Source organism: Paraburkholderia phosphatilytica (assembly GCF_003443895.1).
Lineage (GTDB): Bacteria > Pseudomonadota > Gammaproteobacteria > Burkholderiales > Burkholderiaceae > Paraburkholderia > Paraburkholderia phosphatilytica.
This window is the reverse complement of the sequence record NZ_QQOA01000001.1, coordinates 57,672-115,342: the sequence shown is the minus strand read 5'-3', so window position 1 is coordinate 115,342 and position 57,671 is coordinate 57,672. Positions and strand designations below refer to the sequence as shown.

General features: G+C 64.3%; 46 protein-coding genes and 1 pseudogene (1 of these 47 only partly in view). 32 read left to right on the top strand and 15 right to left on the bottom strand.

Annotated elements, in window-relative coordinates:
• Nucleotides 1–166: 166 nt before the first annotated feature.
• The 6 genes from DVS29_RS00450 to DVS29_RS00425 all read left to right on the top strand — a co-directional run bounded on the left by DVS29_RS00450 (nucleotide 167) and on the right by DVS29_RS00425 (nucleotide 8,578).
• On the top strand, nucleotides 167–385 hold the full coding sequence (locus DVS29_RS00450; RefSeq protein ID WP_118178461.1) for a hypothetical protein: 219 nt from the start codon (nucleotides 167–169) through the stop codon (nucleotides 383–385).
• A 114-nt stretch (nucleotides 386–499) separates the two neighbouring features.
• Nucleotides 500–2,476 carry a methyl-accepting chemotaxis protein gene (locus DVS29_RS00445; protein WP_118178460.1) on the top strand — a complete coding sequence of 659 codons (1,977 nt, stop codon included), beginning with the start codon at nucleotides 500–502 and terminating at the stop codon, nucleotides 2,474–2,476.
• 225 nt (nucleotides 2,477–2,701) lie between these two features.
• Entirely contained in the window at nucleotides 2,702–3,979 is a 1,278-nt protein-coding gene (locus DVS29_RS00440) for a NupC/NupG family nucleoside CNT transporter (RefSeq protein ID WP_118178459.1), read from the top strand.
• Nucleotides 3,980–3,997: 18 nt separating this feature from the next.
• On the top strand, nucleotides 3,998–4,387 hold the full coding sequence (locus DVS29_RS00435) for a cytidine deaminase (protein ID WP_118178458.1): 390 nt from the start codon (nucleotides 3,998–4,000) through the stop codon (nucleotides 4,385–4,387).
• The gene (locus DVS29_RS00430) at nucleotides 4,384–5,349 is read left to right on the top strand and encodes a nucleoside hydrolase (RefSeq protein WP_118178457.1); all 966 of its coding nucleotides are present in this window, start codon (nucleotides 4,384–4,386) and stop codon (nucleotides 5,347–5,349) included. Before DVS29_RS00435 ends, DVS29_RS00430 begins: the two co-directional genes overlap by 4 nt.
• A gap of 379 nt (nucleotides 5,350–5,728) precedes the next feature.
• Nucleotides 5,729–8,578, top strand: a complete 2,850-nt coding sequence (locus DVS29_RS00425; protein ID WP_240655415.1) for a bifunctional diguanylate cyclase/phosphodiesterase — start codon at nucleotides 5,729–5,731, stop codon at nucleotides 8,576–8,578.
• A 14-nt stretch (nucleotides 8,579–8,592) separates the two neighbouring features.
• Here the strand turns inward: DVS29_RS00425 and DVS29_RS00420 are convergent, their stop codons facing one another.
• Nucleotides 8,593–9,498 (bottom strand): LysR family transcriptional regulator, encoded by a 906-nt coding sequence (locus DVS29_RS00420; protein WP_118178456.1) that lies wholly within the window; start codon nucleotides 9,496–9,498, stop codon nucleotides 8,593–8,595.
• Nucleotides 9,499–9,684: 186 nt separating this feature from the next.
• Here DVS29_RS00420 and DVS29_RS00415 point away from each other — a divergent pair, with 186 nt between their 5' ends.
• Both DVS29_RS00415 and DVS29_RS00410 read left to right on the top strand, forming a co-directional pair.
• On the top strand, nucleotides 9,685–11,004 hold the full coding sequence (locus tag DVS29_RS00415) for a DUF3422 family protein (protein ID WP_118178455.1): 1,320 nt from the start codon (nucleotides 9,685–9,687) through the stop codon (nucleotides 11,002–11,004).
• A gap of 44 nt (nucleotides 11,005–11,048) precedes the next feature.
• Nucleotides 11,049–11,240, top strand: a complete 192-nt coding sequence (locus DVS29_RS00410; RefSeq protein WP_118178454.1) for a hypothetical protein — start codon at nucleotides 11,049–11,051, stop codon at nucleotides 11,238–11,240.
• A 61-nt stretch (nucleotides 11,241–11,301) separates the two neighbouring features.
• On the opposite strand, the gene DVS29_RS00405 is transcribed toward DVS29_RS00410, so the two are convergent.
• Nucleotides 11,302–11,931 (bottom strand): LysE family translocator, encoded by a 630-nt coding sequence (locus tag DVS29_RS00405; RefSeq protein ID WP_118178453.1) that lies wholly within the window; start codon nucleotides 11,929–11,931, stop codon nucleotides 11,302–11,304.
• Nucleotides 11,932–12,074: 143 nt separating this feature from the next.
• On the opposite strand from DVS29_RS00405, the gene DVS29_RS00400 reads away from it, so the two are divergent.
• The 3 genes from DVS29_RS00400 to DVS29_RS00390 all read left to right on the top strand — a co-directional run bounded on the left by DVS29_RS00400 (nucleotide 12,075) and on the right by DVS29_RS00390 (nucleotide 15,610).
• Complete coding sequence (locus DVS29_RS00400; protein WP_118178452.1) at nucleotides 12,075–12,539, top strand: Lrp/AsnC family transcriptional regulator; 465 nt, start codon at nucleotides 12,075–12,077, stop codon at nucleotides 12,537–12,539.
• A 67-nt stretch (nucleotides 12,540–12,606) separates the two neighbouring features.
• Nucleotides 12,607–14,325, top strand: a complete 1,719-nt coding sequence (locus DVS29_RS00395; protein ID WP_118178451.1) for a SulP family inorganic anion transporter — start codon at nucleotides 12,607–12,609, stop codon at nucleotides 14,323–14,325.
• A 217-nt stretch (nucleotides 14,326–14,542) separates the two neighbouring features.
• Nucleotides 14,543–15,610: a purine-nucleoside phosphorylase gene (locus DVS29_RS00390; protein WP_118178450.1), complete on the top strand. Its 1,068-nt coding sequence runs from the start codon at nucleotides 14,543–14,545 to the stop codon at nucleotides 15,608–15,610.
• A gap of 77 nt (nucleotides 15,611–15,687) precedes the next feature.
• Here DVS29_RS00390 and DVS29_RS00385 read toward each other — a convergent pair whose 3' ends face one another.
• Nucleotides 15,688–17,217, bottom strand: a complete 1,530-nt coding sequence (locus DVS29_RS00385; RefSeq protein ID WP_118178449.1) for a hypothetical protein — start codon at nucleotides 17,215–17,217, stop codon at nucleotides 15,688–15,690.
• A gap of 81 nt (nucleotides 17,218–17,298) precedes the next feature.
• Entirely contained in the window at nucleotides 17,299–18,369 is a 1,071-nt protein-coding gene (locus DVS29_RS00380; RefSeq protein WP_118178448.1) for a hypothetical protein, read from the bottom strand.
• A gap of 332 nt (nucleotides 18,370–18,701) precedes the next feature.
• Here DVS29_RS00380 and DVS29_RS00375 point away from each other — a divergent pair.
• The 13 genes and pseudogenes from DVS29_RS00375 to DVS29_RS36775 form a co-directional block, all read left to right on the top strand.
• Nucleotides 18,702–19,769: pseudogene (locus DVS29_RS00375) on the top strand (reverse transcriptase family protein); the annotation flags it as partial.
• 144 nt (nucleotides 19,770–19,913) lie between these two features.
• On the top strand, nucleotides 19,914–20,810 hold the full coding sequence (locus tag DVS29_RS00370; protein WP_118178447.1) for a ketopantoate reductase family protein: 897 nt from the start codon (nucleotides 19,914–19,916) through the stop codon (nucleotides 20,808–20,810).
• 81 nt (nucleotides 20,811–20,891) lie between these two features.
• Nucleotides 20,892–22,595 carry a dihydroxyacetone kinase family protein gene (locus DVS29_RS00365; protein ID WP_118178446.1) on the top strand — a complete coding sequence of 568 codons (1,704 nt, stop codon included), beginning with the start codon at nucleotides 20,892–20,894 and terminating at the stop codon, nucleotides 22,593–22,595.
• Between the two features lie 30 nt (nucleotides 22,596–22,625).
• A complete protein-coding gene (locus DVS29_RS00360) occupies nucleotides 22,626–23,546 on the top strand; it encodes a bestrophin family protein (RefSeq protein WP_118178445.1) in 921 nt (306 codons plus the stop codon).
• Between the two features lie 133 nt (nucleotides 23,547–23,679).
• Entirely contained in the window at nucleotides 23,680–23,871 is a 192-nt protein-coding gene (locus DVS29_RS00355; protein WP_118178444.1) for a hypothetical protein, read from the top strand.
• Between the two features lie 344 nt (nucleotides 23,872–24,215).
• Nucleotides 24,216–25,484: a benzoate/H(+) symporter BenE family transporter gene (locus tag DVS29_RS00350; protein WP_240655402.1), complete on the top strand. Its 1,269-nt coding sequence runs from the start codon at nucleotides 24,216–24,218 to the stop codon at nucleotides 25,482–25,484.
• Nucleotides 25,485–25,587: 103 nt separating this feature from the next.
• Nucleotides 25,588–25,863: a hypothetical protein gene (locus DVS29_RS37150; protein WP_164707804.1), complete on the top strand. Its 276-nt coding sequence runs from the start codon at nucleotides 25,588–25,590 to the stop codon at nucleotides 25,861–25,863.
• A complete protein-coding gene (locus DVS29_RS00345) occupies nucleotides 25,749–26,483 on the top strand; it encodes an aspartyl/asparaginyl beta-hydroxylase domain-containing protein (protein WP_118178443.1) in 735 nt (244 codons plus the stop codon). The genes DVS29_RS37150 and DVS29_RS00345 overlap by 115 nt, the downstream gene beginning before the upstream one ends.
• A gap of 31 nt (nucleotides 26,484–26,514) precedes the next feature.
• Nucleotides 26,515–27,495 carry a DMT family transporter gene (locus DVS29_RS00340; protein WP_124800576.1) on the top strand — a complete coding sequence of 327 codons (981 nt, stop codon included), beginning with the start codon at nucleotides 26,515–26,517 and terminating at the stop codon, nucleotides 27,493–27,495.
• A 173-nt stretch (nucleotides 27,496–27,668) separates the two neighbouring features.
• Complete coding sequence (locus DVS29_RS00335) at nucleotides 27,669–29,990, top strand: type VI secretion system Vgr family protein (protein ID WP_338069315.1); 2,322 nt, start codon at nucleotides 27,669–27,671, stop codon at nucleotides 29,988–29,990.
• Between the two features lie 24 nt (nucleotides 29,991–30,014).
• Entirely contained in the window at nucleotides 30,015–32,789 is a 2,775-nt protein-coding gene (locus tag DVS29_RS00330) for a glycoside hydrolase family 19 protein (protein ID WP_124800575.1), read from the top strand.
• Entirely contained in the window at nucleotides 32,786–33,433 is a 648-nt protein-coding gene (locus DVS29_RS36780; RefSeq protein WP_124800574.1) for a hypothetical protein, read from the top strand. The genes DVS29_RS00330 and DVS29_RS36780 overlap by 4 nt, the downstream gene beginning before the upstream one ends.
• Nucleotides 33,434–33,532: 99 nt before the next feature.
• Nucleotides 33,533–34,060 carry a hypothetical protein gene (locus DVS29_RS36775; RefSeq protein WP_124800573.1) on the top strand — a complete coding sequence of 176 codons (528 nt, stop codon included), beginning with the start codon at nucleotides 33,533–33,535 and terminating at the stop codon, nucleotides 34,058–34,060.
• A 126-nt stretch (nucleotides 34,061–34,186) separates the two neighbouring features.
• On the opposite strand, the gene DVS29_RS00325 is transcribed toward DVS29_RS36775, so the two are convergent.
• The 8 genes from DVS29_RS00325 to DVS29_RS00290 all read right to left on the bottom strand — a co-directional run bounded on the left by DVS29_RS00325 (nucleotide 34,187) and on the right by DVS29_RS00290 (nucleotide 42,927).
• A complete protein-coding gene (locus tag DVS29_RS00325; RefSeq protein ID WP_118178440.1) occupies nucleotides 34,187–35,539 on the bottom strand; it encodes an MFS transporter in 1,353 nt (450 codons plus the stop codon).
• A gap of 232 nt (nucleotides 35,540–35,771) precedes the next feature.
• Complete coding sequence (locus DVS29_RS00320; RefSeq protein WP_118178439.1) at nucleotides 35,772–36,554, bottom strand: ABC transporter ATP-binding protein; 783 nt, start codon at nucleotides 36,552–36,554, stop codon at nucleotides 35,772–35,774.
• Nucleotides 36,551–37,438: an ABC transporter ATP-binding protein gene (locus DVS29_RS00315; RefSeq protein WP_118178438.1), complete on the bottom strand. Its 888-nt coding sequence runs from the start codon at nucleotides 37,436–37,438 to the stop codon at nucleotides 36,551–36,553. The genes DVS29_RS00320 and DVS29_RS00315 overlap by 4 nt, the downstream gene beginning before the upstream one ends.
• A 1-nt stretch (nucleotide 37,439) precedes the next feature.
• Nucleotides 37,440–38,417 (bottom strand): nickel transporter permease, encoded by a 978-nt coding sequence (nikC, locus tag DVS29_RS00310; RefSeq protein WP_420816052.1) that lies wholly within the window; start codon nucleotides 38,415–38,417, stop codon nucleotides 37,440–37,442.
• 30 nt (nucleotides 38,418–38,447) lie between these two features.
• Nucleotides 38,448–39,518 carry an ABC transporter permease gene (locus DVS29_RS00305; protein ID WP_118178437.1) on the bottom strand — a complete coding sequence of 357 codons (1,071 nt, stop codon included), beginning with the start codon at nucleotides 39,516–39,518 and terminating at the stop codon, nucleotides 38,448–38,450.
• A gap of 29 nt (nucleotides 39,519–39,547) precedes the next feature.
• Nucleotides 39,548–41,155: an ABC transporter substrate-binding protein gene (locus DVS29_RS00300; protein WP_118178436.1), complete on the bottom strand. Its 1,608-nt coding sequence runs from the start codon at nucleotides 41,153–41,155 to the stop codon at nucleotides 39,548–39,550.
• Nucleotides 41,156–41,257: 102 nt separating this feature from the next.
• Complete coding sequence (gene ddpX, locus DVS29_RS00295; protein WP_118178435.1) at nucleotides 41,258–41,824, bottom strand: D-alanyl-D-alanine dipeptidase; 567 nt, start codon at nucleotides 41,822–41,824, stop codon at nucleotides 41,258–41,260.
• Nucleotides 41,825–42,000: 176 nt separating this feature from the next.
• On the bottom strand, nucleotides 42,001–42,927 hold the full coding sequence (locus DVS29_RS00290; protein WP_118178434.1) for a LysR family transcriptional regulator: 927 nt from the start codon (nucleotides 42,925–42,927) through the stop codon (nucleotides 42,001–42,003).
• A gap of 129 nt (nucleotides 42,928–43,056) precedes the next feature.
• Here DVS29_RS00290 and DVS29_RS00285 point away from each other — a divergent pair, with 129 nt between their 5' ends.
• The 3 genes from DVS29_RS00285 to DVS29_RS00275 all read left to right on the top strand — a co-directional run bounded on the left by DVS29_RS00285 (nucleotide 43,057) and on the right by DVS29_RS00275 (nucleotide 46,724).
• Nucleotides 43,057–44,070 (top strand): aldo/keto reductase, encoded by a 1,014-nt coding sequence (locus tag DVS29_RS00285; RefSeq protein ID WP_118178433.1) that lies wholly within the window; start codon nucleotides 43,057–43,059, stop codon nucleotides 44,068–44,070.
• 54 nt (nucleotides 44,071–44,124) lie between these two features.
• Nucleotides 44,125–45,147 carry an NAD(P)H-dependent flavin oxidoreductase gene (locus DVS29_RS00280; RefSeq protein ID WP_118178432.1) on the top strand — a complete coding sequence of 341 codons (1,023 nt, stop codon included), beginning with the start codon at nucleotides 44,125–44,127 and terminating at the stop codon, nucleotides 45,145–45,147.
• Between the two features lie 209 nt (nucleotides 45,148–45,356).
• Nucleotides 45,357–46,724, top strand: a complete 1,368-nt coding sequence (locus tag DVS29_RS00275; protein WP_118178431.1) for a DUF2252 domain-containing protein — start codon at nucleotides 45,357–45,359, stop codon at nucleotides 46,722–46,724.
• A 56-nt stretch (nucleotides 46,725–46,780) separates the two neighbouring features.
• Here DVS29_RS00275 and DVS29_RS00270 read toward each other — a convergent pair whose 3' ends face one another.
• The gene (locus DVS29_RS00270; RefSeq protein ID WP_118178430.1) at nucleotides 46,781–47,047 is read right to left on the bottom strand and encodes a hypothetical protein; all 267 of its coding nucleotides are present in this window, start codon (nucleotides 47,045–47,047) and stop codon (nucleotides 46,781–46,783) included.
• Complete coding sequence (locus DVS29_RS00265; protein ID WP_124800572.1) at nucleotides 47,026–49,908, bottom strand: putative bifunctional diguanylate cyclase/phosphodiesterase; 2,883 nt, start codon at nucleotides 49,906–49,908, stop codon at nucleotides 47,026–47,028. The genes DVS29_RS00270 and DVS29_RS00265 overlap by 22 nt, the downstream gene beginning before the upstream one ends.
• A gap of 378 nt (nucleotides 49,909–50,286) precedes the next feature.
• Between DVS29_RS00265 and DVS29_RS00260 the strand changes: the two genes are divergently transcribed.
• Nucleotides 50,287–51,399, top strand: coding sequence for a porin (locus DVS29_RS00260; protein ID WP_118178428.1), 1,113 nt, complete (start codon nucleotides 50,287–50,289; stop codon nucleotides 51,397–51,399).
• Between the two features lie 166 nt (nucleotides 51,400–51,565).
• Here DVS29_RS00260 and DVS29_RS00255 read toward each other — a convergent pair whose 3' ends face one another.
• Nucleotides 51,566–52,582 carry an ABC transporter substrate-binding protein gene (locus tag DVS29_RS00255; protein ID WP_118178427.1) on the bottom strand — a complete coding sequence of 339 codons (1,017 nt, stop codon included), beginning with the start codon at nucleotides 52,580–52,582 and terminating at the stop codon, nucleotides 51,566–51,568.
• Between the two features lie 194 nt (nucleotides 52,583–52,776).
• Between DVS29_RS00255 and DVS29_RS00250 the strand changes: the two genes are divergently transcribed.
• The 4 genes from DVS29_RS00250 to DVS29_RS00235 form a co-directional block, all read left to right on the top strand.
• The gene (locus DVS29_RS00250; protein ID WP_118178426.1) at nucleotides 52,777–53,724 is read left to right on the top strand and encodes a LysR substrate-binding domain-containing protein; all 948 of its coding nucleotides are present in this window, start codon (nucleotides 52,777–52,779) and stop codon (nucleotides 53,722–53,724) included.
• Between the two features lie 175 nt (nucleotides 53,725–53,899).
• The gene (locus tag DVS29_RS00245) at nucleotides 53,900–54,940 is read left to right on the top strand and encodes a type 2 periplasmic-binding domain-containing protein (protein ID WP_118178425.1); all 1,041 of its coding nucleotides are present in this window, start codon (nucleotides 53,900–53,902) and stop codon (nucleotides 54,938–54,940) included.
• A gap of 15 nt (nucleotides 54,941–54,955) precedes the next feature.
• Nucleotides 54,956–55,810, top strand: coding sequence for an amidohydrolase family protein (locus DVS29_RS00240; RefSeq protein WP_118178424.1), 855 nt, complete (start codon nucleotides 54,956–54,958; stop codon nucleotides 55,808–55,810).
• 34 nt (nucleotides 55,811–55,844) lie between these two features.
• A protein-coding gene (locus DVS29_RS00235; RefSeq protein ID WP_118178423.1) for a tripartite tricarboxylate transporter permease crosses the window boundary here: on the top strand, nucleotides 55,845–57,671 show its 5' portion. Its footprint extends 216 nt past the window's final position; only the first 1,827 of its 2,043 coding nucleotides appear in the window; the start codon lies at nucleotides 55,845–55,847; the stop codon falls past the right edge of the window.

Genomic DNA, 57,671 nt, shown 5'->3' with positions numbered 1-57,671 from the left:
CAGGGCAGTGTCCGCACGCTCAACGTCACCTCAGGATTGAAGATGCGCGTTCCACAGGCGGAGGTGTCAAGCGCCAGGCCGCAGAGTAAACTGAGCGATGAGGAGCCCACGCTGCCGCAGCGCCTGCGGTTGCGACGGGCTCCATTCCTCCTTCCTGACACGCGCGATGAACACACCCGAGCCCAAAGAGCCGACGCCACGACGTCTTTCCAACACGACGTTGAACGTCCTGACTGCGTTGATCGGCGTGGGCACCCTCGCGCTCGGCATCGGCTGGCTCGTCTACAGCTACTACGTCGACCTCGAGGTGCCGTACTTCGCGATCCCGCTGGTGCTCTCGGTGCCGGTGATCGTGGCCGTCACCTTCCGCAACTTCTTCCGCTAGCTAAAGAATCGTAAGGTGGTGCCGATAAAAGTCCATAACGTCGGCTGCTTTCGCGCACCTCCCAGTGCGCGGCAGCCGCAAGTCCGCTGGCCTTTTTGAGCACATTCACCTGCTATGGAACTCTTCGTCTTGCGTCGCGCCGGTATCGGCGTGCGACTCGCTGTCCTGTCCTGCGTGCTGTTCGCCGTGAGCTTTGCCGCGTTCGCGTGGGCGCTCACGCATTCGGCCGGCACCCAGGTGAACGAGCAGGTGTTGACGCGCATCGCCGAGAAGGACAAGTCGATCGCGGACACGATCGCGCTGTTCGACAAGGCGCTGACGTCTGAAGTGGGTCGCTCGATGACGCAGTTCGAAAGCCTGCTGCCGACGAACTACGCCGACGACGAGACGACGAAGGTCAATATCCAGGGCACCGACGCGCCGACCTTCAAGGCCGGCGACCGCGTGCTCGACCTGGACTTCTCGATTCCCGACGACTTCCTCGCGCATAGCGGCGCGATCGCGTCCATCTTCGCGCGTACCGGCGACGACTTCGTGCGCGTGACGACGTCGCTGAAGAAGCAGGACGGCTCGCGCGCGATCGGCACGCTGCTCGACCGTAAGGGCCCCGCCTATGGCCCGGTGTTCGCCGGCCAAACCTACACGGGTCTCGCGACGCTGTTCGGCAAGCGCTATATCACGCAGTACAAGCCGGTGAAGGATGCGAGCGGCCGCGTGATCGGCGCGCTGTTCGTGGGTGTCGACGTGGGCGCGGAAATCGCGTCGATCGAAGACGGCATCCGGCAACTGAAGATCGGCGACAGCGGCTACTACTTCGCGATGGATGCATCGAACGGGCCGGACCGCGGCAAGTTCATCGTGCATCCTCAGGCGAAGGGCAAGCTCGCGGACGAAGCGAACGCGCCGTACCAGCAGATGCTCGACATGAAGCAGGGGCAGCTCGAATACAGCTCGGCCGATGCAACGCTCGGCGAGAGCAACGCCCGTGACAAATATGTATCGTTCACCTACGTACCGGAGTGGCACTGGATCGTCGGCGGCATCGCGCCGCGCGACGAAGTGATGGCCGACGTGAACGCGACGCGCGACCGCTTCCTGCTGATCGGCCTCGCGCTGGTCGCGGCATTCGGCGCGCTGTTCCTGTTCGCCGTGCGGCGCCTCGTCAGCCGTCCGCTGGAAGAGGCCGCGAAGGCATCGGAACGCCTCGCGGCAGGCGATCTCAGCGTGCGCATTGCCGATGGCGGGCGCGCGAAGGACGACGAGATCGGCCGCCTGATCCGCGCGATCGACGGTATCGGCGATGGCATCGCGCGCATCGTCGCGCAGGTTCGCGACGGCGCCGCCGGCATGTCGGCGCGCACCGGGCAGATCGCGAGCGGCAGCGAAGACATCGCCGCGCGTATCGCGACCCAGGCGAGCAATCTGGAGCGCACGGCCGCGAGCATGGAGCAGATCACGTCGAACGTGCAGCAGAACGCCGACAACGCATCGCAGGCCAACCTGCTGGTGTCGGGCGCATCGGAAGCGGCGCTCGAAGGCGGCCGCGCGGTGGGCCGCGTGGTGTCGACGATGGACGAGATCGACCGCGCCGCGCGCAAGATCGCCGACATCACGAGCGTGATCGAAGGGATCGCGTTCCAGACCAATATTCTCGCGCTGAACGCCGCGGTCGAAGCGGCGCGCGCCGGCGAGCACGGCCGCGGCTTCGCGGTCGTCGCGTCCGAAGTGCGCGCGCTTGCACAGCGCAGCGCCGCGTCGGTCAAGGAGATCGAGGCGCTGGTGGCCGAGTCCACATCGACCGTGGAAAGCGGCGCGCGCATTGCCGGCGAAGCGAGCTCGACGATGCAGGGTATCGTCGACCGCGTGCGCCAGGTGCACGACATCATGGGCGAAATCAGCCAGGCGTCGCGCGAGCAGTCGGCCGGCATCGAACAGGTCAACATCGCGGTCACGCAGATCGGCGAGGCGACGCAGCAGAACGCGCAGATCGTCGACGACGCGCAGCGCCAGGCCGTCGCGCTGCGCGATGAAGCGGCGCAGCTCGCCGATGCCGTCAGCGTGTTCAAGCTGAAGGGCGGCGTGCATAGCTGATCCCAGGCATACCGAAGCGCGCGTTTTTCGCGCTTCTTGCCCCAAAGGCGCCGGTTCCGCAAGGAACGGCGCCTTTCGCTTTTTGCGGCAATGCATCAACGGACGTCGCGCGCGCAACCGTTTGCGCGCTTCAGGCATTCCTTAGCGCGCCCTCTACGCAGAAGGATTTTTTTTCATCCGCGTTTCGTTTAGCATCGGGCCACTTCGACCACCGTTTCGACAGACATGTCCCTGATCGCGCGAAATCTGATTGGCATCGCCGTGCTGCTGCTGATCGCCTTTATCTTTTCCACGAACCGTCGCGAGATACGCCTGCGCACCGTGGTGCCCGCACTCCTCGTGCAGATCGGCATCGGTGCGTTCATGCTGTTCGTGCCGTTCGGCAAGACCGTAATTTCGGGTGCGGCCGCGGGCGTGAACGCAGTGCTCGGCTATGGACAGGCCGGCATCGAGTTTCTGTTCGGCGGCCTCGTCGAGTCGAAGATGTTCGATATCTTCGGCGGCGGCGGCTTCGTGTTCGCGGTGCGGGTGCTGCCGGCGATCATCTTCGTGACCGCGCTGATCTCGGTGCTGTACTACATCGGCGTGATGCGCTGGATCGTGCTGGTGCTCGGCACGATCTTCCAGAAGCTGCTGGGTGTTTCGAAGATCGAATCGTTCTCCGCGGCCACCACGATCTTCCTCGGGCAGAGCGAGATGCCGGCTGTCGTGAAGCCGTTCACGCCGGAAATGACCGGCGCCGAAATCTTCGCGGTGATGGCGAGCGGCATGGCGTCGGTCGCGGGTTCGGTGCTCGCGGGTTACGCAGGTCTCGGCGTGCGGATGGACTACCTGCTGACTGCGTCGTTCATGGCGGTGCCGGGCGGTCTGCTGTTCGCGAAGATCATTCACCCGACCACCGAGCCCACCCGCGTGCAGCTCGACAACCTGAACTTCGACGAAAAGCGTCCGGCGAACGTGATCGAAGCGGCGAGTTCGGGCGCAACGGTCGGCCTCAAGATCGCGGCGCTCGTCGGTTCTATGCTGATTGCATTTGTGGGGCTGATCGCGCTGCTGAACGGCATTGTGGGCGGCATCGGCGGCTGGTTCGGGCATCCGGATGTGTCGATGCAGTCGATTCTCGGCCACGTGTTCGCGCCGCTCGCGTACCTGATCGGTGTGCCGTGGGGCGAAGCCGCGGTGGCGGGCAATTTTCTCGGCCAGAAGATCATCCTCAACGAGTTCGTCGCGTATGCGTCGCTGTCGCCGTATCTGAAGGACGCCGCGAGCGTCACGGCCGCTGGCTTGCAGGCGCTGGACCCGCGTACCATAGCGATTCTGTCGTTCGCGCTGTGCGGCTTCGCGAACTTCTCGTCGATCGCGGTGCTGACGGGCGGCTTCAGCGCGGTCGCGCCGGGGCGGCGTTCCGAAGTGGCGCGCTACGGCCTGCGCGTCGTGCTGGCGGGCACGCTGTCGAACCTGATGAGCGCGACCATCGCGGGCATGTTCATTTCGCTTCACTGAGTTTTCCAAGGGACCGGCATGACGATGGACCAATTGCTCGAACGCGCGGGTGTTGCGCGCGAGCGGGCCTATGCGCCCTATTCGAAGTTCAAGGTCGGCGCGGCGCTGCTGACGAAAGACGGCCGCGTGTTCGACGGCTGCAACGTCGAGAACGCGTCGTATGGCCTTTGCAATTGCGCGGAGCGCACGGCATTTTTCAGCGCGATCGCCGCGGGTTACCAGCGCGATCAGTTCGCCGCGCTCGCGGTGACGGGCGACACCGACGGCCCGATCGCTCCGTGCGGCGCGTGCCGCCAGGTGATCATCGAGCTGGGCGGCCCCGACCTGCCGATCCGCCTCGGCAATCTGCGCGGCGACACGCGCGATACCACCGCGCGCGAGCAACTGCCGGACGCGTTCTACCTATGAGCGCGCACAAGGTCATCTACGACACGGACCCAGGCGTCGACGACGCGATGGCGCTCGTATTCCAGGCGCTGCATCCAGACATCGAACTGCTGGGCGTGACGAGCGTGTTCGGCAACGCAACGATCGAAACGACCACGCGCAACGCGCTTTATCTGACCGCGCGTTTCGCACCGGGCGTGCCGGTTGCGCGCGGCGCGGCGACACCGCTGAAAAAGGCTCCGCCGGAGCCGCTGGGCTGGATTCATGGCGACAACGGTCTCGGCAACATCGAACTGGGCGCGTATGCCGAACCCACGCCGGACCCACGCCCGGCGCATCGCTTCATCATCGACACCGTCCGCGCGCATCCCGGCGAAGTGACGCTGCTCGCCGTCGGCCCGCTGACCAACCTCGCGCTGGCGCTGGCCGAAGACCCGGAAGTCGCGACCCTCGTCAAACAGGTCGTGATCATGGGCGGCGCGTTCGGCACCGATGGCATTCACGGCAATGTGACGCCGGCGGCCGAAGCGAACATCTACGGCGATCCGCATGCGGCCGACATCGTGTTCGGCGCCGCGTGGCCGGTCGCGATCGTCGGGCTCGACGTGACGCAGAACACGATCATGTCGCGCGACTACGTGGCGTCGCTGCGCGATCGCGGCGGCGAAGCGGGGCGTTTCCTGTGGGACGTGTCGCGGCACTACGAGCAGTTTCACCAGCAGACCGCGCAGATCGAGGGCCTGTACACGCACGATCCGTCGGCGGTGGCCTATCTGGTCGCGCCGCATCTGTACACGACGCGCAAGGGCCCGGTGCGGGTGGTGACCGAAGGCCTCGCCGCGGGGCAGACGCTTCAGAAGCCGCTGACGTTGAGCGTGCCCGCGCCCGACTGGGATACGCGGCCGGCGTGCACCGTGTGCGTGGGCGTCGACGAGGCGGCAATGCTGGCGCTTTACGAGCGGACCATCTGCGGCGGGGCGTGAAGTCCCTGGCGCTGCCGCTTTGCCATAGGCTTTGTCATAGATAGACCGGACAATTCCGGTCACTTCCATCCGTACACGTGTTTGAACGACAATCCGTTGAGCAGGCACGAAGTTCGCGGCGCATCTGGCCGGTGCCTAAAGCAGTACGCGCGAGTGCCGTTAAACCGCTTTGAATCGGACGGGTCGCCAGCCTGGTGTCAAACGGGGGGCGCTCGCCACAGGATCAGGGAGCGGATTTGGACGTACGCCAATCCGGCTATGGCATGGAGTGCCGATGGAATTCCTCTCCGCGAACCGGGCACAGGGGCCGGCCGCGAATCAGGACGAGATGCAGCAGGCCGCGCGCGACGCAGGCGCGGCCGCAGGCATGGGCGCGCCGATGACGACCGCCGCGTCGGTCGAGGCCGTGCTCGAAGCGGCACGCGTTCGCATTGGCGCGCGCCGCTGGGCATGGTATCGCTCGGGCGAAGCGCTACAGCTGGCCGCGAAAGGCGACACGCCCGGACCGTGGCCGGCCCGGCTGCACGACGCCGAACTCGACGCATTCTGCGTGTCGCACGATCTGCACCGCTGCCCGGTGGGCAGCGGCAGCGTCGTGAGCGGCTGGCTGCTCGTGCCTGCCGCGGAATCGCGCGACGAGGCGTTCAGCGCGTTCGCGAACGCGCTCGGTCTGCAGCAGCTTGCCGAAGCGCTGGCCCGCGCGCAGAACACCCAGCACGTGCTGTATGAAATCGCGTATCTCGCGAGCTCGATGCGCGAGCGTTCCGAGTTTCTGCTGGGCGTGCACCGTCAGCTCGCCACGCTGATCGACGCCGAAAACTTCTACCTCGCGCTGTACGACCCGGCCGCGCGCCGCATCACCTATCCGTACTACGTCGACGTGATCGACGTGCAGGCGCTCGAATCGGAAGACTTCGACATTCTCGACATGAACCGGCTGTCGTTGACGGGCCAGGTGCTGACGAGCGGCCAGCCGTTGCTGATCGACGCGGCCGGTATCGCGCAGGCGGAAGCGGAAGGGCGCTTCCATTGCGTCGGCGACCGTCCGGAGTTCTGGATGGGCGCGCCGCTGAAGAACGCGTCGGACGAAGTATTCGGCATGGTCGCGATGCAGGTGTACGACGTGTCGCGCATCTACAGCGCGGAGGATCGCGCGCTGTTTCTCGTCGTCGCGCAGCACATCGCGATGGCGCTCGACCGTATCCTGCACCGCGCGAATCTCGAAGACACCGTATCGCGTCGCACGTCCGAGCTGTCCGAACTCAACCACGCGCTGCGTCAGGAGATCGCCGAGCGCAAGCGCGCCGAGCACCTGCAGGGCGCGCTGTTCCGCATCGCCGAGCTGTCGAGTGGATCCGGCGACATGGTGGAGTTTTTCCGCAGCCTGCACGGCATCGTCGGCGAGCTGCTGTCCGCGCACAACTTCTATATCGCGCTGTGCGACGATCGCACGGCAACCGTCTCGTTCCCGTACTACGTCGACGAACTGTTGCGTGAGCATCCGGGGCCGCGACGCGGCAAGCGCGGGCTGACCGAATACGTGATCACGCAGCGCCGCGGGTGCCTGATCGATCGCGACGACGCGCAACGGATGATCGACGCAGGGCTGATCGAGTTCGATACCGGCAACATCAACCTGCGCTCGTGGCTGGGCGTGCCGCTGTTCGAAGGCGAAGTGGTACGCGGCATGCTGGCCGTGCAGAGCTATTCCACCGACGTGCGCTACACGCTGCGCGACCAGGACCTGCTGACCTTCGTATCGCGCCACATCGATACCGCGCTCGCGCGACGCAGCGCGGCGGACGCGCTGCATGCGGCGAACGTCGAACTCGAGGCGCGCGTGCAGGACCGCACGCGCGAGCTGGACCGCGCGAACGCGCAGCTGCTGCACGAGAATTTCCACGACGCGCTGACGGGCCTGCCGAACCGCACGCATCTGCTCACACGCCTGCGCAACGCGTGGCTCGATCATCGCGAGCTGGAGCGGCCGCTCGTCGTGATGTTTCTCGATCTCGACCGCTTCAAGGTGGTCAACGACAGCCTCGGTCATCATTTCGGCGACCAGCTGCTGGTGCTCGCGGCGGGGCGTCTGCGCGGCTGCCTGCGCGATGGCGACATGCTCGCGCGGCTGGGCGGCGACGAGTTCGCGATCCTCTCGCCGGATGCGACGGTGGATGCGGCCGTGGGCGTCGCGGAACGGATTCTCTCCGCGTTCGATCTGCCGTTTCACATCGACGACCACGTGGTGTTCTCGTCGTGCAGCATCGGCATCGTGAGTGCCGAGCAGCAGTTCCACACCGAAGCGGCAGACCTGCTGCGCGATGCCGATACCGCGATGTATCGCGCGAAAAACGGCGGTCGCGACAACTACGTCGTGTTCAACCAGGAATTGCGGCGCGAGGTGTCGGACCAGATGCGCCGCGAAGGCGCGCTGCGCAGCGCGCTGAAGCGCGACGACGAACTGGTGCCGTTCTTCCAGCCCATTGTGTGCGCGGTGAGCGGCAAGCTGACCGCGCTCGAAGCGCTGGTGCGCTGGCGCCAGCCGGACGGCCGTGTGCTCGCGCCGGGCCAGTTTCTGCCGGCGATGGAAGGGTTACGGCTGATCGGCCGGCTCGATCTGTACATGCTCGCGAAGGTCGCGGCGATCCTCGCGCGGCCCGAGCATGCAGGCTGGCCGCCGGTGCACGTGAACTGCTCCAGCTACAGCATGACGCGCCCCGACTTCGCGGACGATGTGTTCGCGCTATTGCAGAGCCACGGCGTGGCGCCGGCGCGCATCTGCCTCGAACTCACGGAAGGCGCGCTGATCGCGGAGCCCGACATCGCGCGGCAGACGATGCAGCGTCTCGCGGACCACGGCCTCTCGGTGGTGCTCGACGACTTCGGCACGGGCTTCTCGTCGCTCAGCTATGTGCACCAGTACCGCTTCAGCGGGCTGAAGGTCGACAAGTCGTTCATCTTCGGGCTCACGTCGAGCGCACGCACGCGCGCGATTGTGCGCGCGATCGTGCGGATGGCTGAATCGCTGGATCTATCGGTGGTGGCGGAAGGCGTCGAGGACGCGGCCGCGCTCGCGTCGCTCAGGCAGATCGGCGCCGCGCAGGCGCAGGGCTACTACATCGCGAAACCGATGCCGCTGCAGGACCTGACCGACGCGCTGAAGGCAGGCAAGGGCGAGCAATGGCTGCCGCCCGCATCGGGACCGGCTGGCGGCAGCGCGGGCGGTTGAGGTTCGTTGTCGATTCAAACTCTTGCGCCGCCGCGCACGGACGATGACGCCTCGGTAGCCGGCAGAGGCTGCCCGCGCAGGTCCGCCATGATCTGTTCCGCGAGAAAGTCACAGGGAGGCCGGCGCGATTTCGCGCTTCGTGCCAGCACGAGTTCGAGCGGCGGCAGTTCGGGCAAGCCGTGCGAGCGCCCGAGCACGGTCAGCTGCGCGGGGATCGCGCAACGCGCGAGCGGCGCGACGGCCAGGCCCGCTTCGACCATGCTGAGCAGGCCAAGCAGGCTCGGACTCTCGTACGACGTGCGGTACGGCACCTTGGCCGTCTGCAGGCTGCGGATCGCGTTCTCGCGCGCCACGCTGCCGGGCAGGAACACTGCGATCGGCAATGGCCGCTCTTCCCACACGCGCGGACCATTCGCCATGGCTGCCCATGCCATTGGTTCGAGCCGCACGAATTCGCCGGACAGGCCCTTCACCTTCGTTCCGCAGACGAGATCCACTTCGCCGTCTTTGATCAGCGGCGCGAGTGCGCTGCTCGGCAACCCGATCACCTGGATTTCCACCTTCGGGTACGTGGCCGAAAACTTCTTCAGCACCGAAGGCAGCAGCGACGACGCGTAGTCGTCCGGCACGCCGATCACGACCTTGCCGGTCACGTCCGGCCGTACCACGGCTGCCCACGCCTCGTCGCGCAACGCGAGCATGCGCCGCGCGAAACCGAGCAGCACTTCGCCTTCGCGGGTGGGCATCACGCTGCGAGCACGGCGCACGAACAGCTGGCGCCCCAACGCCTCCTCGAGACTCTTGATCTGCATGCTGACCGCGGACTGCGAGCGGTTCACGACCTCCGCCGCGCGCGACATGTTGCCGGTCTCCGCAATGGCGACGATGGTGGCCATCACGTCGTGATCGAGCATCTTCATATCTATCAGTAAAATTGAGAGCAACAATCAATATTATGCGATTTTGTTGTCGATGAACATCTGCCATAGTTCGGAGCATTGAATATCGATGCGGTTGCTGCTGGCGTTCACGCTTAGCTTTTCGTGCTGCACTGCACGGTGGCGGCGAACCCGCCAGGGTGAACCCGAATGCACGGTGTACTGACCATGGATCATCCGTTACGCGCAACGCTGGCCGGGGAATTGCACGCGCGTCCGTTCCTGCGCCTGTCGGGGTCTGCGTCGATGACGCACTACGCGATCTACGACGGCAACCACCCCGCTATTCACGAGACGCTCGTTCACGCGCTGTGCCGCGAGACCGGCATCGAGCCCCCGCTGGATGGCGCAACGCACCACTCGGTGCAGTCGCCGTGCGGGTGGCATCTGAAGTGGGAACGTCACACCGAATTCTCCACGTTCACTTTCGTCGCACTGCGAAACGATCTAGACTGGTTTGACGATCTCGCGATTCGCGGCATTCCCTCAAGCTGGTTCGCTCAGCTCGATGGCCTTCGGTTCGTCGCGGCGCGGCTCGAACTGGTGAGCGGCGATGCGGCGCGCACAGCATGTGCGCCGTGTGAAAGGGCGCGGGAATGGATCGGCGGGCCGATTCTCGTCGGCAGCACGGTGCTGGGCGGTGGCAAGGTGTTCTGCGACTGGAGCGTGCCGCCGGATGGCCTGATGCGCTTTCTGGTGGTCGACGAAGACTTCCGCGAAGAGCAGGGCGGCCGCCTGCTGCAGCGTCTGTACGAGATCGAAACGTACCGGATGATGGCACTGCTCGCGCTGCCGGTGGCGCGCAGGATGGCGCGCGATCTCGACGACATTCACGCGGCGCTGCAGACGCTGATGCAGCGCATGGATGCTGCGAGTGCGCAGCACAACGACGCGGAGCTGCTCGTGAGCCTCACGCATCTCGCGGTGCGCGTCGAAGCGCTGTCAGGTTCGGCGGGGCGCTTCAGCGCATCGCGTGCGTATGAAAAACTGGTGCTCGCGCGCATGCAGGAATTACGCGAAGAGCGCATCGAAGGCATGCCGACCATCTCCGAATTCATGGAACGGCGCTTTGCCCCAGCGATGGAAACCTGCCGCAGCGTATGGGCTCGCCACGAGCAAACCGCGGCCCGGATCGCGCGCGCGGTGGATCTGTTGCGAACGCGCGTGAATCTTGCTCAGGAAAAGGATGTGACGCGTCTGCTGGTGGGCATGGAACGCACGGCGCGCAATCAGCTGCATCTGCAGCACGCGGTGGAGGGGCTGTCGGTTGCGGCGATCTCGTACTACGTGTTGTCCCTGGCGGCGGCCGCGTTCAAGGCGCTGCACGTGCTGTGGCTGCCGGTCGAACCGGAACTGGCCGAGGGCATGCTGATCGTGCCGGTCGTGGCCGCGGTGATCGCCATCACGCGACGGGCGCGGATGCGCATGCAGCATGCGGACGAACCCTCCGTCGCGCCGCAACGTCGGCCGGCCGAACTGAATTCATGACCTTGCTTACCGACAACCTTAAGAGAAACCGAAGAGGAACCGAAATGTCTACCTACCCATTCGTCGATCACTACACGAAAGCGGACGACGCAACGAACGAGCGCGCACGCACCGATGACCACGAGCAGTCCGACACGCCGTATCTGTGCGCGCTGAAGGCGCCGACCTCGCTGCTCGTGGGCAGCTCGAGCGACCGCCCCGACGTGGCGACGGTCGCGATTCTCGGCTACAACTGACCACGCCTGACGCGCGTCCGCTTAAGTCCGCTTAAGTCCGCTTAAATCCACTCCAGTCCGCTCAATCCAGCGAGAGCCGCAGCGCAAAGCCGATCAACGCTGCGGAGAAGGTCCAGCGCTGCAGGGTCTGCGCGAGCGGATGCGCGCGTACCCAGCTTGCGATGCGCGCCGCACCGAGCGCGTAGAGCGCGTCGAAGCAGGCGCCGATCGCGAGCAGCACGACACCCAGCTCGACCATCTGCCACGCGACCGGCCCCGCTTCCGGCCGCACGAACTGCGGCAGCAGCACCGAGCAGAACAGCAGCGCCTTCGGGTTCAGCAGATTCGTGAAGAGGCCCTTGACGAACGCGGTGCGCAGCGGCCGGCTGCCACGCGCTTCCGTGTCGTTGCCTGGCAACGCGAACGCGGGCGAACGGAAGATCTGGATCGCCACCCAGCCCAGATAGATCGCGCCCACATAGCGCACGATGTCGTAGAGCCACGGCGCGTTGCGCAACAACGCGGCGACCCCGCACGCGGACAGCGTGACGTGCGTCGCGCGCGACAGACCGAGGCCGAGTGCGGCCGCGAAACCGCTCTTCGCGCCGCGTCCGATGCTGGTCTGCAGCACGAGCGCCATGTCGGGGCCAGGCAGCGCATAGACCACGACGAGCGCCGCGATATACATGATGAGGAGATGAGCGGAAACCATGAGAACCTCGCGTGTTGGAGGGGTCATGATGCATGTAGGGCACTAGCAGAGATTGGCGATTTACGGCTCACATTCGAATGGAAATGGTGCTTTCCGCCAAACTGAAGGAAAATAGCGAGGAATTCCACTACTTCTCCTGAGCCATGTCCGATCTCGACAAAACCGATCGCGCGATCCTCGCGGCCTTGCAGTCGGACGGGCGCATGTCGAACGCGAAGCTTGCCGAAACCGTTGGCCTGAGCGAGACACCTTGCGCGCGCCGGCTCAAGCGGCTGGAAAACGACGGCTACATCGAACGCTATCGCGCGATGCTGTCGCGCTCGGCATTGGGGCTGGGCGTGGTCGCGTTCATCTATGTGCGCTTCGCGGTGCATGACCGCGCTACGGCCAACCGCTTCGAGCGCGAAGTGCAGGCCATTCCGCGCATCCTGTCGTGTCACAACGTGTCGGGCAGCGCGGACTACATCCTGCAGGTGGTGGCGCGCGATCTGGACGACTACGGCAGCTTCATGCGCGACGAACTGCGCAGTCTGCCGGGCGTGACGTCGGTGGAATCGTCACTGTCGTTGCGCGAGGTGAAGCCGTACGCGGCACTGCCGGTGCCGTGACAACGCTTGCCATGCGGTGCCCGCCCGGGGCACGATGCGTGGATACCTAATAAAACGCTATCCGTGCATGCACAAGACAAATGAAAGCTCCCCGGCTCGCCTGAGCCTTCTGAAAGGCCTTCTGCCTGTCAACCGGACCACCGCGTGGCGCGACATCCTGGCCGGCGTGTCGCTCGCGTCGATGGATATTCCGCAGGTGCTGGGCTACGCGCGCATCGCCGGCATGCCCGCCGTGACCGGTCTCTACACCGCGTTTCTGCCGCTCGTCGCGTTCGCGCTGTTCGGCGCGTCGCGGCATCTCGTCGTCGCGGCGGACTCAGCTACTGCGACCATTTTCGCGAGCCGGGTGTCGGCGATGGCGCCGATGGGCAGCGCCGAATACGTCGTGCTCGCGGGGATGGTCGCGCTGTTGACTGCTGTGTTGCTGCTGCTCGCACGCATCTTCAAGCTCGGTTTTCTCGCGGACTTCCTGTCGCGCACCGTGCTGGTCGGTTTTCTGGCGGGCGTGGGCGTGCAGGTGTCGATCGCAATGCTCGGCGACATGCTCGGCATGACGGTGCCGTATCCATCGTCGCGCAGTCTTGCGCAGCTGCTATACGTGGTCACGCATTTCGCGCAGGCGAATCTGCCGACGGTCGGGCTCACGGCGCTCGTGGTGATCGCGATCCTGCTCTTCAGGCAGCTATTGCCCAACGTACCGGTGCCGCTCGTCGCGGTGGTGGGCAGCATTGCCGCGAGCAAGATGCTCGACTTCGGCGCGCACGGCATTTCGATCCTCGGGCCGATCGCGGGCGGCTTGCCGCCGCTGCGCATTCCCACCGTCACGTGGCAGCAGTTTCTCGATCTCGTGCCCGTGGCGGCCTCGTGTTTCGTGATGATCATCGCGCAGAGCGCCGCGGCGGCGCGCGTGTTCGCGCAGAAGTATGGCGAAGAAGTGGACACCAACGCGGACATCCTCGGGCTCGCCGCGGCGAATGCGGCTGCGGCGATCAGCGGCACCTTCGTCGTGAATGGCAGCCCGACTCAAACTGCGATGGCCGAGCGCGCCGGCACGCGTAGTCAGCTCGGACAACTCGCGTTCGTCGCGGTGGTGGTGATCGTGCTGCTGTTTCTCGGGCACTACCTGCAGTATCTGCCGCACTGTGTGCTGGCGGGTGTCGTGTTCACGATCGCGATCGGGCTGATCAACGTGCAGAGCCTGCGCGCGATCCTCAGCGAAAGCCCCGGCGAATTCACGCTCGCGCTCGTGACGGCCGCGGCTGTTGTAACGGTGGGCGTCGAGCACGGCATTCTGCTCGCGGTGGCGCTGTCGTTGATGCGGCATGTGCGGCACAGCTACCACCCGCACACGATGATGCTCGCGCCGGTCGACTCGAGCGCGCACTGGCAGTCCATTCCGCCGCAACCGGGCAAGACGACGGCGCCGGGGCTCATCGTGTACCGGTTCGGCGCGGACCTGTTCTATGCGAACGACCACTTCTTTGCCGCGGACGTCACGCGTCTCGTCGACGAAGCGCCGGGGGAGTTGCGCTGGTTCGTCGTGGACGCGGGCGCGATCACGGATCTCGACTATTCCGCCGCGCGCACGCTGGGCGATCTGATCAAGGGCCTGCAGGCGCGCAAGATCGGCGTGATCTTCGGGCGGGTGAACGTCTATCTGCGCTCGGACATGGACCGGCACGGCATCACGCCGATCGTCGGGGCGTCGTGCGTGTTCGGCACGCTGCACGAGGCGCTCGAATCCGTCGGCGTGAATCCGGTCGCGCACGGGAACGGCACGTTGTAGGTGACAGCATTGCCTTGACGTTTCGATGCGTAATCGCGCCTACGAAAACATCGTTGCCAACCGCTATTTTTCTCTGCTTATACTGACTCCCGCCTGAACGGCTCACGCCTGACGGCCCCACGCTGCACGCCGATAGAACACACGACACCAGTCGACAACACGGCACGCGATTGACTTTTCGCAACCGCAGTTCCCTTAAAAACAGGTGGGGCCTCTTATGCTAAATCGTGCTTTTAGCGCAGTGATTGTGTCACTGCTCGTGACCAGTGCGGTCATCGCGCCGTCTGTCGCGCATGCCGACGACAGCTTCGCGCAGGACGACGGCGGATCGCATGGCCGTCCCGTGAAGGTGATGATCATCTCGATGTTCGGACCGGAAGGGCAGGTGTGGCTCGATCATCTCGGGCCGTGGCAGGACATCACGGTCGCCGGTTTGTCGCCGGATTATCCGACAGTGCATTGCAACCGCCAGGACGTCTGCGTGATGACGACGGGCATGGGTCACGCGAACGCCGCGGCGTCGATCATGGCGCTGACGTTCTCGCCGCGCTTCGATCTGCGCCATACGTATTTCATGGTGGCGGGAATCGCCGGCATCGATCCGATCCAGGGCACCGTCGGTTCCGCCGCGTGGGCGAACTATCTCGTCGATTTCGGCATTCAGTGGGAAATCGATGGCCGCGAAATTCCGCCAGGCTGGAACACCGGCTATCTCGGCATCAACACGACGAGCCCGACGCAGAAGCCGCCGCTCGACTATCGCACCGAAGTGTTCCAGCTCAACCCGGCGCTCGCGAATGCGGCGTTTTCGCTGTCGCGCAACGTGTCGCTGACGGACGACGCGCAGGCGCAGGCCGCGCGCGCGAAGTACAGCTACGCGCCCGCGAACCGGCCGCCGACGGTGATCCAGTGCGATACGCTGGCGGGCGACACCTGGTGGTCGGGCACGGATCTCGGCGAACGCGCGCGCCAGTGGACGAAGATCCTGACTGACGGCAAGGGCACCTACTGCACGACGCAGCAGGAAGACAACGCGACGTTCGAGGCACTGACGCGCGCCGCCACCGTGCATCGTGTCGACCTGAATCGCGTCGCGGTGCTGCGCGCCGGTTCGGACTTCGACCGGCCGTATGCAGGGCAAACCAGCGCGGACAATCTGCTGAACTACGCGTCGCAGGGCGGCTTCACGATCGCGATCGCGAACCTGTTCGTGGCCGGCAATCCGCTCGTGCAGGACATCGTCACGCATTGGGGCGAGTGGCGCGATGGGGTGCCGCAGCGGTAGGGCGGGCGCAGGGCGAGCACACACCGGAGCGGGCCGGGTGTGTGCTCGTAGCGCTAAGCCACGTTACACGGACGATGCTATTGCCTGAGCCATGCCGCTATCTGTGCCTGCTTGTCGAGCGGAACCAGCGCGCGGTGCTTCATGAAGTTGTACAGATCGACAACGGTCCAGTGCCCTCCGCTGACCCTCTGGACCAGTTGTACGAGTTCAGGGGGCGCGGGTATTTCGCCCCGTATCCACGAATCGACGCGTTGCTGGGCCTCGGGGGAAAGGCTTTCGAATCCGCCTTCTCCTGCTGCGCGCGGATCGGGGTGGCCCGCTGCCTGCGACGATCCGGCTTGTCCGCTCATACCCGATGGCCCAGCTGCACCGCTCGGACCCGGGCGACCGAGCGCGCCGGACTCGGCCTGATATTGCTTCGCATAGATCCGGGCAGTATCGCGGTTCATACCCAGATCTTCCGCGATCGCTTTGAAATCTTCTCCTTGTTGGTGGCGGGTGTAAATCTCGTGGCCGAGCGGAATCGTGTAACGCCAACGTGCTGTCCCGAACGGCAGATTGTTCGCTTTGGCATATTGCTCGGCGTAGCGCCGAGCGGTAGTGTGCGAGAGGTCGAGGTCCTGCCCTATCCGTCGAAATGATTCGCCGTTTACGTGGCGGTTGTAGGCTTGCTCGCCGAGTTCAGGTGTGTATTGCAGACGTACTTCTCCGATTGGCAGATTGCCCGCGTTGGCATAGTGGTGGGCGTAGAGCCGAGCGGTGGAGCGCGCGAGGCCGAGGCTCTGTGCTATCTGCTCATACGTTTCGCCGTTTTGGTGGCGGGTGTAGATCTGCCTGCCGAGTTCAGGCGTGTAGTTGCTCGGTGGCGCCCCTCCCTTGCCGAGGTCATTCGCATAGGTTTTCCAGTTGCCATCGGAGCCCATCTCGGCAGGGTACGTGGGCTTCGAACCGTTCACGGAATCGCGAATCTCCCAGCCGTTGCGGTACTGGCTCCAGTTGACCCTGTAGGTCTTGCCGTCCTGCTGGATGTAGTTCGCGAGACCGTCAGGACTCTGCCAGACGCCGGGGTGATTCGGGTCGGGCTTCAGCGCGCCAGCGGGGCTGGTGGCGTAGTTCTCCGGCACGTCCAGCGCCTTGCCCGCGGGAACTGCGCTGCCGCCTGCTCCGTATGTGCTGCCGGGCGTATGCGGCGTCGCCCCTGCGTCGTGAAGCGCGGCCGGCCCATCGTCCTTCACGCGCAGGCCGTCCGCATCCTGGCGCAGTTCAGGGTGGGCGTGGAGTTCGTCCTGTGCCTTGTCCAGCTTGCCCATCCTGCCGGCCAGCCCGCCGACGATCTCCGGACCGGCCTCGCCCATCATGCCGCCGAGCACACCTGACATGAAATCGATACCGTCGCGCCACTCCTGCGGCAGGGACTTCGCGGGCACGATCCACGGCGTGAGCAGGTTCACGCCCGGCACCAGACCCACGACGAAGCGGCCCAGGCCATCCTCGATCTGCTGCTGCCACAGCGGCTTGGGGGGAGTGTGCGCGGTCAGCCACTCCTGCTTGATCGGCCCGCGCTGGCTGGCCGCGTGATACATCTGTTCGTTATCCTGCAGGTTCATCTGTGCGCCCGCGTAGCGCGAGAACAGCTCGTTCTCGAAGTTGCCGGCATGCAGGTCGTCGATGTTGATGCGCGTGGTGTCCTATGGTGCATCGGGCAGGTTCGGGGTGCGTTCGAAGGGGTCGTCGAGCATGCGGCTGTGGGCCCAGCCGCTTTTCTTCGCGGCGTCGTCGTACCAGGTCTTCAGGTCCGGGTATTTTTCCGGGTGCTGCTGCAGCAGGTCGCGGAACGCGAGCACGTCGCGCGGCGAGGTGAAGGCTTCCCTGGCGAACTGGTTCAACCGTTTGAAAGCGCTCGTGTTGTCCAGCTCGCCGAGGTGGGCGACCTGCAACGACTGCGCGTGGCTGTCGGCGCGGTCGATGCGATCGTATGACGCCTGCCATGCCTGATCGAGCGCGTGCGTCTGCTGCGTGACGTTCTGTCCGATCTGCTGCAGCATGCCGCGACGCAGGATCGCGGCCTGTCTGAAGAGGTCCTCGCGCACCTTCTGCGAGGGCGCGCGGGCGAACGACTCGCCCAGCTGCTGAAGCCGCGCGCTCTGCCACTTGCCGAGCGCGCCCAGGCTGTCCGCGCCGAATGGCGCGGTGAACTCCTGCTGGACGCGCTGGCGGGGATCCTGCATCGTCTTCGCATACGCATCGTCGACCTGTTTCTGCAGCACGCTGAAACCCCGTCCAATCTGCTGGCGCTGGGCGGGCGACGTCGCGAGTTCGAACGAATTCACCACCTGTGCCTGGGCGCCGCTGTAGTACGCGCGATGCTTCGGCGGCAGCGCGGCGATCTTCTGCATCAGCGGAAGCTGCGCCGTTTCGAAGTCGACGTTCTGTGCCGGTTCGCCGCGCATGCTGTCGCGCTGCAGACCGGCAAGCTGCTGCGCGACGCCGCTGTCGGTCGGGCGGCCCGCGTCGGCTTCACAGGTCGAGAGCAGATGCTGGTCTTCGGCGGCGCTGCGCGCCTGCGTGCTGGAAGACGAAGCCTGTCCGACCAGTTGAAGCGTCGAGGGGCGCGATCGTGGCTGTGGCTGCGCAGGTGTCTGGCGTGGCGTTCCAGTCTGCGTCGGTGTACTTGCCTTTGGCGCCTGCGGGTGATCGGGATCATGGTCGTCGTCGTGCGCGGGCGGTACTGGAGGCGTAGTGATGCTCATGGCTTGCATGGCGATACTCCGGTTGTCTGTGGGTGCCGTCATCGACGTCAGTGTGGCCATCGCGCGGGCGCAGCAGGTAGTACCCAGGGCAACCTGCGAGCGGGCACTACGACGCGCCGCGATTGACAGCCTCGACCGCTGCCCGTTACTGTCGCGACGCGGGCGGTGGGTCAAGCACACGCCGGAGCAGGCGGTTGATGTTTCCGGACTACGGGGCTACCCCGTGGATGAGGTCGACTACCCGATGCATCGCAAGAGCGAATCTGCGCACTGCGCAGGGCAGCTCTCGCAGCACCATGCACGTTGGCCCATCGTTCCGCCTTCATCACGTTATGGAACCCGTTCAGCTGCCACTGCCGAAGCCGCTCGCCGGCATCCGCATTCCACTGCTGCCTACGCTCCGCGATCTGGCCGCGTGGCTCGGCACGAGCGACGCCGATCTCGAGTGGCTCGCCGACCGGTGGCGCGTCACGCCGCACGCAGGTTCCACTCCGCTGCATCACTACACTTACCGCGCGTTCGACAAACGCGACGGCAGCTGTCGCCTGGTCGAAATTCCCAAAGGCCGCCTGCGCGAAGCGCAGCGCAAGGTGCTGCGCGATCTGCTCGATCGTGTGCCGCCGCACGAAGCGGCGCACGGTTTCAGGCGCGGCCGGAGCATCGTGTCGTTCGCCGCGCCGCATGCGGATCGCGATGTGGTGATCCGCCTCGATCTCGCGGACTTCTTCGTATCGGTGAGCGCGGCTCGCGTGCACGCGCTGTTCCGCACGCTCGGCTATCCGCTGGAAGTGACGCGGGCGCTGACCGCGCTCTGCACGAATCGCGTGCCGTCGGCGCGGCTCTTTGCGCCCGATCTGCGCGAACGGCTCGACTGGCCGGCACGGCAGCGCTATCGCAACCGGCATCTGCCGCAAGGCGCGGCGACTTCGCCGGCGCTCGCGAACCTGTGCGCGTTTCGCCTCGATACGCGGCTGGCCGCGCTCGCGCGTTCGCTCGATGCCCGCTATACGCGCTACGCCGACGACCTCGCGTTCTCCGGCGGCGCGACGCTTGTACGCAGCGCCGAACGCGTACCGGTTCTGGTCGCGGCGATCGCGTTCGAGGAAGGCTTCGCGGTGCAGCCGCGCAAGACCCGGGTGATGCGTCGCGGCGTGCGGCAGCGTCTCGCGGGTGTTGTCGTGAATCGTCATGCGAACCTCGCGCGCGACGAGTTCGACACGCTGAAGGCGATCCTGACCAACTGCGTGCGCTGCGGCCCGATGTCGCAGAACCGCGATGCGCATGCGGATTTCCGCGCGCATCTGGCGGGGCGCGTCGCGCACGCGCGCATGCTCAACGCGGCTCGCGGCATGAAATTGCAGGCCATCTTCGACCGAATTGCGTGGGATCGCGACGCGCAGCCAGCCTGACGGCAACTAACGGCCACGCTGAATGCAGTAGCCGGCTGTGATACCGTTTCGAACGCAGCCGTGACGTTGCCACGCCGCGCTTGCGCGCATGCCGCGTGACGACGGACACCGCCATCTTCGAACCATGCCGGGAGAAACCAGCCGATGAAAATCGCAGTGATGGGCGCGGGCGCCGTCGGGTGCTATTACGGCGGGATGCTGGCCCGCGCGGGACACGAAGTCGTGTTGATCGGCCGCCCGCAGCACGTGGACGCCATCAATCGCGATGGCCTGCGCTTCACGAAGGGCGACTTCGACGGCTATCTGCGCATCGCGGCGAGCACCGAAGCCGCAGCGGCGCAGGGCGCGCGGCTGGTGCTGTTCTGCGTGAAGTCGACGGATACCGAAACCGCCGGCGCCGGGCTGAAACCGTTCCTGCCCGCCGACGCACTGCTGCTGACGTTGCAGAACGGCGTCGACAACGCGGACCGGCTGCGCACGGTGGTGCCGCAGGAAGTCGCGGCGGCGGTCGTGTACGTGGCGAGCGAGATGGCCGGCGTCGGCCACGTCCGGCATCAGGGCCGCGGCGAACTCGTGATCGAGCCGTCGAGCGCGAGCGACGAGATTGCCCGCATGCTGATCGACGCCGACATTCCCACCGAAGTCTCCGACAACGTGCGCGGCTCGCTGTGGGCCAAGCTGATCCTCAACTGCGCGTACAACGCGATGTCCGCGATTTCGCAGCTGCCGTACGGCAGGCTCGTGCAGTGCGAAGGCGTGCCGGACGTGATGCGCGATGTGGTCGCTGAATGCTTCGCGGTTGCGCACGCGGATGGCGTGACAGTGCCAGGCGACGCGACGGCCGCGGTGCACCGCATCGCGGAGACGATGCCGGCGCAGTACTCGTCGACGGCGCAGGACGTTGCGCGCCGGCGGCGCAGCGAGATCGACCATCTGAACGGGTACGTGATGCGCCGCGGCGAAGCGCGCGGCGTGCCGACGCCCGTCAATCGCGTGCTGCATACGCTCGTGAAGGCGATCGAGACGAAGCAGTCCGCCTGAAGCGCGCGGCTCGCGCTGCCTTCACTGCGAAGCGCGGCGCGTCCGCCGTGCCGTTCGTTCAACCCGACGAGGTTCGCTGCCATGAAGAAGCTGCTGAACGATCCATCGCATGTCGTGCGTGAAATGCTCGAAGGTCTCGCGATGCTCGCGCCGGACACGGCGCTGCTGCGCGACGAGAACGTGGTCGTGCAGCGTAACGTGCCGGAGCCCGCCGCGCGCCAGGTGGCGATTCTCTCCGGCGGCGGCAGCGGCCATGAACCTGCGCATGCGGGCTACGTCGGCGCAGGCATGCTGACGGCGGCGGTATGTGGAGAAGTGTTCACGTCGCCTTCCACCGATGCGGTGCTCGCCGCGATCCGCGCGAGCGCGGGGCCGAACGGCGCGCTGCTGGTCGTGAAGAACTACACCGGCGATCGTCTGAACTTCGGCCTCGCGGCGGAACTGGCGCGCGCCGAGGGCCTACCCGTCGAAGTGGTCGTGGTCGCGGACGACGTGTCGCTGCGGGATACGGTGGAACGTGGGCGCCGGCGCGGTATCGCGGGCACGGTGTTCGTGCACAAGATCGCCGGCGCGGCGGCGGCCGCGGGCAAGCCGCTTGCCGAGGTCGCATCGCTTGCGCGCGCCGCCGCCGACGCGATCGGCACGATGGGCGTCGCGCTCGACGGCTGCACGCTGCCGGCCACGCAGCAATCGAGCTTCACGCTCGCGGACGACGAGATCGAACTCGGCCTTGGCATTCACGGCGAGAAGGGCGTGCAGCGCACGCAGCCGATGCCCGCGGACCATCTCGTCGACACGCTACTCACCGCGATCGTCGACGACCAGCAGCTGGCACGTGGTGAACGCGTCGCGCTGCTCGTCAACGGGCTCGGCGCAACGACGGCGATGGAACTCGCGGTGGTGGCGCGTGCCGCCGTCAATGGCCTGCGAAAGCGTGGGCTGCACATCGAACGCGCGTGGGCGGGGACGCTGCTGTCGGCGCTGAACATGCCGGGCTGTTCGATCTCGGTGATGCGGGTGGACGACGCGCGGCTCGCGCTGCTCGAGGCACCGACCGAAGCGGGCGCATGGCCGCGCGGTGGACGCGTGAACGTGGATGGCGCCGCGGGCATCGCGGTATCAGCGCACGCCGCGCAAGATGCTGCAAGTACGCCGGCAGCAGCGGCGCAACGTTCGACGCTGCAGCAGGCGCTCGATGCTGCCGCACGCGCATTGATCGCCGACGAAGCCGAGCTCACGGAACTCGATTCGAAGGCCGGCGACGGCGACCTCGGTTCGAGCATGAAACGCGCGGGCGAAGCGGTGCTCGCGATGCGCAACGGCGCGTGGGTATCGCCTGCCGATGCGCTTGCCGAACTCGCGGTCACGCTGCGTCGCGCGATCGCCGGCAGTTCGGGGCCGTTCTACGCGACCGCGTTGCTGCGCGCCGCGCGACGTCTCGGCAGCGACGCGGCGCCTGCGCCCGCGTCATGGGCCGATGCGTTCGACGCCGCCGTCACCGCGATCGCCGAACTCGGCGGCGCGAAGCCCGGCGAGCGCACGATGCTCGACGCGCTGCGTCCCGCCGCCGATGCGTTCGCGCTGGCCGTGCGCGCGGGCAAGCCGCTCGCGGACGCATGGAGCGCAACCGTCGACGCCGCGCAGCAGGGCGCCGACGCGACCGCCACGATGATGCCGCGCGTGGGACGCGCAAGCTATCTCGGCGAGCGCGCGGTGGGCGCGCCCGACGGCGGCGCGGTCGCGACGGTGTGCTGGCTGCGCGCGCTGACGCCGTTCGTGAAGTAACTCGCTCGACCCCACTGACATCGCGCCGACATGATCATCCGTCCGCATCTCAACTGGATCAGCCTGCTGCTCGCGTGGCGCGGCTCCGTGCTGCCGCGGCTCGTGCCGCGTCTGTTGATCGTGTTCGTGATCTCGCTCGTCGCGGTGCTCACGCACGACAAACTCTTCGGCTTGACGATCAGCTTGAGCCCCGCGCCGTTCTCGCTGGTGGGCATCGCACTCGCGGTGTTTCTCGGCTTTCGCAATAACGCGAGCTACGACCGCTACTGGGAAGCGCGCAAGCTGTGGGGGCAGTTGCTGAACACGTCGCGGTCGATTGCGCGCCAGGCGCTGACGCTCGGCGTGAACGATGTGCCGGCCGACCAGACGCGCGCGCTCGTGCAGGTGCTGCGCGCGTTGCCGCATGCATTGCGGCATCAGCTGCGCGGCACCGATCCGCGCGACGATCTCGCGGCGCGTCTGCCGCCCGCGCTGCTCGAACGTGCGATGGCGTCGCGCTACCGCGCGGCGACGCTGATGCTGTGGCTCGGCGAGTGGACGCAAGCGCGCCGGCGCGAAGGCACGGTGGACGCGATGGGCATGCTCGCGTTCGATCGCAGCCTGGAGACGATGTCGGACGTGATCGGCGGCTGCGAGCGCATCAGCTCGACGCCGCTGCCGTTCGCGTACACGGTGATGATCCATCGCACGGTGTACTTCTTCTGCGCGTCGCTGCCGTTCGGGCTGGTGGACAGCATCGGCGGCTTCACGCCGGTGTTCGCGGTGCTCGTCGCGTACACGTTCATGGCGCACGAGGCGATCGCCGCGCAACTCGAAGAGCCGTTCGGCACCGACGACAACGACCTCGCGCTGACCACGATGTCGTTCGGCACGGAAGACGCGGTGTGCGATCTGTTCGGCGAGCCCGCGCCGGAGCGGCCCGCGCCTGTGAAGCCGTTCGTGCTGGATTGAGCGCCCGGAACGCGTGCGCCGCCGACCTCGCGCCGATTTCGCGCGCTTCGTGCGGATGGCCACTGAACGCGCGTCGGAAGCGCCGCCGCGCTGGTAGAATCGTGAACGAACCTTTCCCCCGGAGTCGCCGATCATGGAGTATCGCGTCAGCTACGAACATAGCCTGGCGACCGCCCCGGACGAGTACATCGTCCACGTTCCGTCGCAACTCGTCGACGACGTGCCGGCCAACATTCCCCGCGCGCTTTTGCCTGAAGTCATTCAGGACCTGATCCTCAAGCGCTCGCCACGCATCGGCCGCATTCGCAACCTGCGCATCATCTGAGCGTGGCGGCGAGCGGATCGGGCGGGCACTACGCCGCCTCCTTCGCACCGCGCCATTGAGCGCTGCGGGCGCTCGCGTTCGGCTGCCGCTTCCGCTTCCGCAATCCCTTTCGCTAGTCATACACCATCGACGTTCGGTGGGCATCGGCGTGCTGCCTGCGCGCTGCTGTGGCGCGGGCGCTTGGCTGCCTCGCGCGCGTTTTACCAGATTGTTATCTCTTAACAACCTCATCTAAACCATAGGTTTATCCCAAAAAACAATTGCGATTCAATCGTTGCTTCTGCAACGTCGCGCGTGTTCTTGCGTGAAAACATGTCGGCGTTGAGCTCGATGCTTGTGTGACGATGAGATATTTCGTCATCCTATCGGAGATATTTGCGATGTTTTCCAGAATGCGTGCAGACTTTTCTCTGTCCGCGGCGATAGCGGGACTCATCGCGCTTGTTGCCACCTACAGCGGCCCGGTATTGATCGTGGTCCAGGCGGCACAGGCCGGGCATCTCTCACCCAGTCTGCTCTCCACGTGGATCTGGGCGGTCTCCATCGGTGCCGGCGCGGTGGGGCTCTGGCTCAGCCTGCGCCACAAGATGCCCGTCATCGGCGCCTGGTCCACTCCCGGCGTCGCGCTGCTCATCACCGGCCTTGCGCACTATCCGTTCAAGGACGTGATCGGTTGCTACCTCGTGGTGTCGATCGTCATCGCGGTCATCGGTCTGTCGGGGCTATTTGGCCGCTTGATCCAGCATCTACCCGCGCACCTGCTTTCCGCGATGATCGCAGGTGTGCTCTTCGACTTTTGCGCGGGCATCTTCCGCTCGCTGCAGTCCACGCCTGCCATCGTCCTGCCGGTCGTGGTCGTGTATGTCGCATGTCGCCGGCTGATTCCGCGCTACGCGGTCGCGCTTGCGCTGCTCGCCGGCGTGGCGGTCGCGCTGCCCGGTACGAATTTCGGCGTACAAGGTCTGGACCTGAGCGTCGCCAGACCGGAGTTCACCGTCCCAGGCTTTTCCTTTACATCGCTGATGGGGCTGGGGCTGCCGTTGCTGCTGCTCGCGCTCACGCAGCTGGCCACTTCGATCCATATTCTCCGCAGCGCGGGGTTCTATATCGCGCCGCGGTCGGTCGTCGGTGCAAGCGCGCTGATGTCCATTCCACTTGCGTTCTTCGGCAACTCGGGCATCAATCCCGCCGCGATTGTCGGTGCGATGTGCGCGAGCCCGGAATGCCACGAAGATCCGCGGCGTCGCTATATCTCCGGCGTCGTCTGCGGCATTGGATACCTGTGCATCGGAACGTTCGGCGCATCGGTCGTCGCGCTCTTCGCCCGCTTGCCCGACGGGTTGACCACCACGCTGGCCGGCCTCGCGCTGCTTGGGACGCTCGTCTCGAGTCTTGCGTCGGCCGTAGCGAACGAAACTCATCGCGAGTCGTCCGTCGTGACCTTTGTGGTCACAGTCTCGGGCATGTCTTTCTTTGGTCTGGGCTCGGCATTGTGGGGGCTGGTTGCCGGTGTCGTCTTTTCACTCGCGATGTCGAGAAAGGCAAAGGCGGCACACGTAGACGCACGCAGTTCGACGGCCACCACCAGCACCGCCCGGTCGGAGCGCGTCTGATCATGTTCAAGGGCGCCGCGCCCGCTCCGACGCATGCATGGCATCGCCATGCCGGCGGGGCGCGGAAGCATCGTTCTTTTTTTGACGACAGGAGGACATCTCCATGACGACTACGACCCGTCTTGTGGGGCGCATCAAGTTCGACGACGAATTGCTCAGAAAGGATCTTAAGGTGCTGTCGGCGCTTCCAGCCATCAAGGAGCAGTACGACGAATTCGGCTCGGGCACCTGGATCAATCACTCGCTTTACAACCGGACCGGAGAATGGACGGACACGCTGTTTTCCGACTACGATCATCCGCCAATCCAGACGCAGGTCGGCGCTGCGACGTCGTATCTCAGCAAGTCATCGAAACGTGCTTCGACACCGATCGTATGACGATGGCCCGCGTGCGGAATCTCGTGAACGGTCTTGTCATTCCGCACACCGATTTCCTGGAATTGTCCAAAGACAAGGATCAGTACATTCGCATTCTGATTCCGCTGGAAACTTGCATCGACTCGTACCACTCGGAAGAGAAGTTCGGTGTGTTCCGAATGAGAAAAGGCGATATCTGGATCCTGGAGTCCACGGTGCCGCATTCGGCGATCAACCTCACGTCGGATGACCGGCGGATATTGAGTCTGGATTTTCGCTATGCCCATGTCCCTAGCCCGCATTACTCGATGATCTTCAAGGATCCGTCGATGCGCGACGAGACCATCGCACCGGCGCTTGTCTTGCGCACGAAGCTCGATCAGGAAGATTTGCAGGACTATCTGGAACTCCTGTCCGCGCGCTTCAATGAAAAGGACGATGCCGAGCAGATCCTGCTGAAGCTGTCGCAAGTCCAGTTGCGCTTCGAATCGCCAGTCAGCGATATCTACCGGAATCTGACTGAAGTCGCGAAGCTGACCAAACGTCAGGATCTCGTGGAGCACTGTGAAAAGATGCGAAAATTCTATATCGGGTCACGCGTGATGAACGAGCGCTTCCCGCTTCGCAAGGGGATCACGTAGCCGTCAGCAGATTGCGGCGGCGCTTTCCGCTTTGCTTGCGAGGCGCGGAGCGTCCGGTGGTCTCCAATGTTGGGCGACCCGTGACGCCAATGTCCATCCGCGGTTTTCCGCGCAGTCCGGGTCTTCCATGCGTTCTCTCCCTGCACGCCACGCTTCCGCCCTTGCCACGCTACAGCGCCACGCGCCGATCCTGCAACTGCACCTGGCTACGCTGCTGTTCGGTACCGCGGGCGTGATCGGACGGGCAACGGCGCTGTCGCCGCTGACGCTCGTCGAAGCACGTTCCGGCCTCGGTGCGCTGGTCCTGCTGTGTGTGGCCTGGGCCAGAAAAGTGCCGTTCGCGGTCAAGCCGGCGGACGGCAGCCGCCTGATCGCGCTTGGATTGCTGCTGGCATTTCACTGGTACAGCTTCTTCAACGCGATCCGGTTGTCCGGCGTCGCGATCGGGTTGTTGTCGTTCTCAACGTTCCCGATCTTCATCGTGTTGATTGCGCCTTACGTCGACGGCAAGCGTATCCGGAAAGCTCATCTTCTGCTGATCCCCGTGATGCTTCTGGGCTTGAGCCTGATGGCGCCGGTGCAGCAAGGCGACTGGCAGAACGCTGCCGGCGCCGGCTGGGGTGTCGCATCCGGTTTGACCTTTGCGCTCGTGCAGATCATGGGCCGGATACTCGTGAGACGTCACAGTCCGATCAAGATATCGGCGTATCAGAACGCGGTGGCGGCATTGGTCCTTTTGCCCTTGATGACCCGCGCCGAATTACCGACGTCGGTGCTCACCATCGCTGAACTGCTATTTCTGGGCATCTTCTGCACGGCGCTCGCTCATACGCTTTTCATCGCTGGCATGCGCACCGTCAGCGCATCGACGGTCAGCATGTTTACCTACCTGGAGCCGGTGTACGGTTGCGCGATGGCTGCGCTGCTGCTGCACGAGATTCCCACGGTCCGCACGGTGGCCGGCGGCGTCGTCATTCTGCTGGCCGCTTACGCTGCGTTGCGCACGCGATAGACGTTCGCATGGCGCTGGGCGATCGATGTTGCCGCCTGGCGCGCGACCTCGAATATGCTCGCTGGGTTATTGGATCCCCTTTAAGAATTTGCTGATTCGCTGTCCTGTTTCGGACGCGGGAGGATTGCGTCTTTGGATGGAAGTTGATCTCGATCTAAAACACAGGATAACGAATGATGTCGGAAGGTTTCGAAGGAGGCAGTCAACGTCGCGATTCGCGCACTGCCAGGCAGCCGTATTTTCTGGGCGTGCCCGGCGCGGCGGGCACAAGCGCGCTATCGGTCGTGTCGTTCGAAGCGACCGAACGGCTTGGCGAGCCGTATCGGATCGTTGTTCGCCTGACGCATCCGGACGCGCTTGCTCGCGCCGACTATCTCGGCAAGGACGCCCGCTTTTCCATCGTGCCCGAGGGCATCGAAGGGCGTACCTTCGCCGGCTGGATCAGCGGCTTTAACGAACTCAAGACGACGCGCGATTTCACCAGCTATGAATTCGTGCTGGACGCGCATTTCGCCAGGCTCGCACACGTCCGCACCAGCCGCATCTACCAGCACGCCACCGCGCCGCAGATCATCGAGCAGGTGCTGAGGCGGCACGGCTTCATGGGTCACCAGTTCAGTTTCCGGCTGCGCCGGAAGTATCCGCAGCACGCGTTCCGCTTCCAGTACCAGATGGATGATCTCGCGTGGGTGCAGCTGCTGATGAAGCAGGAAGGCATCTACAGCTATTCCACCGCGGGCGAGCACGGCGATGTGCTGAACCTGTGCGACGACATCGATCACTACGTCTATCAGCCGACGCTCGAGGTGCCCTATCGCGAGCCGGCGGGGCTGGCGTCGCGCAACGAAGCCGTGACCGCTTTGAAAACCGTTGCGAGCACGGTGGCGCGGTCTTTCAGCGTTGCGGACTACAACCCGGACAACGCGTGGGAACGCTTGAAGGACGAGGCTAACGTCGCCTTCCAGGACACCACCACCTACGGTCAACCGTATGTGTGGGGCACGCATCATCTCGACGCACAGGGCGCGAAATGGGAAGCGCAGTTGCGGCACGAAGCGGCCTTTGCGGCGCAGATTGTGTATGAAGGGCAAAGCAGCGTTCTCGCATTGAGCCCCGCGCGTATTCTGCATATCGACAAGGCGTTGCCGGATGCGCCGAACGGGCAGGTGATCGTCGAGGTCGTGCATTGCGGCGCTCGGGACGCTGCCTATACGAACACGTATAAGGCGATACCGTCGGACCGACGCTTCAGGTTGCCGCTTGACGAGGCGAACTGGCCGAGAATTAGCGGCACGCTGAGTGCGCGCGTCACGTCACCTGACAAATACCAATACGCGTACCTCACGGCGGCGGGCTACTACACGGTCAGGTTCGATGCTGATTTCGACGCATGGCCCGCTGGCGGTGAAAGCGTGCCGCTGCGTCTTGCCAAGCCGTTCGCCGGCGCGCTGCAAACGGGCTTTCACTTTCCGCTGCTCGATGGCACCGAAGTAGCCGTCGCCTTTCATGACGGCGATCCGAACCGGCCTTATATCGCTCACGCGATGCACCACAGCCATGCAGTGGATCTCGTCACGAGCGAAAACCGCTGGCTCTCGCGCAACGTGATCCGCACGCAGTCGGACAACAAGCTGCAATTCGAGGATTGGCAAGGACAGGAGCACGTCAAGCTATCCACACCGCATTCCGGGAAAAGCCAGCTGACATTGGGACATATCGTCGACGGGAAGCGCGAGCAGCGCGGCGAAGGGTTCGAACTTCGCACCGATATGCGGGGGAGCGTGCGCGCGGGTGGTGGCCTCTTGGTGTCGGCGGACGTTCAGCATCAGGCGCAAGGTCACCAGGCTGATACGCGCGCGATCGACGATCAGTTCAACCTGACGCAGGCACAGGCGCGAGAACTTGTCGATGCGGCCAACGCCGCTATGGCAGAGGTGGCCGACCTGAAGTCGGAGAGCGAGTGGTTGAAGAGCGAACTCGCGAATCTGAAGGAAGCTGTGCTTGCGTTGTCGGCGCCACAAGGGATCGGCATGGCGACGCCGGGTCGCATGATGGTATCTGCAGGTGAGGACGTTAGCGTGGCGACTTCATCCGGGTTCAACGTGAACGCGTTCCGCAATGTCGCTCTGGCTGCGAAAGAGGCCATATCGGTCTTCGCGCATGGGCTTGGCATCAAGTTGCTGGCTGCGCATGGCAAGGTTCAGATTCAGGCGCAAAACGACGTTCTCGATATGGCGTCGCGGAAAGACGCATTCATCCGCAGTACGGAGGGAAGGGTCATTATCGAAGCAAAAGAGGAGCTGATACTCAAATGCGGCGGCTCCTATCTCAGCATCACACCGTGCTGCTTCACCAACGCAACGCCTGGCGATTACGTGGAAAAGGCCGCGTCCTGGAAGCAGACCCGCCCCGACGGCACGATGACGAAAGCAGCGCTGCCCTACGCCAATGACATCGCGGACCTGGCCTGCCATGGTTCGAAATTCTCGGGCTAAGCCCGCTCCTTCATCACGTATCCGATGACCACACCACAGCACAGCCAATCGTCTTCGCCAGAGTCGTCGCCCTTGCAGGTCTGGCGCTATCCATTTCCTGACCGTGACGGCAAGGAAGCAACCGACCCACACGCCTTCTATTACGCACTAGGCGTAATGGACGATGGCTTCTTTCCGCTTGGCGTGAATGGTTTCCCGCACGGCGGCGTGCATTTCGGCGAGCGTACTTCTGCCAGCTTCGACCAGTCCGCAGGCGTAGGCGTGATCGCCAATGGCGAGATCGTTGCCTTCAGGCTCGACGATGCTTACCCACAGGTGCATTTCACGCAGGATCGTCGGTGGGGCATGTATTCGACGGGCTTCGTTCTGGTGCGCCACCAGCTGACGATGCCGGCCGCGCCGGGCAGCACAACTGCCCAGCCCGCCGACGAGACGCTGACGTTCTTCAGTCTCTATATGCACATGGCCGACTGGGCAACTTACCTGGCTAATGGTGACCTCGTGCGGCCCGGCTGGTGGCCTGGCGTCGACGCTTTCCGCATCGGCAACAAAGACCGCCAGACAGGCGATGGCGGCGTGCCGGGTGCGTTCGTCTATCAGGCGCCAAAAGCCGAAGCCAACGGTCGCTTGACCGCGGGCAGACGCGTCGCGCTGCTACCCGAAGGCTGCGAAGTCACCATTAGCGAGCGACGCGGCGAGTGGGCGCACATCCACGCCGTGACGTCCGGACATATGGTGAGCGCACAGAGCGGCGGCTACTTCGGCTGGGAGGACGAGCGCAGCGTGCCATGGGTACGGCCCGATGGCGACGAGAACCGGGAAGCGGTGCTGACACCGGAGGGCGACTGGGGGTGGATCCATCTGCACGATCAGCGTGCGATGAAGGAGCCGCAGGATGTAGGCAAGATAGTTGTTCCGCCGCAGCCGATCCATGTGAAGGCAGGGACGCTGCTCGGGCAACTCGGCGAGTATCACGACTATGAGCGCTCGACTCCGTTGCCGCCCGTACCCGCGCGGCAGCTACTGCATCTGGAGGTCTTTGCTGGTGACGAACTGAAGACCTTCATCGACAAGAGCCGCATGCGGGCTGTGCAATTGCCGCCCGATCAAGGCGCGACGATCTTGCTGGTCAACCCGGGGGCGAAATTGGTAGGTCGGCACACCGATCCGGATTTGAAGCTAGGCGAGCATGGTCGGATCTCACACGTTGTGCCGGTGCCGGACAGTCCGCAGACCGGGCCGTGGATGCGGGTGCAACCATGGCGGCGGATCTACGGGGCGGATGCTGCCCATCCCGACGGCGGTCCCGTGTGGGTCGAACGCTACCTGCAGCGCAGGTTTTCCGCACCGGATGGCATGCCTGCGTGGAGCCGCTTCCCGTTGCAATTGAGTGCAGTCTCCGATCCGCCGAACGGGGCCACGCTCGTCCTGCCTCGCGCACAGCTGGACAGCCTGCGTGGGAATAACAATATCGCTGTCGATGACAAGGGCGTCAGATGGTGGTTCGTCGGGTTCGGTACTGCGGATGGCAAGGAGAGTTCAGGCTGGATTTGCGAGAACGGACATCCGGGAACGAAGTGGGAAAACCCGTGGGCCTGGCCGGGTTTCGAGATCGTGGACGCATCCGGAATCAACCTGACCGATGCCTTCCGCCGCAACCTGCTCGTGTCTGGAAATCCGGACAGGTCGGAGCAGAGCGAGTGCGAATCTTCCGCTGCGACGGTGAACAACAGCGTCTTGCTGCGAAAGCTCGAGCATACGCTTAGCCGTCGGCCGCCTGGCTACAACAAGGAGCGGGACGTGGACAAGAACGGCCGGATGGTCGTGACGGCGCGCAAGCTGGCGCACGCGATGTATACGCCCTGGCTTGCCAGCGAATTCGCGCATCTGATCCTGCGCTACGAGAGCGAGTGGGGCGGCAATATGAATCGCTGGGAGGCGATCACTCCGCTTATGCGCAATGCAGCCGAAAACTGGCGGTGCGAGTTGACGCGGATCAGGAAACTGCAATGGTGGGATGAGGTGAAGGGCAGGGTGCAGGGGTTTCCTTCCAGTCCGGTTGTGCATCATGTTCATCCGGTGGCGCTGGTGGGGAATTTCGCAACGCTCTGCACTTGTGTCGATATCGACGCTTTTTGCGGCAGATATAAGAGCCTGCACGCAACGGAGTTCGGTTGGTTTTCTGGAAGAGGGATACATCAAAATATATCTCAGCTTAGTGAGAAATCCGAACAAAATTTGCGATCCCTGCTCTCGGAAATGATGCGTCAATATCCAGCGTACTTTGCAGAATGCCGCGTTTCGTACCTTGCATACATGTTGGCAACCGTTCGCATCGAGTCATACGATTTTCGCAGTGGCACCTTCTTTGGGCCGATCCTGGAAATGAAGTCGTATGAGGAAGCAGAGTGTGACTATGGGATTGGTTCTCGTGAAAATAGCGCGCACAGAGATCGTGCGGTAAGCATGGGTAACACTCAGGCCGGTGACGGATATACGTATCGAGGACGTGGTCTGGTTCAGCTGACCTTTAAGAAAAACTATCAAAAGATGGGCAAGCTGATCGGCTTGGATCTCGTGAACGATCCAGATAAGGCCTTGGAGCTTCCACTTGCGGTGAAAATCATGATGCTCGGTATGCGCGATGGTATTTTTGCGGGGCCTTCGCTCTCCAGGTATCTCGACTCGACGACACCAGATTATGTTGGTGCTCGTGCAATCATAAATGGCCAAGACAAAGCGTCACAATTCGCTTATTACGCAGAGCGGTTTGAGAAAATTATCAAGGAAACACGATGAAGAGGACATTTATCGCCGGCTTGGCATTATTTTCATTTTCTTTGCTTGCTCCGTGTGTAGGATACGCACTGGCAGCGGATGCGATCGTTTGCGGCGAGACCAACTGCCCAATAACGCTGAGTGAGAGCGGACTCATCGTTGACGTCAAATCAAGCAAAAGAGTGTTTGATCTCCCGGTGCAGGAGACAATGTTCGATAGTTACAGTCTGACAAAAAGAGGGCAAAGATACTATCTTGAGCGAAGCAACACAACATCGTCGAGAAACTGGCAGATTTTTATTTTTCGATACGATGATAAAAAGGTGTACGCGTTGAAGTTAATTTCGCTGTCGAGGAGCTACGGCATCGTTCCTGCTGGAGTTGAATGGAGCGGATTTGAGTGTCGCGGTTCAAGCGCTGCGAGAACCCAATATGCACCGTTTGAATCTGCAGAAATTTCGCTATGCAATGGACGCGTGGCGGAGAAGATCGTTCATTCAGAAATGCAAGTCGTCGCATCACCAGCTAAATCTCGCGGGCTAAAAATTGACATTCCGTTTTATGGAAAAACAACCCACGGCGTCGCCGTCTATTCGTTTGGGGGCGATGATGAACCACGATTAGACTCGATGGTCTGTTTGAAAAATTGCCTTGATGCCGATTGATAATTCGAGGGTTCTCATGGATCGTCAAAGCGAAAATGTGGGGATCATCGCGACTGCGTTCTGCGTAGGGCATAACACAGTATCTTGAGGAGCGGGATCGTGAAAAAGATCTCGGGATTGCTATCGACTCTATGGTTCGTCACAGCCATCCAATGCTTGCCAAGGATTGCTTTTTCAAATCCTCCATTGACGATTCCTGTTGATGCAAACGTGCGGGTCGGTATCCTGTCTCAAGAAAGCTGGATAAATGCCATAGTCAGCGATGTCGAACCGCGTCAGCTGGTCATCACCCTGGAGAACTTTAGCGGAGTACAGTTTCCTGTCGCGACTTTCATTCAAGATGGACCATCATCGCCGCAGTTGGTAAGCGCGTTTGAAGTTTTCGTTGAAGCGCGTCAAGCTTTGTTCTTGATTGTGAAATGGCACTACTACTTGCCGGGAGTCGATACGGAGGGGGATTTCTATGAGGTCCACGCCTATGATATTCAACGCACTTCGCAAGGCGATCCTCGTTTCCTGAAAGACCCACTACTTTCGGGGAAATTTGGCTCTGGCTTCGACGGAAAGCAAGAGGGAAAACGTGTGCACTTCCCTTATAAAGACGCGCAATCAATTCTACAAAAGTAGACGCGCATTCGGAGACCGAGCGACAAGCCTTTCTTCAACGACCGCTGCTAAACAGTGACTCTGCAACCGCTCGCCGCTCAAAGGCGGCGAGCACAACCTGGAACGACCAACCCAAAACCCCAACCCTCAAGACCTCACCACCTCCGCCCCATCCTCACGATCTTGCGTCTGCGGCTCCGTCAGTTTCTCCAGCGCGGTATCGTGACGCAGCAGCAGCGCAGCGGCAGCACCGATCAATCCGGCGCCGGCAAGACACAGCAACCCCGCGCCGAATCCACCCGTCGCATCCTTGATCCACCCCATCGCATACGGGCCAAAAAAGCCCGCGAGATTGCCGAGCGAATTGACCGCCGCGATACCGCCTGCCGCCGCAGCACCCGAGAGAAACGCGGCCGGCAACGTCCAGATCACCGGCAGGCAACCGAAGATACCGAAGCCCGCAATCGAAAGCGCCAGCATCTTGAGCACCGGATTGTCGAGCCCCGCCGATGCCGCGATCCCCGCGGCCGCCACCGCCAGCGCGATCGCGACGTGACGCTTGCGCTCGAGCTTGCGGTCCGAATGACGGCCCCAGTACAGCATCGAGATCACGCCGACGATATACGGCAGCGACGTCACGAAGCCGGTCTGCAGATTCGTGAGCCCGAACGATTTGACGATCTGCGGCAGAAAGAAGCTCAGGCCATAGTTGGTTGCATTCGCGCCGAAGTAGATCAGCGCGACGGCCAGCACACGCGGATTGAAGAGCGCTTCCATCACGCTGAACACGTGCACCGATTCGCGATGCTTGCGCTCCTGCGCCTGGCGCGCGACGAGCCATGCGCGTTCGTCGTCGGCGAGCCACGTCGCCTGCACCGGCCGGTCGGTCAGATAGAACCACACCACGAACGCGAGGATCAGCGCGGGCGCCGCTTCGATCAGATACACCCACTGCCAGCCGGCCAGACCATGCTTGCCGTCGAGCGACAGCAGCGCGCCCGAGATCGGTCCGCCAATCACGGTGGACAGCGGAATCGCGGCCATGAAGTAGCCGACCACCCGCGCGCGGTACTTCGCGGGGAACCACAGCGTCAGCAGAAAGATGATGCCGGGGAAGAAGCCTGCCTCGGCCACGCCGAGCAGGATCCGCAACGTGTAGAACACGTGTGCGTTCGACATGCCGCTCCATGTCGCGATGTACGGGATGAACGCCATCGCGCCCGCGAGAATGCCCCACGTGAACATGATCCGCGCAATCCAGCGGCGCGCGCCGAAGCGTTCCAGCAACAGGTTGGACGGTACCTCGAAGAAGAAGTAGGCAATGAAGAACACGCCGGCGCCGAAACCGAATGCGCTCGCGGAAAGGTCAAGCGCCTTGTTCATCTGCAACGCGGCGAAGCCGACGTTCACACGGTCCAGATAGGCAATGAAATAGCAGAACATCAGGAATGGCACGAGCCGTGCCATCACGCGCTTCATCGTGCGTGTTTCGAGCTCCATTCGATGTCTCCTTGTGGCCGGCATCCGTACTCGCGCACCTGCGCGAGCCCCAGTCCGGTCCATTTGATGTGACTAAAGCCTAGACGTTTGCCGCGCGATCCGGAAGCGGCATTTGCACGAATCATGCCCTGTAGCAGGGCGTTTTCCTGATTCGAGAAACACCAACGCAGCGCTGCCCAAATAGCGGGAAATCAGATGGCGCGTCCGCCATCTTCACGCTCATGCAGCACGCTCAAAATGCGGCATCGACCCCGATCGTCGCCACCGCCTTGCGTTCGTAGCCGCCGGTCGCGAGCAGCAGGCGCCGCGTGTAGTCATGCTCGACGCGATGTTCGCGGATCGCGTCGATGTCCGCGTGCTCGACGATCTCGCCGTTACGCATCACCGCCACGCGGCTGCACAGAAAACCGATCACCGCGAGGTTGTGGCTGACGAGCACCATCGTCAGCGCGCGTTCGCGATGCAGGCGCTTGAGCAGGTTCAATACTTCGGCCTGCACGGAGACGTCGAGCGCGGACGTGGGTTCGTCGAGCAGCAGCACGCGCGGCTCGACGATCAGTGCGCGCGCAATCGATACGCGCTGCCGCTGCCCGCCTGAAAGCTGATGCGGATAGCGAAAACGGAATGCTGCGCCCAGTCCCACTTCGCGCAATGCGTAGACGATCCGCTGGTCCTGGTTGCCGATGCCGTTGATGGACAGCGGCTCGCGCAAGGTCTGATCGACCGTGAAGCGCGGATGCAGCGAGCCGTAGGGATCCTGAAAGACCATCTGCACGTCGCGTTTGCGGCTGCTTTCACCGCTGCCGTTCGCAGCATGTCCGCCCACCATCACGCTGCCGCCGCTCACCGGCGCAAGCCCTGTCAGCGCGCGCAGCACCGTCGATTTGCCGGAGCCCGATTCGCCGACGAGTCCGAACACTTCGCCTTCGCTCACGCGAAAGCTGACGTCGCGCACCGCGTCGACGCTGCCGGTCGCGGTTCTGAAGCGCACGTCCAGATGCTGGATATCGATCATGCGGCGGCTCCGTCGTTCGGCGTGGCAGCGAACCACGCGGGGTCGCGCTCGAGCACCGGCAGGAGGTCGGGCGGATTCGCGAGCGGCGGACTTGCAGCAAGCAGGCCGCGCGTGTACGGATGCTGCGCGTTGGCGAGATCGCGCGCCGCGCAGGTTTCAACGATGCGCCCCGCGACCATCACGATCACGCGGTCGCAGAACGACATCACGAGCGGCAGGTCGTGACTGATGAAGATCAGCCCGGTGCCGTGCGTGTCGATCATTTCGTCGAGAATGCCGAGCACCTGCGCAGACACGAGCACGTCGAGCGCGCTCGTCGGTTCGTCGGCGATCAACAGGCGCGGGCCGGTGGACACCATCATCGCGATCATCACGCGCTGCCCCATGCCGCCTGAAAGCTCGTGCGGGTACGCATCGGCCACACGCTCAGGATTGCGGATGTGCACCGAAGCCAGCGCCGCCACGATTTTCTCGCGCATTGCGCGGCGGCCGAGCTTCGGCTCGTGCAGTGCGAACGCCTCGGCCATCTGCTGCGCGACCGTCATCACCGGGTTCAGCGAATACTTCGGGTCCTGCAGGATCATCCCCATCTGCTGGCCGCACAGGCGTCGCCGGCGGCGCGCGGGCATCGCGAGCAGATCTTCGCCGTCGAACGCGAGACGCCGCGCGGTGCAGTGCGCGGCGGGCGGCAGCAGGCCGAGCAGCGCGCGCCCGGTGAGCGATTTGCCGGAACCCGATTCGCCGACGATGCCGAGCCGCTCGCCCTTGTTCAGCGTGAACGAAAGGCCGCGCACGGCTTCCGTCAACGTGCCGTCATGCGTGCGAAAGCCGATGCGCAGGTCGTCGATTTCGCACAGCGGCGGTGTTGACCTGAGGTCGCTCATGTCAGTCTCCATGCCGCGGATCGAAGACGTCGCGCAGACCGTCGCCGAGCAGATTGAACGCGAGGCTCACGAGCAGGATCGCGCCGCCGGGCAGCGTCGCGACCCACCATGCGTCGAGCAGCACGTTGCGGCCCGATGCGACCATGAAGCCCCACTCGGGGCTCGGCGGCTGCGCGCCCAGGCCGAGAAAGCCGAGGCCCGCGACGGTCAGGATGATGCCCGCCATGTCGAGCGTCGCGCGCACGATCACCGACGACATGCACAGCGGAACGATGTAGCGCAGCAGGATACGCAGCCGCGACGCGCCCTGCAGCCGCGCGACGTGGATGAAGTCGGCGTTCACGAGCCGCAGCGTTTCCGCGCGCGCGAGCCGCGCGTACGCGGGCCACGCGGTGATCGAGATCGCGATCACCGCGTTGATCACGCCGGGACCCAGCGCGGCGGCGAACGCGAGTGCGAGCACGATCTTCGGAAACGCGAGCGCGACGTCGGTGATGCGCATCAGCACGACGTCGACCCAGCCGCCGAAGAAGCCCGCGGTGGTGCCGATCATCAGGCCGATCGGTACGACCACCACGACGACGAGAATGGCGATGGACAGCGTGAGCCGCGAGCCGTAGATCAGCCGCGAAAGAATGTCGCGCCCGAGTTCGTCGGTGCCGAACCAGTGCGACGGCGAGCCGGGCGGCAGCAGCCGGTCGGCGAGCACCTGGCGCAGCGGATCGTGCGGGGCGATCCATGGTCCGATGGCCGCGACGACGATGAGCAGCAGCAGGATCGCGAAGCCGAACATCGACAGCGGATTGGCCGCGAAACGCCGCCAGCGGCGATACGCGAGGCCGAGCGCCGCCTGCCTGCGCGAGACGGGCGTGTCGGTCAGCAGCCACGCTTTCCAGCGCGCCGGTGATTGTGGCGTGAACGTGGGCGTGGGCTTCACCGGCCAGTCCTGTGGATCATGTGCGCTGGGTTCGTCGGACATGGGCGAGTAGGAAAGGCGGGCACGAGGCGCTCAGCGCGCACGCGGATCGAACACGCGATAGAGCGCATCGGTCAGCAGGTTCAGCGCGATGAACGTGACGCCGATCACGAACGTGCTGCCGAGCACCGCGTTCATGTCCGCGTTGAGCAGCGCGCCCGTCAGATACGAGCCGATGCCGGGCCACGCGAACACGATCTCGGTCAGCACCGACCCTTCGAGCAGATAGCTGTACGTGAGCGCGATCACCGTCAGCAGCGGCACGGCGATGTTGCCGAACGCGTGACGCCAGATCACGCGCCGCTCGGCGAGGCCTTTGGCGCGCGCTGTGGTGATGTATTCCTGGCTCAACTGGTCGAGCATGAACGAGCGCGTCATCCGGCTTAGATACGCGACCGAGTAGTAGCCAAGAATCGCGGCCGGCAGCGCGATATGCGACAGCGCGTTGAAGAACACGTCCCATTCGCCGGCAATCATCGAATCGATCAGCAGGCTGCCGGTGTGGGTGTCGACCATGCCGTCGTACACCGGGTCGAGCCTGCCCGGGCCCGATACCCAGTGCAGCTTCGCGTAAAACAGCAGCAGCCCCATCAGGCCGAGCCAGAACACCGGCACCGAACTGCCGACCAGCCCCACGAAGCGCGCGACGTGATCGATCCAGCGGTTGTGCCGCACCGCGGCGATCACGCCGAGCGGTACGCCGATCAGCACGCCGATCAGCGTGGACAGTGTGGCCAGTTCGAGCGTGGCGGGGAATACGCGCTTGATGTCGTCGAGCACCGGGCTGGAGGTGAGCAGCGACATGCCGAAATTGCCGTGCAGCATGTCGCGCACGTACAGCCAGAACTGCACCGCGAGCGGCCGGTCGAGCCCAAGCTGCACGCGCGCGGCGGCATACGCGCTGGCGGACGCGCGGTCGCCCACGACGGCCAGCACCGGATCGATCGGCACCTTGCGGCCGATCACGAACGTGATTGCGAGCAGGCCGAGTATCGTGATCGCCAGCATGAAGCACCAGCGCAGCACGCGCAGGCTCCAGCGCACGGTCGCCTTGTCGGCGGACAGCGCGCGGATGCGATCGAACGGGGTAACGGGTGTCGACATGCACAGGTCCTGGTGCGATGTCTCGCAGCTTACTGCTTCTTCACGTTGCGGTACGACACCAGGTCGTTGATCGGGCCGACTTCGAGCCCGCTCACGTTCGGGCTCGTCGCGACCTGCGAGACCTGCTGGAACATGATCACGAACGGCGAATTCGCGAGGAACTGCTTCTGCATCGCCTGGTACATCTGCGCGCGCTTCTCGGTGGACGATTCCGCAAGCGCCGCGTTGGTCTCCTTCGTCAGATCGGGGATGTTCCAGGAATTGCGCCACGCGAGCATCTTGTACGCGGACTGATCGCTGTTGTCCGGATTCCACGCGAAGCCCTGCGCGTTGCTGTGCGGGTCGATGTAGTCCGCCGACCATTCGCCGATGTAGATGTCGTGCGTGCGGGCGCGGTACTTCGCGAGCGTCTGCTTGTTGTCGCCGGGAATCAGCTGCACCTTGATGCCGCCCTGCGCGAGATTCGCCTGCACCGCTTCCGCGATCTCGCTATACGGATAGCTGCTGCGCACGTCCATCGTCACGTTGAAGCCGTTCGGCAGGCCGGCTTTCGCGAGCAGCGCTTTCGCTTTCGCGACGTCCTGGTGATACGGATTGACGTTGAGCGCGCCGAGGAAACCTTCGGGCAGGAAGGTCTGGTGCACCTTGTACGTAGTCTTCGCGACGTTGGTCTGGATGCCGTTGTAGTCGATCAGCCACTTCATCGCTTCCTGCACTTCCGGCTTCGCGAGGTTCGGGTTCTTCGTGTTGAGACCGAGATACAGCAGCGTGGCTTGCGGCACCGCGGTGACCTTCGCCTTGCCTTCTTTGGTGAGCGCGGCGAGATCATCGGGGCTCAGGTTGCGCGCCACGTCCACGTCGCCGTTTTCGAGCAGCAGACGCTGGCTCGATGCTTCCGGCACGTGACGCAGCACGATGCGCTTCATCGCGAGCGGCATGCGGTACTGGTCGTTGCGCTGCAGGATCAGCGTGTCGTTCGCGGTCCACTTGACGAGCTTGTACGCGCCCGAGCCGGCTTCATTGGTCTTCAGCCAGCCGTTGCCCAGGTCGTTGCCCTGCTGGTGCGACATCACGAGCTTCTCGTCGACCACGGACGCGGGCCATGCGCCGAGCACGTTGAGCACGAAGGTCGGCGCGTATTTCTGGTCGGTCGTGATACTGACTGTGGAGTCGTCGACCTTCTTCACGTTCTTCTGCACGTTGTCTTTCGTGAGGCCGATGCCTTGCAGCACCGCAGCCGCGCCCTTGTCGAGCAGCACGGTGCGCTGGATCGACCACGCAACGTCTTCCGCCGTCAGCGGATTGCCGGAGTGGAATTTGAGGCCGGAGCGAATCTTGAACGTGAAGGTGAGGCCGTCGGGGCTGACCGTCCACGACTGTGCGACGTCGCCGTTGAATTTCGACGGGTCCTTGAGGTCGACGCGCACCAGCCGGTCGTAGGTGTTCGCGATGTATTCCTCGGGCACGAGCTCGTAGACTTCGCCCGGATCGAGCGTGTTGAACTCGTCGAGCATCGTGGCCATGACGAGCATGTCTTTCGGCGTGGCCGCCGCGGCCGGCAGGGAGACGGCGAACGGCATCGTCAACCCCGCCGCGATCGCGACCGCCGACAGGGCTTTGCGCAGTACCAGTTGCATGCTTGCTCCGTGGAAAAGGAATGAAGCGTTCGAACGAAAAGGTCCTGCGACGGCAACGGCTATGACTTTAGCGATGGCTCGCGCCACGCGAGGGCCGTGCGGCTACATCAGCCGCAGCGGGCCGCTTTCGCTATTGTCGATCAATGGCAGCGCGCGCGAGCCCGGCAATTCGTAGTGCCACCACTCCGACTTGATGTGCGCGAAGCCCGCCGCGTGCATCACGCCGAGCAGCATCAGGCGGTTGCGTTGCACGTGTTCCGGCAGGCCGGGGTGGAAGTGTTCGGACTCGATCGTCATCGCGTCGAAGCCTGTGCCCATGTCGAGCTCGTCGCCGTTCGCGTCGAGCAGCGTGAGGTCGAGCGCGGTGCCGCGGCTGTGATTCGAGCCGCGTGACAGATCGGCGATATAGGTCGGGTCGGGCAGGAAGTCCCATAACACCTGTTGCGCCTGCGGCGGACGGTATGCATCGAAAATCCGCAGCGTGAAGCCGGCATCGCGCGCGTAGCCGATGGCGCGCTTCAACGCCGCTTCCGCGGGCGCGAGCAGCAGGCAGTGCGCGGCCTGGTAGATCGGCTTGCCGGTGAGATTGCGGCTGGTGGCGTAGACGAGGTCGATATCGACGCCGTGGGTTTCAGGAGTGATGGGGATCAGTGACGGGGTATCGGTCATGAGCGGCGTTTTACGCTATCCGTTTCGGTCTTCGTTGTAGGCCCTATCTTATCGGTCGAAGCGCGCGCGATCATCAGACAAGGACAATTTCCTCAGCGCCAGCTTAAAAAATCTATGAACGATGCACGCGCGATAGATTGCGGGGCGCGCAGCGCGCGTTGCGTTGCAGTGCATCATCATCGCCTGGACTGGCCTTTAGCGGGCTTCGCATGGTTCTCCGCCAGTACGAAATCGACGAAGGCCCTAAGCGGTGTCGGCATCAGCGTGCGGCTCGGGTAGTACAGGAACGGGCCGCTGAACGACTGCCACCAGTCGGCGAGAATCGGCACGAGTTCGCCGGTGTCGAGCGCGGGCCGCACGAATTCGTCGAACGAGTAGATCACGCCGTGACCATCGACGGCCGCGCGCCGTTGCAGCTCGATGATCGACGCGATCATCGGCCCGTTCGGCTCGATCCGCACGACGTCGCGCCCGCGCCGGAATTCCCAGGTTGCCAGTACGCCGCTTTCGAAGCGGTGGCCGATGCACGCGTGGTCCACGAGTTCGCGCGGATGCTTCGGCGTGCCGTGCGCGGCGAGATAGGCCGGCGCGGCGGCGGCCACCATGCGCTGCACGCGCGGGCCGATCGGCACCGCGATCATGTCGCGCTCGAGGCGTTCGTCGTAGCGGATGCCCGCATCGAAGCCGGCCGCGAGAATGTCGATGAAGGTATCGTTGCTGCTGACATCGACCGTGATGCCCGGGTGCGCCGCGAGAAAACGCGACAGCAGCGCGGGCAGAATTTCGCGCGCCGCGATGGACGGCACGTTCAGACGCAGCGTGCCGGCGGGGCTGTCGCGGAACACGTTGACGGCGTCGAGCGCCATCGCGATCTCGCCGAACGCCGGCGCGAGACGTTCGACGAGCCGTTGCCCGGCCTCCGTCGGCGTGACGCTGCGGGTGGTGCGATTCAGCAGGCGCACGCCGAGCTGCTGCTCGAGCCGGCGCACCGCTTCGCTCAGCGACGATGGCGACACGCCGCGCGTGAGCGCGGCCTGCCGGAAGCCGCGCGCTTCGGTGACGGCGATGAAGGCCTTCAGGTCGGACAGGTCGGGTTCTTGCATTGTTCGGAATTCCGCACAGCCTGAGCAGATTGAAGGGGATTATCGCACGCCGGGATTGCGCGGATACTTGCCGTCAAGCGCCAGGGGTTGGGATCACCCGAAGGCGCATCTACCGAGGAAAGGACGAACATGAAGCAACTTCAACTGGGCAGGACGGGGCCGCACAGCTCCGCGATCGGTCTCGGCTGCATGGGCATGTCGGGCATGTACGGCCCGTCGGATCGCGCGGAAAGCATCGCGACGATTCACGCGGCGCTCGAAGCGGGCGTCACGCTGCTGGATACCGGCGACTTCTACGGCTCGGGCCACAACGAGATGCTGATCGGCGAGGCGCTGAAGAGCGCGCCGCCGTCGCGACGCGACGCGGCGATCGTCAGCGTGAAGTTCGGCGCGTTTCGCGATCCGGCGGGCGGCTGGTCGCTGTACGATGCGCGGCCTGCGGCGGTGAAGAACTTTCTCGCGTATTCGCTGCAGCGGCTCGGCGTCGATCACATCGACATCTACCGGCCCGCGCGTCTCGATCCGAACGTGCCGATCGAAGAGACCGTCGGCGCGATCGGCGACATGATCAAGGCGGGCTACGTGCGGCACGTGGGCTTGTCCGAAGTCGGCGCCGCGACGATCCGGCGCGCGGCGGCCGTGCATCCGGTCAGCGATCTGCAGATCGAGTATTCGCTGATTTCGCGCGGCATCGAAGACGAGATCCTGCCGGCGTGCCGAGAACTGGGGATCGGCATCACCGCGTATGGGGTGCTGTCGCGCGGGCTGATCAGCGGACACTGGAACAAGGCCGCGGCGGGCAAGGGCGATTTCCGCGCGGTGAGCCCGCGCTTCTCGGCGGACAACGTCGATCACAATCTCGCGCTCGTCGACGCATTGCGCAAGGTGGCGGATGCGAAGGGCGTGTCCGTCGCGCAGATCGCGATCGCGTGGGTCGCGGCGCAGGGCGACGATATCGTGCCGCTGGTCGGCGCGCGTACGCGCAGCCGGCTCGATGAAGCGCTGGGTGCGCTCAGTGTGACGTTGAGCGCCGACGAACTCGCTGCAATCGAACGCGCGGTGCCGAAGGGTGCGGCCGCGGGCGATCGCTATGCGGCGGCTCAGATGGCGCATCTGGATAGCGAGCAGCGCGGGCACGCTTGACGTGTACGATGTGCGTTCCTGATGCTACGAAAGACGCACTCAAGGAGGCACATCATGACCCGAGGCGCTGCGCCGTTTTCGACACCGCTGACCCGTCTGCTCGGCTGTCGTCATCCGATCGTGTCGGCGGGCATGGGCGGGCCCGCGCGCGCCGAGCTGGCGGCGGCCGTATCGAACGCCGGCGGCTTCGGCCTGCTCGGCATGGTGCGCGAATCGCCGGACACCATCGAACGCGAGATCGCCGCGGTGCGCGCGGCATCCGATAAGCCGTTCGGCGTCAACCTGATTCCGGCCGGCACGGAACCGAAGCTGCTCGCTGCCGAGCTCGACGTGTGTCTGCGTGCACATGTGCCGGTGATGTGCTTCTTCTGGAACGTCGTGCCGGAGGTGATCGCGCGTGCGAAGGACGCGGGCGCGATCGTGCTCTACCAGGTCGGCACGCTCGACGACGCGCTCGCTGCCGAACGGGCCGGCGCGGACGCGATCATCGCGCAGGGCGTGGAAGCGGGCGGGCACGTGCGCGGCCGCGTCGGCATCATGACGTTGCTGCCGGAGATCGCGCGGCGCGTGCGTGTGCCGGTGGTGGCATCGGGTGGCTTCGCGACCGGCGGCGGCCTGGTTGCCGCGATGGCGCTCGGCGCATCGGGCATTCATTGCGGCACGCTGTTTCTGCCGACGCACGAGTCGTATGCGCACGACTATCACAAGCAGCGCATTCTCGATGCGCAAGCGGGCGATACGGTGCATACGGATCTGTTCGCGATCAACTGGCCGGCGGGTTCGCCGGTGCGCGTGCTGGCCAACAGCGTGACGGTGGAGGCGACCGGCCATCTGTTCGGCAACGATCCGTATCAACGGCCGCGCGAAGTAATCGCGCACGAGGATGGCGGACCAGTCTACAAGTTCAGCACGAATTCGCCGTTGCGTTGTACGACGGGCGAGCTCGAAAAGATGGCGCTGTTCGCGGGAGAATCGTCGACGCTCGTGAATGAGCGGATGTCGGCTGCCGAGGTGATCGAGCGGTTGATGGCCGAGGCAGTCGATGCGGTGAAGGGGTTGCCGCGGGTGGAGGGGTGAGCGCGTTTCGCGTTCGGCGGTTCACTGCGGTGGCAAAAAGGGACAGCGTGTCGAATTGACATCGGGTTCGCTCAAGCGGCGAACCTCTCTTTCCGCTTTCAACAGAACAACAGGAGTGACGCGTGTCCGATTCCGAGGCAGCAAAGCGCACCAATAAAAGCGCGACTCAAAGCGACCCCACAACACAGGCAGCGCAGGAAGATCCATCCATGCTGTTTGCGGGGCGTGGCGCGTTAGCGGCGCGCGTTGACAAAGGCAAGGCGGCGCGCGGCAAGGTGCCGCGCGAGAAGCTTGCAGAATGCAAGATTACGGATCGCGATCCGATCAAGCTGCTCGATGCGTCCAACGAAGGCCGCGTGAAGGAACTGATCCCGATCCGCTACGGGCGAATGGTCGCGAATCCGTTCGCGTTCTATCGCGGCTCCGCGCCGCTGATGGCACACGATCTGTCGAAGCTGCCGCACTCGAATGTGATCGTGCAACTGGGCGGCGACGCGCATCTGGCGAACTTCGGGCTGTTCGCCAGTCCGGAGCGCCGCATTCTCTTCGGTCCCAACGACTTCGATGAAACGCTGCCCGGTCCGTTCGACTGGGACGTGCGCCGGCTGGCCACGTCGTTCGTGATTGCCGCGCGCGAACGCGGCTTCGCGCTGCGCGATCAGCGCGGTGTGGTGCGACGGCTGTGCGAGACCTTCCGCAAACAGATCGCCGAGTTCAGCCGGATGGACACGCTCGACGTCTGGTACGCACAGTTCAACTCTGACGACATGCTGGCTATTGCCGATTCGACGGAGGAGCGGCAGAAAGAGCAGGCGGTGATCGACAAGGCGGCGCTGCAGTCGTCGCGTTCCGTGGTGAATCATGCGACCGAGCTCGTCAACGGCAAGCTGCGCATCAAGGACCAGCCTCCGCTCGTGTATCACGTGTCGCATGAAAACGCGCACGAAAACAGACAGTACGACGCGATGGTGCGGCGCTTCTTCGCCGACTACCGGCTGACGCTGCCCGATGACCGGCGTACGCTGTTCGATCGCTACGAGCTGGTGGATGTCGCGATTCGCGTCGTCGGTATCGGCTCGGTGGGAACGCGTTGCTACGAGGCGCTGTTCATGGCCGATGGAGAATGCCCGCTGTTCCTTCAGCTCAAGGAAGCACGAGCGTCGGTGCTGGAGGGTTACCTGCCGGCGAGCCGCTATCCGAATCACGGCCAGCGCGTGGTGAACGGGCAGCGCCTGCTGCAGTCGGCCAGCGACATCTTTCTCGGCTGGTCGAAGATGCGCCACACGGGCAACGATTTCTACGTGCGGCAATTGCGCGACATGAAGGGCGCGTTCGACTTCACGACCTTCGACGTCGAAGACCTCGGCGAATATGCAGTCTCCTGCGCGTATGCGCTCGCGCATGCGATGGCGAAGGCGGGCGACCCGGCGTTGATCAGCGGCTATGTCGGCAAGTCGGATGCATTCGATGACGCCATCGTGCAATTCGCGCTCGCTTACGCGGACCAGAATGAAAAGGACTGGACGGTTTTGAAAGCGGCCGTGAAGGCGGGGCGCATTCAGGTCGTTCGGGAGTGAGATTCGAACGTGCTCGATGGGGCGGCTGCACAGCTATGGCGAAGTGCGGACATGACTCACGCGAAATCCGCGGCATCGAGCACGATGCGCTCACCGCAGTCGGACTGAGCTTTAGCACCGACTGCCTGCGCGATCCGTTGCCGGTTCAGCTGGAACGCGAGGAGCACCTGCTCGCGGCCCGGGTTGCCGGCCCCGAGCTTTTCGCAGGCGGCTTCGCAGGTCAGTACGAACGAACAGAAGCCCCATTCCATCGCATACGCCGAGAAGCGCACACCGACGTTGGGTAAAAACTCGGGCGAGGTCAGGATCGGACTGGCTGACATGGTTCCTCCGCTGCCGGATCGTTCACCGTCGCGAAGCTGCCCTTGCGCAACAGCTGCACGAACGGATCGCCGGCGATAGCCGGGCTATACAGGAAGCCTTGCGCGACGGTGCACCCGTGCTTCATCAGAAACTCCTTGTGCGCGTCGAGTTCGACGCCTTCGGCCAGCACCTCGAAATTCAGCGCATCCGCAATGCCGATGACGGCGAGCGCCAACGCTTCGGATTCGTCGTCCACGCCGATTTCCCGCACGAACGCGCGGTCGATCTTGATGCGGTCGACACTGAAGCGCTTAAGATAGCTCAAGCTCGAGTAGCCCGTGCCGAAGTCGTCGATCGCGATTTTCACGCCGAGCGCTCGCAGTTCCCGAAGCGTGCGCGCCACCTCATCGGGATTGCGCATCAGCGCGCCTTCCGTCACTTCGAGTTCGAGCTGGTGCGCGGCAATCCGCGCGTCCTGCAATGCGCTGCAGACCACCTGCACGATATCCGAGCGTTCGAGCTGCAACGGGGACACGTTGACGGACATGCGAACGGGCGGCAACCCCAGGTCCAGCCAGACGCGTGCCTGACGGCAGGCCGTGCGCAGCACCCACTCGCCGATGGTCTGGATCAGGCCGCTCTGTTCGGCCACCGGGATGAAGACCGCGGGCGAAACCATGCCGAGCTCGTCATCGCGCCAGCGCAGCAACGCTTCGGCGCCGACGATGCGACCCGTCAGCATGTCGACCTGCGGCTGATACTCGAGATGCAGCGCCTGCGCTTTCACGGCGCGGCGCAACTGCGTGGACAGCTGCAGCCGTTCGGCCGCGGCCACGTTCAGCTCCGGCCGATAGAACCGGTAGCCGTTGCGCCCGCTCGCCTTGGTCAGGTACATCGCCGCGTCGGCGTTGCGCAGCAGCGTGTCGGCGTCCTGCCCATCCTGAGGATAGGTGCTGACACCGATGCTCGCCTCGACGTACAGATCCTGCGCGTTCATGTTGAAGGGTTCGGCCATCGCCTCGACGATGCGCTCCAGCATCGGCACCACCTGCTGCGCGTCCGCGTGCTCGATGACGATGACGAACTCGTCTCCGCCGTAGCGCGCGATCAGATCGCTCTCGCGAACGAGGCTTTGCAGCCGCTTCGCCACGCGCACGAGCAGCGCGTCGCCGATGCGATGTCCTAGCGAATCGTTGACTTCCTTGAACCGGTCGAGATCGAGAAACAGCACGGATACCAGGCTGCCCTGCGTCGCGGCGCGAGTCAGTGCCGCGCAAAGTCGTTCGTCCAGCAGCGTGCGGTTCGGCAGATCCGTCAGCGAGTCGTAGCGCGCCTGGTGTTCGAGCCGTTGCTGGTATTCGATCAGCGCGGTGATGTCGCTGATCACGCCGACGTGATGCGTGACACCGCCGGCGTCGTCGCGCACGGGAGACGCCAGCACATGGGCCCAGAAACGCGTGCCGTCCTTGCGGATACACGGCAGCGTGAGGTCGGCTTCGACATCGTGGCCAAGCGCCCTGCGGATGGGCTCCCATTTGAGCGGTTCTCCGCCGAGCGAGAAGAGCTCCTCGGAGTCCGCGTCGAGAAAGTCCGTCCGCTCATAGCCCGTCATCCGTTCGAACGCCTCGTTGGCGAACGTCACGACATGTCTGCCGGCCTGCGCTTCGACGATGACGATGGCATTGACGCTCGCCTGCAGCGCGCGCCCCTGGAGCCGCAATGCGACGTCGGCGTTGCGGCGATGCGTAATGTCCTCATACGCCCTTAGCACGCCGATCACCTGTTCGCTCTGGCTCTTCAGCGGCAGCTTGGTCTCGCGAATCCAGACCTCTTCGCCGTCGACCGAAACGGCGGGGCGCTCGAAACCCTTGCGGATCAACGTGCCGGTCATGACCCTGACGTCTTCTTCGCGAACGGCCTGCGCGTCGTCGCCCCAGCGGAGGTCGTAGTCGGTCAGTCCGATCAGCGCGTGCTTCGAATCGAGGCCCGCATTTCTCGCGTAGACCTCGTTCCCGCCGACGTAGCGAAGCTCCGCGTCCTTCCACGCTATGCCCTGCGGCACGTGGTCCAGAACCGATTCGAGCGTCTGGTTCGAGCGGAACAGTTCGTCGCGCGCGCGGTCCGCGACGGATAACGCGCGACGCAGCTGCCGCGCGATGCTGGTGTTGCGGTAGATCACCGCGAGCAGCAGCGCGGCCGCGGTCAAGCCGCTCAGCAGCAGGACCTTCGACACCCATTCGGCGTCTCGCGACGATTGCGTGACCTCGACGTCCGTCGTCGCATCGGCCTGCACGCGCGCGGATACGACGTGCTGGAGCGCGCTATAGAAGTACGCGTCGATTTCGCTTAGCGCGGGGTCGCCGAGGCTGATGCTGCCGGGGTTGCGCAGCGTGATCGCGCCGAGCGCGTCGCTGCGCCTGGCAAGCAGCTGGAGCATGCCGTCCAGGTCGTCGAGTTGCGAGATGCAGGTCGTCTGGCCCCGACACGCGGTCCTCGCGTCCGCGGTGAGCGCGAGGACGGCACGAAGCGGGAATGCATAGGCCGCGCGACGATAGAAGGGCCGGGTACTGATCTGCGTGTACAGGTCGCCGTGCTCGTCGAGCATCGTCTTCTGCAACGTGTCGAGATCCTGCTTGAGCCGACCCGACGACTGCAGCGCGCGCAAGGCGGCATTCTGCTCGCCGGTCTGCCAGAGCGACAGGCCGGTGCTGGTTGCAATCGCAACAAGGATGAACGCGATCGCCATGACGGAGAACGCGGTTTTGAATCGTGTCTGGATGAGCTCGATCACTTCTTCGCCCCTACTTCTCGCTGCTGTCGCCGCGAATCCTCGCGACGGTTCGTCGCCGCTGCCGGGGCAGCTACGACTGGATTGGAGCACGCCACCCCGCTCGCACGGGGCGCGCCGTTATATCGGAAGTAATCGTTGCGGTGTTAAATGAAATTTTTGTGACACCTGTCCCCGTTTTGACCGGAATCCGGTCAAACGCACCAGCCGGCGGGCGCGAAGGCGGAATTCACGCGGGCGGAAAAGTATCACACCGTGATCAGATGCCGCCGGGTGTTCGGCCTCCATCGCCAGGGGACACTTAACCGTTCGGTCAAACGACAGGCCACTTTTCTCAATAGACCGGCCCAAAGCGGCTGGCACAATTACCTCGTGTTACCAACAAACAAACACACATAGCGCGATCCCGCAGCGGGCAGCAGCCGCTCCGTGCAGGAGGTCGCCGATCAGGAAAATTGGAGACAGACAATCATGAACTACACGTTCGCCGCATGCGCTTGCGCGGCGCTGATCTATATCGCGCCGGCCTACGCAGAGGCGCCGCTGTCGAGCGAAAGCTCGGTCACGCTTTACGGCTCGATCGATCAAGGGGTGCAATACCTCAGCCACGCAGCCACGGGTAAAACGACCGGCGACGCATTCCAGGTCGGTTCGGGGATGGCGACTTCGTTCTTCGGCCTTCGCGGCGCGGAGAATCTGGGCGGCGGCTTGATGGCCATCTGGAATCTGGAGGGCGGATTCTCGCCGCAGAACGGCACGTCGAGCCAGGGCGGTCGTCTGTTTGGACGGCAGTCGTACGTCGGCCTCGATGGTCCCTATGGCCGCCTCACGTTCGGCCGCCAGTACACGATGCGGTTCTACGCGATCTCGGCGATCAATCCGTTCGGCGACGGCGCGCAAGGCCTGACCACGCTCGACAACGGCATTGCCAACCCGCGCGCCGACAACGCGATCAGCTACCGCCAGCACTTCGGCGATTTCGAAGCGGGCGTGAACTACAGCTTCGGCCGCGACGCCGTGTCGGGCAACAGCGCGGTCGCCACCAATTGCCCGGGCGAAACGACGCCTTATCTGGAGTGCAAGGAGTGGTCGGCCCTGCTCAAGTACACCGGCACGCGCTGGGGCGCGGCGGCTGCGTATGAGCGCAACTACGGCGGCACGTCGGCGACCTACGGCGGTCTCACGTCGCCGAAGCTGTCGGATAGCCGGTTCGTCTCGGGCGGCTACTTCAACGTGGATGGCGCGCGGTTCGGCGCGGGCTGGATCCTGCGCGTCAACGAAGGCGTGTCGCCGCCGCGAAGCAACCTGTTCTGGGTGGACGGCACGGTGCCGGTGGGCCCGGCCTTCTCGATCGACGGCATGGTGGCCGACCTCAAGTTCGAGCATTCGCAGAACAAGGCCCTGGTGGAAGTCCTGCGCGGCGTCTACTCGCTGTCCAAGTCCACGTCGCTGTATCTGACGGGCGAGCACATCCAGAACGGCGGCAAGCTCGCGTATGCGGCGAGCACCATGCTGCCCGTCGAGGATCCGCCGGTTGGCGGCTCGCAGATATCCGTCATCGCGGGCATCAAGCACCGGTTCTGAAACGAGCGCAAGACTCGAATGTAGCGGAATAGCGCTGGCACCCCAGAGGCTGGATTTCGATCCGGCCTGCTGGGGTGTTTTTCGTTGGTGGTTAGCGGGTAGCGTTTGTCGCGACGTGTCGCGACGCACGCGATGCGGGCGCCGCGACACGTCGCGTACTGCACGACTAGCCGAGCAGTTTCACCGCCGCTTGCGCCGCCGACATATCGGCCACTTCGGCGATCGGCTGCCTGCGGGTCAAACTGCCAAGGCCGATATCCATGTCCTGCAGATAGCCGACGTCGTCGTCGGTCAGCGAGAGATCGCGGGAATAGGGCCGTTGCATCTGGTTGAATTCCCAGATCGCCTGGGCCGACGCCTGGTCGAATTTCTTTTGCGCACGTTTGCGCGCGTCGAAGAATGCATCGTGCGCGGCCGGCGACATCATGTACTCGTACAGCGCGCCATAGGCTGCCATGACCGCGACCATGCCGTCGTGCTTGTCCGCAATCGCGAGATCGGACGCGTAGGCCGTCTGGAAAATGCATCGCGGCAACGCCTGCCACATGTCGCCTTCGCTGATCACGCGAAGTCCGTCGCGGTCGTTCAGATGCGAGACGCTCGCGCAGCAGGCATCGGCTTCGCCTTTGACGACCGCTTCATAGCACTCGTCGTTGCTGCCCTTGTCGACGAAATTCACCTGCGAGCTGTCGATGCCCTTTTCCTTCATCAGTTCCAGCATCAGCGAGCGCAACAGACCTTTGGCCGGGCCGACCGCGACGGTCTTGCCCGGCAGATCGGCGAGCTTCGTGATGCCATCGGGCCGCGCGAACACCGTCAACGCGCACTTTCTCATGCCCGCGCCAACGATCTTGACCTTCGCGCCTTGCGCGATTCTCGGCAGCACGCGGTTGTAACCGGAGACCATGCAAACGTCCGCGGCGCCCGCGGCGATTGCATCGAACGGACCCGTGGCGCCGGGAATTTCAATGAGGCGCACGTCGGCGCCGAACTTCCTGAAGTAGCCCTGTTCGTCCATCAGCGCGTTCAGCGTGGCATTCTCGAGCCCAGGGTTGCTGACCACGCGGATCGGGGTGGACGCGGCCCGCGCGACGTACGGCGCGGCAAGCCCGCTCGTCATGACGCCGAGCCCGAGGAGGCCGGTGTTGCGTAGAAAACGGCGGCGGCTCGCGATATGCGTCATGGGCTGTCTCCGTACGCCGGTCGTGCCGGCGGATCATCGTGATGGTGTAGAAGTCGTGCATCGAAGCGCGGCGCGTGACGGGTCCCGCATCGCTTTCGAGCGGCGCGAGCTGATGATGCCAGCGGCCTTGGCCTCACGGAATTGAGTAAAATGGCCGAAGGTTTAACGAGAAGGTAAAAGGGGAGGAGCGCGACGTGTCGGAGCTCGACTGGTATCTGCAGGTCAATCTGAAGGCGCGACACCTGCACCTGCTGGTAGCGGTCGACACATACCGCAATCTGACCCAGGTCGCCGACGTCACGCACGTCACCGTGCCTGCGGTGTCGAAGTCGCTGGCCGAACTCGAACGCGGCCTCGGGCTCACGCTGTTCTCGCGCACCGCGCAGGGGCTCGTGCCCACACAGTACGGCGAGTGCCTGATCCGCCACGCGCGGTCCATGCTCGCCATCCTTCATCAGGCGCGCGACGAACTCAAGGCGTTGAGCTCAGGCACCGAGGGCAAGGTGCATATCGGCATGCTGCCCGCATCGGCTTCGGTACTGCTGCCGCAGGCGCTAGGCCTCCTGAAGCAGCGCTCGCCGGGCACCAACGTGGTGGTGATCGAAGGCACCACGTCTTCGCTGTTGCCGGAGCTGTGGCAAGGGCGTTTAGATCTCGTGGTGGGTCGGCTGCCGCCGCCGGATACGCTCGGCAGCTTCGAAGAAAAAGAGCTGCTCGAAGAGCCGGTCACGCTCGTTACGGGCCGTCATCATCCGCTCGCGCGCAGGAAGCACCTGTCGTGGTCGGATCTGCTGCCGTATCCGTGGATACTCCCGCCGATCGGCTCGATCCTGCGCGATCCGCTGGAGCGCGCACTCGAAGCGAACGACGTGCCGCTCACCAACAACTACATCGAAACCCTGTCCATTCACGTGGTGCGCGCGCACCTGCAGGTCTCCGATTTCATCGCCGTGATGGGCGATACCCCCGCGAACGACGCCACGCAGCCGCTGCATGCGCTGCCCTTGAGCCTGCCTCGACTGCTGCGTCCGGCCGGCGTGCTATGGAACCGCAACCGCGGCCTCACGCCTAGCGCGCGGCTGATGGTAGCGTGCCTCGAAGAGGCCGCCCAGCGGCTAGCCGCCAAGGCGCACGGGGCTTAACCGTTTGCTCAAACCTGCTGCCGTTTTTCTCAATTGACCCATTTTGCCGCGCAGGCAAAACTGGGTGCGTTCAATCGACTATGACTGGACGCAACGCGACCCACCCCCGGAGCTGAGACGTTTTCCGGCTTGTTTCGACGGTGGAGCGCGGTCAAGATCAGGAGACAGGACGGCTATGAACTGCAGGAAAGCAATTCGCGCTTGCGCGGCGCTGCTATGTGTTGCCGCGATGGCGGTTGCTGGACCGGTCTTTGGTCAGTCGGTCGAAAACTTCTATCACGGCAAGACCGTCACGCTCGTCGTCAGCGCCGATGCAGGCACGCCAACGGACATCATCGCGCGCCAGTTCGCGCGCTTCTTCCCCAAGTACCTTCCCGGTCATCCTCAGGCCGTGGTGATGAACGTGGTTGGCGCGGGCGGCATGGTGGCCGCGGCCTCGCTTCAGTCGAAGCAACCCAACGACGGCACCGTCATCGGCTTCCTTCAGCGCAACAACCTCTATATCCCGCTGCTCGACCAGCGGCAGAACCGCTTCGACCCGCGCAAGGTGAGGTGGCTCGGCAGTCTCAACACGGTGCAGTACTGCATCGTCGCGATGAGCCGGACCGGCGTGACCACCGAGAACGCGCTCACGAAGAAGACGATCTACATCGGCGCAACCGGCTACGCGAACGAAGACCGCACGCTGCCCGCGCTGCTCAACGAGTATCTCGGCACGAAGATGAGCATCGTGCCTGGCTATACGGGCCGCGGCGAAGTGTATCTGGCGATGCAGCGCGGCGAGGTCGACGGCTGGGCTTCGACCATCGACGGCCTGCAGCAGGGCGAAGCGGCGCGCATGCTCGCCAACGGCAAGATGAAGGTGCTGCTGCATCTCGGCTGGACCAGCCCGGCGGGCTATACCGACGTGCCGAACCTGAGCGACTACATTACCGATCCGGCTACGAAGGCGCTCTTCAACCTGTTCCTGCTGCCGTTCCAGGCCGGCCGTCCGATCGCCGTGCCGATGGGCGTGCCGGAAGATCGTCTCGCCGCGTTGCGCGCCGCCTTCGCAAAGACGATCGCGGACCCCGACTTCATCGACGCGATGAAAAACTCAGGCTTCCCGATCGATCCGATCGACGGAAACGCGGTGGAGCAAATCGTCAGCAAGCTGTACGCGACGCCCGAGTCGCAACTCGAGAGCGCGCGCAAGCTTATTTTCAGTCCGCAATAACGAGGTCTACCCGACATGACGCCCGAAATCATCGATATCCATCCGCACATCATTTCGACGGATACGGTCCGCTACCCCATCGCTCCGCAGCATGGACATCGTTCGAACTGGTCCGCCACGCGTCCCGTCACGTTCGAACAGATGATCGCGGAGATGGATGAAGCCGGCGTGGCGAAGGCCGCCATCGTGCATTCGTCGACGACCTATGGCACCAACAACAGCTATGTGGCCGACAGCGTGGCGCAGGATCCGAAGCGCTTCACCGGCGTCTATTCGTTCGACCTGCTGGCGCCCGACGCGCTGAAGACGTTCGACCACTGGCTCGCGAACGGCATGGGCGGCATCCGTCTGTTCACGGGTGGCGCGACGCATCAGAACGACGGCAGCTGGCTGGTCAATCCGGCGACCTTCCCGATCTGGGAGCGTTGCGCGGAGATCGGCATGACGATGGCGGTGCAGACCACGCCGGACGGTTTGTCGATGGTGGCCGAACTGGCGCAACGTTTCCCGACGGTGAAGATCGCGCTCGATCACTGCGCGCGTCCCACGCTCGACGAAGGCGCACCGTACCCGCGTTGCGCGGCGCTGTTCGAGCTCGCGCAGTACGACAACGTCTACATGAAGATCACGCCGCGCACGTTCGATCTCGCGCAGGCAGCGCCTGGTGGCGCCGACGCGTTCTTCACGCATCTCGTGAAGGTGTTCGGCGCGGATCACCTCGCGTTCGGTTCGAACTATCCGGCTTCCGCCGGCCCGCTGAAGAAGCTGATCGATCAAGGTCACGCCTGCTTCGCAAGTTTGAGCGACGACGAGCGCGCATGGGTCTGGGGCCGCACGGCGCGGCTGCTGTATCCGATGCTTGCCGACTGAGTCCGCTGAGCCCGCCCGCTAATCAGGATGACCAATGGATTTCTTTAACCACGCAACGCTGATGGCCGCGGGCCATGCGCTGACGACGCTCTTGCAGTTCAATCGTCTGATCTTCCTCTGCTTTGGCGTCGTGGTCGGTCTGGCGATCGGGCTGTTGCCTGGCATTGGCGGGCTCACGGGTTTCGCGCTGCTGGTGCCGTTCACCTACACGATGGACCCGTACGCGGCGTTCGCGATGCTGCTCGGCATGGCGTCGGTCATCACGACGTCGGACGTGATTCCGGCCGTGCTGTTCGGCGTGCCCGGTCACGCGGCATCACAGGCAACCGTGCTCGACGGCCTGCCGATGACCAAACGCGGCGAAGCAGCGCGCGCGCTGAGCGCGTGCTATACGTCTTCACTGTTCGGCGGCCTGATCGGCGCGATCATCCTCGCGTTCTCGCTGCCGCTGGTGCGGCCGTTCGTGCTGTCCATCGGCACGCCCGAAATGCTCGCGCTGACCATCTTCGGTGTGTCGATGGTGTCGGCGCTGTCGGGCAACGCGCCGCTGCGCGGCGTGGTCGCCGCGTGCTTCGGCATTCTGGTGGGCATGATCGGCACCAACGTCGAAACCGGACAGATGCGCTGGACGGCCAACCTGCTGTATCTGCAGGATGGCATTCCGCTGGTGCCGATCATTCTGGGCATCTTCGCGTTGCCCGAGCTGTGCGAACTCGCGATCCGCCGCACGGCGATCGCGGAGAACGTGGAATTCAACTCGCTGCACGGCATGCGGCAAGGCGTGCGCGACAGCCTGCGCAACTGGTTCCTCGTGATTCGCTGCGGCGGGCTGGGCGCGGTGCTCGGTGCGATCCCCGGCATTACCGGCGCGGTGACGGACTGGATTGCCTACGGTCACGCGCTGCAGACCGCGAAGGGCGCGAAAGAGACCTTCACCACCGGCGACGTGCGCGGCGTGATCGCACCGGAAGCGGCGAACAACGCGCGGGAGGGCGGCAGCCTCGTGCCGATGCTGTCGTTCGGCGTGCCCGGCGGCGCGGCGCAGGCCATCCTGCTCGGCGCGATGATGGTCCACGGCTTCATCCCCGGCCCCGACATGCTGACGAAGCATCTCGATCTGACGTATTCGATGGTGTGGTCGGTCGCGCTCGCCAACATCTTCGGCGCGGGTCTGTGCTTTCTGCTGAGCGGCCAGTTCGCGAAGATCTCGACGCTGCGCTACACGCTGATCCTGCCGGTCATCATGCCGATCATCTACGTCGGCGCGTTCCAGGGTTCGCGCAGCTGGGGCGACCTGTTCGTGCTGCTGATCGCGGGGTTGATCGGCTGGACCATGAAGCGGCTGAAATGGGCGCGGCCGCCGCTGATTCTCGGTCTCGTGCTCGGCGTGCTGATGGAGCGCTACATGTCCATCTCGTTCGTGCGCTACGGCACGCACTGGATGACGCGGCCGGTCGTGATGGTGCTGCTCATCATGGCGGCGCTGGTGTTCTTCAATCCGCTCTTCAAGCTGATCCGCAGCGGCGGTCTCGCGCGGATGCGGCCGAGCGGCAAGATCGCGCTGAAGCTCGAAGACCTCGTCTACGTGTTCTTCATCGGCATCGGCCTGTACATGCTGGTGACGTCGCAAAGCTGGCTTCTGATGGCGCGCATCGGGCCGACGGTCGTCGCGAGCATTCTCGTCGCAGCGGGCTCCATCAGTCTCGCGTACAAGGTGTTCGTCATTCCGGCGAAAGCGGGAGCGGGTCACGCCGGCGGCGGCATCCACATGGACGTGGCGAGCGAGCACGACGAAAAGCTGCCGAACCAGCTGGTGCTGCTGCGGGCCCTGCGCTTCTTCGGCTGGTTCGTCGCGTTCCTC

Excerpts from the sequence above, each read along its gene's own strand:
- DVS29_RS00255 (WP_118178427.1), bottom strand. The coding sequence starts at position 52,582 with ATGACGCATATCGCGAGCCGCCGCCGTTTTCTACGCAACACCGGCCTC.
- DVS29_RS00325 (WP_118178440.1), bottom strand. The coding sequence starts at position 35,539 with ATGGAGCTCGAAACACGCACGATGAAGCGCGTGATGGCACGGCTCGTG.
- DVS29_RS00285 (WP_118178433.1), top strand. The coding sequence starts at position 43,057 with ATGAAGCAACTTCAACTGGGCAGGACGGGGCCGCACAGCTCCGCGATC.
- DVS29_RS00275 (WP_118178431.1), top strand. The coding sequence starts at position 45,357 with ATGCTGTTTGCGGGGCGTGGCGCGTTAGCGGCGCGCGTTGACAAAGGC.
- DVS29_RS00410 (WP_118178454.1), top strand. The coding sequence starts at position 11,049 with ATGTCTACCTACCCATTCGTCGATCACTACACGAAAGCGGACGACGCA.
- DVS29_RS00370 (WP_118178447.1), top strand. The coding sequence starts at position 19,914 with ATGAAAATCGCAGTGATGGGCGCGGGCGCCGTCGGGTGCTATTACGGC.
- DVS29_RS00240 (WP_118178424.1), top strand. The coding sequence starts at position 54,956 with ATGACGCCCGAAATCATCGATATCCATCCGCACATCATTTCGACGGAT.
- DVS29_RS00350 (WP_240655402.1), top strand. The coding sequence starts at position 24,216 with ATGAGATATTTCGTCATCCTATCGGAGATATTTGCGATGTTTTCCAGA.
- DVS29_RS00290 (WP_118178434.1), bottom strand. The coding sequence starts at position 42,927 with ATGCAAGAACCCGACCTGTCCGACCTGAAGGCCTTCATCGCCGTCACC.
- DVS29_RS00445 (WP_118178460.1), top strand. The coding sequence starts at position 500 with ATGGAACTCTTCGTCTTGCGTCGCGCCGGTATCGGCGTGCGACTCGCT.
- DVS29_RS00425 (WP_240655415.1), top strand. The coding sequence starts at position 5,729 with ATGACGACCGCCGCGTCGGTCGAGGCCGTGCTCGAAGCGGCACGCGTT.
- DVS29_RS00330 (WP_124800575.1), top strand. The coding sequence starts at position 30,015 with ATGACCACACCACAGCACAGCCAATCGTCTTCGCCAGAGTCGTCGCCC.
- DVS29_RS00365 (WP_118178446.1), top strand. The coding sequence starts at position 20,892 with ATGAAGAAGCTGCTGAACGATCCATCGCATGTCGTGCGTGAAATGCTC.
- DVS29_RS00270 (WP_118178430.1), bottom strand. The coding sequence starts at position 47,047 with ATGTCAGCCAGTCCGATCCTGACCTCGCCCGAGTTTTTACCCAACGTC.
- DVS29_RS00360 (WP_118178445.1), top strand. The coding sequence starts at position 22,626 with ATGATCATCCGTCCGCATCTCAACTGGATCAGCCTGCTGCTCGCGTGG.
- DVS29_RS00400 (WP_118178452.1), top strand. The coding sequence starts at position 12,075 with ATGTCCGATCTCGACAAAACCGATCGCGCGATCCTCGCGGCCTTGCAG.
- DVS29_RS00245 (WP_118178425.1), top strand. The coding sequence starts at position 53,900 with ATGAACTGCAGGAAAGCAATTCGCGCTTGCGCGGCGCTGCTATGTGTT.
- DVS29_RS00415 (WP_118178455.1), top strand. The coding sequence starts at position 9,685 with ATGGATCATCCGTTACGCGCAACGCTGGCCGGGGAATTGCACGCGCGT.
- DVS29_RS00355 (WP_118178444.1), top strand. The coding sequence starts at position 23,680 with ATGGAGTATCGCGTCAGCTACGAACATAGCCTGGCGACCGCCCCGGAC.
- ddpX (WP_118178435.1), bottom strand. The coding sequence starts at position 41,824 with ATGACCGATACCCCGTCACTGATCCCCATCACTCCTGAAACCCACGGC.
- DVS29_RS00390 (WP_118178450.1), top strand. The coding sequence starts at position 14,543 with ATGCTAAATCGTGCTTTTAGCGCAGTGATTGTGTCACTGCTCGTGACC.
- DVS29_RS00315 (WP_118178438.1), bottom strand. The coding sequence starts at position 37,438 with ATGAGCGACCTCAGGTCAACACCGCCGCTGTGCGAAATCGACGACCTG.
- DVS29_RS00430 (WP_118178457.1), top strand. The coding sequence starts at position 4,384 with ATGAGCGCGCACAAGGTCATCTACGACACGGACCCAGGCGTCGACGAC.
- DVS29_RS00345 (WP_118178443.1), top strand. The coding sequence starts at position 25,749 with ATGGACGGACACGCTGTTTTCCGACTACGATCATCCGCCAATCCAGAC.
- DVS29_RS37150 (WP_164707804.1), top strand. The coding sequence starts at position 25,588 with ATGACGACTACGACCCGTCTTGTGGGGCGCATCAAGTTCGACGACGAA.
- DVS29_RS00260 (WP_118178428.1), top strand. The coding sequence starts at position 50,287 with ATGAACTACACGTTCGCCGCATGCGCTTGCGCGGCGCTGATCTATATC.
- DVS29_RS36780 (WP_124800574.1), top strand. The coding sequence starts at position 32,786 with ATGAAGAGGACATTTATCGCCGGCTTGGCATTATTTTCATTTTCTTTG.
- DVS29_RS00335 (WP_338069315.1), top strand. The coding sequence starts at position 27,669 with ATGATGTCGGAAGGTTTCGAAGGAGGCAGTCAACGTCGCGATTCGCGC.
- DVS29_RS00385 (WP_118178449.1), bottom strand. The coding sequence starts at position 17,217 with ATGAACCTGCAGGATAACGAACAGATGTATCACGCGGCCAGCCAGCGC.
- DVS29_RS00405 (WP_118178453.1), bottom strand. The coding sequence starts at position 11,931 with ATGGTTTCCGCTCATCTCCTCATCATGTATATCGCGGCGCTCGTCGTG.
- DVS29_RS00450 (WP_118178461.1), top strand. The coding sequence starts at position 167 with ATGAACACACCCGAGCCCAAAGAGCCGACGCCACGACGTCTTTCCAAC.
- DVS29_RS00300 (WP_118178436.1), bottom strand. The coding sequence starts at position 41,155 with ATGCAACTGGTACTGCGCAAAGCCCTGTCGGCGGTCGCGATCGCGGCG.
- DVS29_RS00420 (WP_118178456.1), bottom strand. The coding sequence starts at position 9,498 with ATGAAGATGCTCGATCACGACGTGATGGCCACCATCGTCGCCATTGCG.
- DVS29_RS00305 (WP_118178437.1), bottom strand. The coding sequence starts at position 39,518 with ATGTCGACACCCGTTACCCCGTTCGATCGCATCCGCGCGCTGTCCGCC.
- DVS29_RS00280 (WP_118178432.1), top strand. The coding sequence starts at position 44,125 with ATGACCCGAGGCGCTGCGCCGTTTTCGACACCGCTGACCCGTCTGCTC.
- DVS29_RS00395 (WP_118178451.1), top strand. The coding sequence starts at position 12,607 with ATGCACAAGACAAATGAAAGCTCCCCGGCTCGCCTGAGCCTTCTGAAA.
- DVS29_RS00440 (WP_118178459.1), top strand. The coding sequence starts at position 2,702 with ATGTCCCTGATCGCGCGAAATCTGATTGGCATCGCCGTGCTGCTGCTG.
- nikC (WP_420816052.1), bottom strand. The coding sequence starts at position 38,417 with ATGTCCGACGAACCCAGCGCACATGATCCACAGGACTGGCCGGTGAAG.
- DVS29_RS00320 (WP_118178439.1), bottom strand. The coding sequence starts at position 36,554 with ATGATCGATATCCAGCATCTGGACGTGCGCTTCAGAACCGCGACCGGC.
- DVS29_RS00380 (WP_118178448.1), bottom strand. The coding sequence starts at position 18,369 with ATGCAAGCCATGAGCATCACTACGCCTCCAGTACCGCCCGCGCACGAC.
- DVS29_RS00435 (WP_118178458.1), top strand. The coding sequence starts at position 3,998 with ATGACGATGGACCAATTGCTCGAACGCGCGGGTGTTGCGCGCGAGCGG.